This is a genomic window from Streptacidiphilus alkalitolerans (assembly GCF_042511045.1).
Lineage (GTDB): Bacteria > Actinomycetota > Actinomycetes > Streptomycetales > Streptomycetaceae > Streptacidiphilus > Streptacidiphilus alkalitolerans.
Window position 1 is genome coordinate 284,044 of the sequence record NZ_JBHEZX010000002.1, and the last position, 49,160, is coordinate 333,203.

Annotated in this window: 38 protein-coding genes (1 of these 38 running past the window's edge); 25 read left to right on the plus strand and 13 right to left on the minus strand. The window is 71.9% G+C overall.

Annotation, left to right across the window (positions count from 1 at the left end; all coding sequences use genetic code 11):
• The 3 genes in view from ACEZDG_RS05040 to ACEZDG_RS05050 are tightly spaced (at most 45 nt apart) and all read left to right on the plus strand, a layout consistent with a single transcriptional unit that may run on beyond the window.
• A protein-coding gene (locus tag ACEZDG_RS05040) for a sensor histidine kinase (protein WP_380502866.1) crosses the window boundary here: on the plus strand, positions 1-249 show its final stretch. 999 nt of this gene lie to the left of the window's left edge; the window shows 249 of its 1,248 coding nt (coding positions 1,000-1,248); its start codon lies beyond the left edge, outside the window; its stop codon occupies positions 247-249.
• Positions 246-914: a response regulator gene (locus tag ACEZDG_RS05045; RefSeq protein WP_380502869.1), complete on the plus strand. Its 669-nt coding sequence runs from the start codon at positions 246-248 to the stop codon at positions 912-914. The genes ACEZDG_RS05040 and ACEZDG_RS05045 overlap by 4 nt, the downstream gene beginning before the upstream one ends.
• Positions 915-959: 45 nt before the next feature.
• A complete protein-coding gene (locus tag ACEZDG_RS05050; RefSeq protein WP_380502872.1) occupies positions 960-1,580 on the plus strand; it encodes a phosphatase PAP2 family protein in 621 nt (206 codons plus the stop codon).
• A gap of 27 nt (positions 1,581-1,607) precedes the next feature.
• On the opposite strand, the gene ACEZDG_RS05055 is transcribed toward ACEZDG_RS05050, so the two are convergent.
• Complete coding sequence (locus ACEZDG_RS05055; protein WP_380502875.1) at positions 1,608-3,023, minus strand: MFS transporter; 1,416 nt, start codon at positions 3,021-3,023, stop codon at positions 1,608-1,610.
• Between the two features lie 99 nt (positions 3,024-3,122).
• Between ACEZDG_RS05055 and ACEZDG_RS05060 the strand changes: the two genes are divergently transcribed.
• From ACEZDG_RS05060 to ACEZDG_RS05130, 15 genes are all read left to right on the plus strand, one after another.
• Positions 3,123-4,211 carry a DUF5937 family protein gene (locus ACEZDG_RS05060; protein ID WP_380502878.1) on the plus strand — a complete coding sequence of 363 codons (1,089 nt, stop codon included), beginning with the start codon at positions 3,123-3,125 and terminating at the stop codon, positions 4,209-4,211.
• Positions 4,212-4,338: 127 nt separating this feature from the next.
• Positions 4,339-5,934: a hypothetical protein gene (locus ACEZDG_RS05065; RefSeq protein WP_380502881.1), complete on the plus strand. Its 1,596-nt coding sequence runs from the start codon at positions 4,339-4,341 to the stop codon at positions 5,932-5,934.
• A gap of 409 nt (positions 5,935-6,343) precedes the next feature.
• A complete protein-coding gene (locus tag ACEZDG_RS05070) occupies positions 6,344-12,598 on the plus strand; it encodes an RHS repeat-associated core domain-containing protein (RefSeq protein WP_380502884.1) in 6,255 nt (2,084 codons plus the stop codon).
• A 28-nt stretch (positions 12,599-12,626) separates the two neighbouring features.
• The gene (locus tag ACEZDG_RS05075) at positions 12,627-12,836 is read left to right on the plus strand and encodes a hypothetical protein (RefSeq protein ID WP_380502887.1); all 210 of its coding nucleotides are present in this window, start codon (positions 12,627-12,629) and stop codon (positions 12,834-12,836) included.
• A 181-nt stretch (positions 12,837-13,017) separates the two neighbouring features.
• Positions 13,018-14,481, plus strand: a complete 1,464-nt coding sequence (locus ACEZDG_RS05080; RefSeq protein WP_380502889.1) for an MFS transporter — start codon at positions 13,018-13,020, stop codon at positions 14,479-14,481.
• A gap of 372 nt (positions 14,482-14,853) precedes the next feature.
• Positions 14,854-15,909, plus strand: a complete 1,056-nt coding sequence (locus ACEZDG_RS05085; RefSeq protein WP_380502892.1) for a 3-oxoacyl-ACP synthase — start codon at positions 14,854-14,856, stop codon at positions 15,907-15,909.
• Entirely contained in the window at positions 15,909-16,901 is a 993-nt protein-coding gene (locus ACEZDG_RS05090; RefSeq protein ID WP_380502895.1) for a 3-oxoacyl-ACP synthase III family protein, read from the plus strand. The genes ACEZDG_RS05085 and ACEZDG_RS05090 overlap by 1 nt, the downstream gene beginning before the upstream one ends.
• 65 nt (positions 16,902-16,966) lie before the next feature.
• Entirely contained in the window at positions 16,967-17,854 is an 888-nt protein-coding gene (locus ACEZDG_RS05095) for a Phenylacetic acid catabolic protein (RefSeq protein WP_380502898.1), read from the plus strand.
• Entirely contained in the window at positions 17,855-18,916 is a 1,062-nt protein-coding gene (locus tag ACEZDG_RS05100) for a Phenylacetic acid catabolic protein (protein WP_380502901.1), read from the plus strand.
• Positions 18,913-19,404, plus strand: coding sequence for an iron-sulfur cluster assembly protein (locus tag ACEZDG_RS05105; RefSeq protein ID WP_380502904.1), 492 nt, complete (start codon positions 18,913-18,915; stop codon positions 19,402-19,404). Before ACEZDG_RS05100 ends, ACEZDG_RS05105 begins: the two co-directional genes overlap by 4 nt.
• Entirely contained in the window at positions 19,401-20,141 is a 741-nt protein-coding gene (locus ACEZDG_RS05110) for an SDR family NAD(P)-dependent oxidoreductase (RefSeq protein WP_380502907.1), read from the plus strand. The genes ACEZDG_RS05105 and ACEZDG_RS05110 overlap by 4 nt, the downstream gene beginning before the upstream one ends.
• The gene (locus tag ACEZDG_RS05115) at positions 20,138-20,938 is read left to right on the plus strand and encodes an enoyl-CoA hydratase/isomerase family protein (protein WP_380502910.1); all 801 of its coding nucleotides are present in this window, start codon (positions 20,138-20,140) and stop codon (positions 20,936-20,938) included. The genes ACEZDG_RS05110 and ACEZDG_RS05115 overlap by 4 nt, the downstream gene beginning before the upstream one ends.
• A gap of 5 nt (positions 20,939-20,943) precedes the next feature.
• Entirely contained in the window at positions 20,944-22,653 is a 1,710-nt protein-coding gene (locus ACEZDG_RS05120) for an AMP-binding protein (RefSeq protein WP_380502912.1), read from the plus strand.
• Between the two features lie 87 nt (positions 22,654-22,740).
• A complete protein-coding gene (locus ACEZDG_RS05125) occupies positions 22,741-24,078 on the plus strand; it encodes an MFS transporter (protein ID WP_380502915.1) in 1,338 nt (445 codons plus the stop codon).
• A 21-nt stretch (positions 24,079-24,099) separates the two neighbouring features.
• Positions 24,100-25,332, plus strand: a complete 1,233-nt coding sequence (locus ACEZDG_RS05130) for a cytochrome P450 family protein (protein WP_380502918.1) — start codon at positions 24,100-24,102, stop codon at positions 25,330-25,332.
• Positions 25,333-25,475: 143 nt separating this feature from the next.
• Here the strand turns inward: ACEZDG_RS05130 and ACEZDG_RS05135 are convergent, their stop codons facing one another.
• From ACEZDG_RS05135 to ACEZDG_RS05175, 9 genes are all read right to left on the minus strand, one after another.
• Positions 25,476-26,780, minus strand: a complete 1,305-nt coding sequence (locus tag ACEZDG_RS05135; RefSeq protein WP_380502921.1) for a flavin-containing monooxygenase — start codon at positions 26,778-26,780, stop codon at positions 25,476-25,478.
• Between the two features lie 39 nt (positions 26,781-26,819).
• Entirely contained in the window at positions 26,820-27,839 is a 1,020-nt protein-coding gene (locus ACEZDG_RS05140; RefSeq protein WP_380502924.1) for a zinc-binding dehydrogenase, read from the minus strand.
• Positions 27,840-27,886: 47 nt separating this feature from the next.
• Complete coding sequence (locus ACEZDG_RS05145) at positions 27,887-29,380, minus strand: aldehyde dehydrogenase family protein (RefSeq protein ID WP_380502927.1); 1,494 nt, start codon at positions 29,378-29,380, stop codon at positions 27,887-27,889.
• A gap of 56 nt (positions 29,381-29,436) precedes the next feature.
• Positions 29,437-30,978 carry a GMC family oxidoreductase gene (locus tag ACEZDG_RS05150; protein ID WP_380502930.1) on the minus strand — a complete coding sequence of 514 codons (1,542 nt, stop codon included), beginning with the start codon at positions 30,976-30,978 and terminating at the stop codon, positions 29,437-29,439.
• Positions 30,975-32,234 carry a cytochrome P450 gene (locus ACEZDG_RS05155; protein ID WP_380502933.1) on the minus strand — a complete coding sequence of 420 codons (1,260 nt, stop codon included), beginning with the start codon at positions 32,232-32,234 and terminating at the stop codon, positions 30,975-30,977. Before ACEZDG_RS05155 ends, ACEZDG_RS05150 begins: the two co-directional genes overlap by 4 nt.
• 37 nt (positions 32,235-32,271) lie before the next feature.
• Positions 32,272-33,636: an aspartate kinase gene (locus ACEZDG_RS05160; RefSeq protein ID WP_380502936.1), complete on the minus strand. Its 1,365-nt coding sequence runs from the start codon at positions 33,634-33,636 to the stop codon at positions 32,272-32,274.
• Between the two features lie 104 nt (positions 33,637-33,740).
• The gene (locus ACEZDG_RS05165; protein ID WP_380502940.1) at positions 33,741-34,853 is read right to left on the minus strand and encodes a 3-dehydroquinate synthase II family protein; all 1,113 of its coding nucleotides are present in this window, start codon (positions 34,851-34,853) and stop codon (positions 33,741-33,743) included.
• Positions 34,854-34,944: 91 nt separating this feature from the next.
• Positions 34,945-35,778 (minus strand): 2-amino-3,7-dideoxy-D-threo-hept-6-ulosonate synthase, encoded by an 834-nt coding sequence (locus tag ACEZDG_RS05170; protein WP_380502943.1) that lies wholly within the window; start codon positions 35,776-35,778, stop codon positions 34,945-34,947.
• Between the two features lie 111 nt (positions 35,779-35,889).
• Positions 35,890-36,915, minus strand: coding sequence for a ParB/RepB/Spo0J family partition protein (locus ACEZDG_RS05175; protein ID WP_380502945.1), 1,026 nt, complete (start codon positions 36,913-36,915; stop codon positions 35,890-35,892).
• A 615-nt stretch (positions 36,916-37,530) separates the two neighbouring features.
• On the opposite strand from ACEZDG_RS05175, the gene car reads away from it, so the two are divergent.
• Positions 37,531-41,076, plus strand: coding sequence for a carboxylic acid reductase (car, locus tag ACEZDG_RS05180; RefSeq protein WP_380502947.1), 3,546 nt, complete (start codon positions 37,531-37,533; stop codon positions 41,074-41,076).
• Positions 41,077-41,157: 81 nt separating this feature from the next.
• A complete protein-coding gene (locus ACEZDG_RS05185) occupies positions 41,158-41,760 on the plus strand; it encodes a TetR family transcriptional regulator (RefSeq protein WP_380502949.1) in 603 nt (200 codons plus the stop codon).
• Positions 41,761-41,800: 40 nt separating this feature from the next.
• On the opposite strand, the gene ACEZDG_RS05190 is transcribed toward ACEZDG_RS05185, so the two are convergent.
• A complete protein-coding gene (locus tag ACEZDG_RS05190; RefSeq protein ID WP_380502952.1) occupies positions 41,801-42,982 on the minus strand; it encodes an acyl-CoA dehydrogenase family protein in 1,182 nt (393 codons plus the stop codon).
• A gap of 14 nt (positions 42,983-42,996) precedes the next feature.
• Positions 42,997-44,004 (minus strand): ScbA/BarX family gamma-butyrolactone biosynthesis protein, encoded by a 1,008-nt coding sequence (locus ACEZDG_RS05195; protein WP_380502955.1) that lies wholly within the window; start codon positions 44,002-44,004, stop codon positions 42,997-42,999.
• Positions 44,005-44,204: 200 nt separating this feature from the next.
• Between ACEZDG_RS05195 and ACEZDG_RS05200 the strand changes: the two genes are divergently transcribed.
• Together ACEZDG_RS05200 and ACEZDG_RS05205 are read left to right on the plus strand one after the other, a co-directional pair.
• Positions 44,205-44,849, plus strand: coding sequence for a ScbR family autoregulator-binding transcription factor (locus tag ACEZDG_RS05200; RefSeq protein WP_380502958.1), 645 nt, complete (start codon positions 44,205-44,207; stop codon positions 44,847-44,849).
• Positions 44,846-45,538, plus strand: a complete 693-nt coding sequence (locus ACEZDG_RS05205; protein WP_380502961.1) for an alpha/beta fold hydrolase — start codon at positions 44,846-44,848, stop codon at positions 45,536-45,538. Before ACEZDG_RS05200 ends, ACEZDG_RS05205 begins: the two co-directional genes overlap by 4 nt.
• A gap of 42 nt (positions 45,539-45,580) precedes the next feature.
• On the opposite strand, the gene ACEZDG_RS05210 is transcribed toward ACEZDG_RS05205, so the two are convergent.
• Positions 45,581-46,036, minus strand: a complete 456-nt coding sequence (locus ACEZDG_RS05210) for a MoaF-related domain-containing protein (RefSeq protein WP_380502964.1) — start codon at positions 46,034-46,036, stop codon at positions 45,581-45,583.
• Between the two features lie 339 nt (positions 46,037-46,375).
• Here ACEZDG_RS05210 and ACEZDG_RS05215 point away from each other — a divergent pair, with 339 nt between their 5' ends.
• From ACEZDG_RS05215 to ACEZDG_RS05225, 3 genes are all read left to right on the plus strand, one after another.
• Positions 46,376-46,993 (plus strand): aspartate racemase/maleate isomerase family protein, encoded by a 618-nt coding sequence (locus ACEZDG_RS05215; RefSeq protein ID WP_380502967.1) that lies wholly within the window; start codon positions 46,376-46,378, stop codon positions 46,991-46,993.
• Between the two features lie 37 nt (positions 46,994-47,030).
• The gene (locus ACEZDG_RS05220) at positions 47,031-47,792 is read left to right on the plus strand and encodes an SDR family NAD(P)-dependent oxidoreductase (protein WP_380502970.1); all 762 of its coding nucleotides are present in this window, start codon (positions 47,031-47,033) and stop codon (positions 47,790-47,792) included.
• Between the two features lie 62 nt (positions 47,793-47,854).
• Positions 47,855-49,105: an MFS transporter gene (locus tag ACEZDG_RS05225; protein ID WP_380502973.1), complete on the plus strand. Its 1,251-nt coding sequence runs from the start codon at positions 47,855-47,857 to the stop codon at positions 49,103-49,105.
• Positions 49,106-49,160 lie beyond the last annotated feature (55 nt).

Below are 49,160 nucleotides of genomic sequence, written 5' to 3' on the forward strand. Positions count from 1 at the left end.
GTCGAGCGGCACTGGGCGGACACCCTCCGGATGGAGGTCCGCAACACGGTCGCCGACGGGCCCACCGGCCCGGACGGCGCCCGCGGACCTGTGGACGGGAAGCGGCACGGGTCCGGCATCAACGGCATGCGGCGCCGCCTGGACGCCGTCGGCGGCCGACTGGACGTGCGCTGCGCCGAGGGGCCGGACACCGGCCCGGTGTTCACCGCCACCGCGTGGATGCCGCTGCGAGCAGGGGGAACGGTATGACCCAGGAACCGATCCGGGTGCTGCTGGTCGACGACCAGGAGCTGTTCCGCGCGGGCGTCGCGGTGATCGTCGACGCCCAGCCGGAGATGCGGGTGGTCGGGCAGGCCGGGGACGGCCACCAGGCCGTCCGGCTGGTCGACGAACTCGCCCCGGACGTGGTGCTGATGGACGTGCGGATGCCGGAACTGGACGGGGTGGAGGCGACCCGGCAGATCTTCGCGCCGGCCCGGGTCGCCGCGCGGTCGCGCCCGGTCCGGGTGGTGGTGCTGACCACGTTCAACCTCGACGACCGGGCCGCCACCGCGATCCGCTGCGGCGCCAGCGGGTTCCTGCTCAAGGACACCACCCCGGCCATGCTCATCGACGCCGTCCGGACCGTCCACGCCGGCAACGCCGTGCTGGCACCGCAGGACCTGGGGGTGCTGCTGGAGGGACGGTTCCGGCCGCGGACACCGGTGCCGCCCGGCTACGAGGCGCTCACCGACAAGGAACGGGAGATCCTCCGCGCCGTGGCCCGGGGCCTGAGCAACGCCGAGATCGCCCAGCAGGTGTTCGCCGGCGAATCCACGGTGAAGACCCATGTCGGCGGCATCCTGCGCAAGCTCGACCTGCGCGACCGGGTGCAGATCGTGGTCTTCGCCCACGAGCACGGCCTGGTCGGCTGACCCCGCCCCTGAGCCGTCACGATCCAGTGTCTATGGTGTCCCGCGATGAACACCTTCAGCCCTCCGGCACCCCCGAGCTACACCGAGGCCACCCCCAGGGAAAGGACCGCGCGCCTGCTCACCGATACCTGCGCCCCGGCCAACCTCGTGGTCGTGGTGCTCCTGCTCGTCGGATGGCACAGCACCAACGGCTTCGCCGGACTCGGCTGGGGCCTGTTCGCAGCGCTGTTCTGCGGCGTGGTCCCGATGGGCATCGTCCTGTTCGGCGTCAAGCGCGGCGGGCTGACGGACAAACACATCCGGGTGCGCAAGCAGCGGGTCGTGCCGATGACAGCGAGCCTGGCCTCCGTGGTCACCGGCATCGTTCTGCTCCGTGTGCTCCACGCGCCGAAGGACATCGCCGCACTCGTCGTGGCGATGCTCGTCGGCCTCGTGTCCGCCTTGGCCGTGACCGTCTGGTGGCAGATCTCCATCCACAACGCCGTCGGCGGCGGCACCGCCATGATCCTGATCCTGGCCTTCGGTCCGATCGCCGTCCCCGCCCTGCTGATCGCCGCCGCCATCGGCTGGTCCCGCCTGGTCCTCAAGGCCCACACCCTCGCCCAGGTCCTCGCCGGCACCGCCCTCGGAGGCGTCTCCGCCCTCGTCTTCACGCTGACTCGGTAGCACCGACCGACGAACACCTGGAACGGACTACTCCCAGGATCGGGGGTTGGGCCGCAGGCCGTAGAGGGCCTGGATCACGGCCTGGTCGGGGCCCCGGTAGCCGTCCCTGCGCAGGGTGCGGGCGGTCTCGGCGCGTTCGAGGGCCGCGCGGTTCCGCCGCTCGCGTCGGGTGGGGCCGGGGCGGCGCGGATGCCCGGTGTCGGTGGGGGCGTGCAGGACGATCAGGCTCGCGCCGAGGGCGGTCGCCGCGGCGAGCGGGAGCCAGAGCGCAGCCGCCGTCACGCTGAGCGCGGCGGTGATGGTCAGCGGGGCGAGCGCGCGGCCGATGCCGAGCGACAACTGCCAGCGGGCGATGACGCGTCCGCGCAGCTGCGGCGGGGCGGCGTCGATGACCAGCGCGGTGCCGACGCCGGTGTAGAGGATCTCCCCCAGGTTGTAGAGCACGGAGACCAGCGCGATCGCGCTCGCGCCGGTGTTGCCGTGCCCGGTGCCGGCCAGCAGGAATCCGAGGTAGGAGGCCGCCAGCACCCAGCCGGACAGGGCGAAGACATGGCGCCTCGGCCGCCGCGACATCCACAGCACCACGGGGAGCTGGACCAGGATGACCATCACCGTGTTGGCGACGAAGATGCCGGAGGACCACGCGGGCGCCGCGTGCATCCGGGTGACCAGCACCACCGGCAGGGCGACCTCGAGGACGTCGAAGCAGAAGGCGAAGGGCAGGTTCGCCAGGTTCATCAGCGTCAGGCGGCGCAGCACCGGCCGGTCGGCGTCCCGGACGGCGCCCCTGGGCGACTCCGGGCGGCGCGCCGTGGAGGCTCCGGCCAGCCGCACGGTCGAGACCAACGCCGCCGATATCAGGTATCCGGCCGCGGTGCCGACCGCCAACCAGCGCATCCCGACCGCGCCGGAGCCGACCGCGACCGTGGCCAGCAGGGCGCCCGCGCCCAGTCCCGCGTTGCCCAGGGAGCGCAGGGCGGCCAGTACGGCGTCCCGCTCGTAGCCGACCGACAGGTCGGAGACGACCGCGGCCTGGCCGATCGGCCCGGCCTGGTTGCCGATTCCCTGGAGCACGCAGCAGCAGACGAATCCGTCCGGCCCGGGGAGGAGCAGCAGGGCGAGCAGCCCCGACGCGCGCAGGCTCAGTGTGGTGGCCATGAGGACCCGGCGGGCTCCGCGGTCGACCCATCGGCCGGCCAGCGGCACCACCGCGAGGCCCACCAGGAAGCCCACCGAGAGGGCGAGGCCGGCCAGGCCGGCGCTGATGCCGCTGATCGTGACCGCGTACAGGAGCAGGAAGGGTCGCATCAGCCCGCCGCCCAGGGCGGAGACCAGGGCGGCGCCGGCGTAGCGTCCGCCGCCGAGGCCGCGCAGCAGTCGGAGGGCGGTGAGTCTGGTGGGCGGCGGCGAGGCTATGGCGGTACTGACGGTGGTGGGGGGCATGCGGCCACGATCGCCCCGGGACCGCGCCACCCCGGCGCCGATTGACGGTGGTCGTCAATCGACCGGGCCGGAGTGCGGGGCCGGCACCAGAATGGCGGCATGAGCGTCAGCATCGATGTTTCCGGGATGACCGAGGACCGCTACCTGTTCGCGCCGTCGCCACTGGCCGAACTGGGATCCGCCCTGCACCTGCTGGTGGAGCCGGCGCACCACGCCCAGCAGGCCGGCTGGATCACCGCGGCCGGCGCGCAGATCGACCCGGATCTGATGGACCGCATCATCACCGCAGACTACCTGTGGCGGACCTCCCGTTCCGACATGCTGCTGCCCGCCCACCCGAGGCAGACGCTGGTCGAGGAGCTCGACGTGCTCGACGAACTCGACGACGAGACCTGGGTCCGCACCGCGCTGATGACCAGCAGCTGCGGCGTGGTGCCGCTGCGCGACGACCTCGGGTCGCCGATGACCGACGACACCGCCCGCCAGGTGGCCCGCGAACGGGCCGCCGCGCGCGGGGGCAGGCAGCTCGACTTCGTCGACTACCTCCTGACCGATCCGCCGACCGCCCGGAGTTGGCTGCGGCGCCTGCTGGAGGACTGCGCGACGGGCTTCTTCAACGCCGCCTGGCGCAGGGTGGCCGGGCGGCTCGCCGGCGACGCGCGCCACAAGCGCGACCTGCTCGCCAGGCACGGGCTGGAACGCACCCTCGCCGCGGTCTCCCCCGCGGTCACGCTCTCCGCGTCCGGCGGGCACATCGTGGTCGACAAGCTGCAGGACCGCACCGCCAGCGCCCTCGGAACCGGGCTGACGTTCATGCCCAGCGCGTTCTCCCACCCGCACCTGCTCGTCGTCCACGCGCCCGGCCTGCGGCCGGTGATCAGCTACCCGGCGCTGGCCACCCCGAGCGAGCCCTCCGTCTCCGTCGCGGCCGTCCAGGACCGGCTGCACGCCCTCGACCACCCCGTCCGGCTGCGCCTGCTGCGCAGCATCGCCCGCGGGCCGCAGACCACCGCCCAACTCGCCGACGCCTGGCTGCTCACACCGCCCGAAGTGTCCCGCCACCTCGCCGTCCTCAAGAACGCGGGCATCCTCACCTCCAGCCGCCGCGGACGCTACGTCAGCTACGAACTCGACCTGGCCGCGAACGCCCGACTCGGCACCGACCTGATCGAGGCCCTGCTGCGCTGAGCGAGGGGGCCGGTGACCTGCGGCCGGGGGCGGATAGGGGGCGACGTCGGGCGGCGTCTATGATCCGCAGGGCGTACACGTCGTACTCCCTCCGGGTGAACCCCGGTCCACTGGCCCGGAGGCCGCTTTGAAGCTCCGCACGCTCGTCCTCGCCACGGCCACCGCGCTTGCCGCGACCGCGCTGGCGCTGCCCGTCGCCCCGGTGGCTCTGGCCGACTCGTCGGCCCCCGCGACCTCGCCCGTCTCGGTGGCGCGGGTCAAGACCGTCCAGGGCACGGTGCTGAGCGTGACCGCTGTCGGCGCCACCAGCGTCACGGCCACGTACACCCTGCGCGGCACCACCGAGAGCGTCACCGTGCCGCTGACCGAGCAGTCGCCGGGTGCCTGGCTGTCCGGGGTGCTGCAGCTGCCCTACGGGTACGGCGCCTACGTGGAGCACGTGACCGCCCTGGACGGGGACGTCCCGCTGGACACCCCAACCCGGCTGTACCCCTTCCGCGAACTGCCGGTGTTCCAGGACGTGGCCTCCACCTCCTCGGCGTCGTCCCCGCTGACCTACGGCCATGAGACGGTCACCGTCACCGGTCGGCTCACCACCTACGACCCGGCCTCGGGCTACAGCGACGCCCCCTTTGTGACAAGCGTGTTGTTCTCAACGCCGCAGAACCCCACGACCACCGCGGACCAGGACGGGCGGTTCTCGATCACCGCGCCGATACCGTTGGCCGTCTCGCCCAAGACCTACACCTTGTTTGCCGGGGCACCAGAGGCCGACCCCTCGGCGGTGCAGGTCTACACCCAGCGCGAGGACACCCGGATCGTCATGGACCCCGGCCCTGCCTCGGTCGTCGCGGGCAGACCCGCCATCGTGACCGGCACCCTGCAGTACCTGGACGCCACCGACCCCGCCGGACCCACCTGGAAGCCGGTACCGGGCGCCCCGATGCGGACCTCCAGCAGCAACAGCCCGAACCCCTCCACGGTCACCTCCGCCACGGGGGCCTTCGGATTCACCTGGCCGGCCATCAACTCGCTCTGGTGGATCGAAACCGGCAGTACCCTGGACCCCTACCTGCGCAGCTCCGACATCCCCTTCACCTTCGCCTCGATCATCCAGCAGGTGAGTGCCGGCCTGAGCCAGGTGAGCATCGACGCCCACGGGACGCTGCACTTCACCGCGACCGAGGGCAGCACCGACGGCATCCCGACGTCCGGGCACCTGTACCTGGAGTCCTCGGCCGACGGCACCAGCCGCTGGGGCCGGGTGAAGGAACTGCCCCAGTCCGGCTCCCAGACGCTCGCGCTCGCGGGCGCCAATCCGCACGCCTGGTACCGGCTCCACTACGTCCCGGACACCGCGGCCTACCTGGCCGCCACCAGCAGGCCGGTGCACGTCGACCGCGACCGCACCCGGATCACCGGCGGCAAGCCCAACCACACCACCGTCACCAGGAACGTCGTGGTCGCCTTCACCGGCCACGTCCAGTACCAGACCGCCGCCGGCTCCTGGCTGCCCGCCAGGAACACCCACGTCCTGCTGGAGTTCCGCCCCTACCAGGGCCGGACCTGGTCCGTGAAGAAGACCGCCACCACCAGCAGCACTGGTGCCTTCACGCTGACCGCGAAGGACACAGCGGCGGGCACCTGGCAGGTCGTCTGGGACACCCCCAGCTCCGGCTTCCTCGACAGCACCGGCCCCGCCACCTACGTCCACATCAGGTAGCCGGCGTATCCGCGACTGCGTCATGGACCCGTGTGGGCACCGCTGTTGAGCTGGAAGCGGTGCCCACAGGACTGCCACGTCTTGTCCACATAACCGTCGATATTCCATATCGGATTGATCACGGCCGCCCTCCCGGGCAAGGCGATTCTTACCTGACGCTTCATCATTTCCTTTGATCACGGTGCCCTGGAAACGGACATTGCTCCCCCTTTTCATCACGCCGTGTAACCACCTTCTCCGGGCCGCTTCGGCCCGTCCGGGCGTTCCTCAAATCTTCCTCAGGTCTGAGCTGGGCTGATTCTGTCGCAGTGTCATGATCCTCTCGCCGGCCAGTGCCGGCCGCAGAAATCAGTCACACTCGGTGACCAATCGGGGATGAGGCAGAGCTTTCATGTCTTCAGGAAAACTCATGGGGCAGGTGAACACCTCCCGGCGGCGCTGCGCGGCCGCGCTGGTGAGTGCGGCCCTCATATCGACCGCCCTGGCGGTCGTGACGCCGGGCACCGCCTCGGCCGCGCCGCCGGTCCCGGCGGGACCGGGCGCGGCCCAGGCGGGGAACACGGCATCGGCGCTGCTGATGGCACGCCTGCAGAACCGCGCGATCGAGGTCATGGACGCGCGTACTGACGCCTCGCAGACCTTCGCCAACCCCAACGGATCGCTGACGTACACGGCGTTCGCCGAGCCCAAGTGGGTCAAGCGGGCCGGAGCGTGGACGTCGCTGGACGCGACCCTGACCGCGTCGGCGAACGGGACCTTCGGACCTGCGGCCTCCGAGTCCCCGCTGTCGCTGTCCGCCGGCGGCAGCGGCCCGCTGGCCACGATGACGGTCGACGGCAAGCAGGTCTCGCTGACCTGGCCCACCGCGCTTCCCAGGCCGACGGTCTCGGGCGCCGTGCTGACCTATCCGAACGTCCTGGCCTCGGGGGTCGACCTCCAGGTCACCGCGACCGTGTCCGGTGGCGTCGAGGAAACCCTGATCGTCAAGAACAGTGCGGCGGCGGCGGATCCGGCGCTGGCCGACCTGGTGCAGGCGGTGAACACCGGCGCCGGCACCACCGCGGCCACCGACGCGGGCGGCAACCTGACGGTCGCCGACGCGCACGGCAAGGCGCTGCTGACCTCGCCGGCCCCGGTGATGTGGGACTCCTCCACCACCGCTGCCGCCCCCGCCGCCGCCCCCGCGGCGGACATCGTCGGCGGTGCCAACGCGGCGGCCCGGAGCAAGGTCGCGGTCGCGCGGACGGCCGCGGCGGGCAGCCGCTCCACCGCGCACACGCCGGGCAGCCGGGCCCACCAGGCCCGGGTCAAGGCCACGCTGAAGAACCACCAGCTGCACCTCGCCGCGGACCACGCCTTCCTGACCGCGAAGACCACGGTGTACCCGGTCTACGTCGACCCGGCGTACGTGCCGCACCCCGCCTCCGGGGCGACCCTGCACTACGACCAGGTGCAGCAGGCGTACCCGAGCACCTCGAACTACGACGCGGCCCCCGGCACCGGGCTGGCCGTGGGCTACCAGGGCTTCTCCTCCCCGACCGGGATCGAGCGCACCTTCTACTCGATGAGCATCCCGACCGCGATCTACGGGTCCACGATCCTCGGGGCGACCTTCAACACCAAGGTCACCTACGCGGCGGCCTCGGGCTCCAACTCCACCACCGTGAACGCGTTCTCCATGGCCTCGATCACCTCGGCGACCAACTGGAACAACCAGCCGGCCAAGGAGTCCTCCGCCAACCCGAACTACCCGAGCCCCAACGCGTCGGCGACGTTCACCACCACCAGCAGCAGCCCCAACCAGGCGGTGGCGTTCAACGTCACCTCCGGGATGCAGAAGATCGCCGACATCCACAACGCCGGCTGGACCATGGGGCTGTTCAACGCCACCGAGACCAACGACGTGGACCTGGTCCGCTTCTCGGCCAACCCGACGTTCTCCATCACCTACGACCACTCCCCGGCCACCCCGGCCAACGGGACGCTGACCCCCTCGGGCACCGGCTACCCCTGGAACACCACCACCGGTACCCCGACCCTGTCCGCGACCGCCACGGACGCCGACAGCGACACCGTGCAGCTGAACTACCAGATCCTGTCCGGCTCCACGGTCAAGGCCACCGGGACCTCCGCGTTCGTCACCCCCGGCGCGGCGGCCACCTGGAAGCCCACCACCGCGCTGCCCGACGGCGCCTACTCCTGGAGCGTGCGCTCCTACGACGGCCACCAGTACTCCGCCTGGAGCGGGGCGATGAACTTCACCGTCGACACCGCCGCCCCGGCCAACACCACCGTGACGTCCACGGACTTCCCGGGGAACTCGTGGTCCGGCACCCCGGACGCGAGCGGGAACTTCACCGGCAACTTCACCATGACGCCGCCGAGTTCCGACACCAGCCAGGTCGCCTGGCAGCTCGACAACGGGGCGTGGAACTACACCGCGACCACCGGTGCGGCGTTCACCAAGGCGCTGACCTTCACCGCGGGCAAGCACACCCTGATCGCCAAGACCCACGACGCGGCCGGGAACATGGCCACCGGCACCTACTACATCTTCTACGCGGGCTCGGGTGCCGCGCTGACCGCGCCCGGCACCGGTGAGCGCCCCGCGCGCCGGGTCGGGCTGATGGCCCAGGGCCAGGCCTCCTACACCGGAGTGACCTACCAGTACCGCATCGGCGCCACCGACACCTGGCACAACGTGCCCCTCGCCAACGTCACCAAGAACGCGGACGGTTCCACCCCCGCCGCCTGGCCCGTCGCGGCCACCGGCGGTACGCCCGCCGCGCTGACCTGGAACATCTCCGACAGCCTGGCCGACGGCCCGGTCGATGTGCGGGCGCTGTTCACCGACGGCACCACCACGGCCGGCTCCCCGGCCAACACCGTCACCGTGGACCGCAACGCCGGCACCGCGCCCAGCCTCTCCGTGGGCCCGGCCAGCGTCAACTCGCTGACCGGGGACGCCTCGCTGACCGCCACCGACGCCTCCGCCTTCGGCATGTCGGTCACCCGGTCGGTGTCCTCGCGGCGTCCGTCCGGCGGGTCCGCGCAGAGCGGGCAGGCGGCCGTCTTCGGTCCGCAGTGGAGCGCGGGCACCACCGCCGAGGCGACCGGGTCCAACTGGTCCTACCTCAAGCAGACCTCCGCCACCTCGGTCTCCCTGGTGGACACCAACGGCAACCCCACCGGGTTCACCGCCGCGGCCGGCGGCGGCTGGAAGCCCGAACCGGGCGCCGAGGACCTGGCCCTGACCGGCTCACTGACCGGGTCCTTCGCCGTCAAGAACACCGACGGCGTCACCACCACCTTCACCAAGCCCGACAGCAGCCTGGCCACCTGGCAGGTCTCCGCGACCTTCCTGTCCAGTGACAACTCCACCACCACCGTCACCTACCAGACGGTCACCGTGAACGGCGTCACCCTGGCCCGCCCCAAGTACGTGATCGCCCCGACCAGCGCGACGGACGCGGCGACCTGCCAGACCACCACCGCCGCCGGGACCCCCGCGGCCGGCTGCCGGGTGCTGGAGTACCTGTACGCGACGGCCACCACCGGCACGTCCTCGGTCTTCGCGGACTTCGCCGGCCAGGTGAAGGAGGTCAAGCTGTGGTCCACCGCGCCCGGTGACTCCACCGGCACGGTCAAGGTGCTGGCGCACTACAACTACGACGACCAGGGCCGCCTCCGCGAGGTCTACGACCCGAGGATCAGCCCGGCGCTGAAGACCAGCTACAGCTACGACGCGGCAGGCCGCGTCGCCACCCAGGCCGATCCCGGCCAGCTGCCGTGGACCTTCGCCTACGGCAAGGTCGGCACCTCCTCCATCGCCGGCGACGGCATGCTGCTCTCCGCCTCCCGTCCCACCCTGACCCAGGGCAGCAACACCCAGACCGACGGCGGCACCGCGACCACCACCGTGGTCTACAACGTGCCGCTGTCCGGCAGCGGCGCGCCCAACGCCATGGGCGGCGCCGACACCGCCGCCTGGGCCCAGAGCGACGCACCCACCGACGCCACCGCGGTCTTCCCGGCCGACCAGGTGCCCGCCTCCAACGACGGGTCCACCCTCGGCGCCGGCGGCTACAACCGCGCCACCATCACCTACACCGACGCCTCGGGCCGCGAGGTCAACACCGCCACGCCCGGCGGGCACATCACCACCACCCAGTACGACCAGTACGGCAACACCGTCTTCCAACTCGGCGCCTCCAACCGGGAACTGGCCCTGGGGACCGCCGCCTGGCAGACCGCCGAGCAGCAGTCGCTGGACATCGACCAGGACACCACCGTCCAGCGCGCCCAACTCCTGTCCACCACCTCGCTGTACAACACCACCAGCGTGGTCGCCGACACCGGCACCGACAAGAACACCGACCCGGCCGTGGTCGGCCAGCGCCTGGTCCAGCAGTACGAGCCGATCCACCTGGTCACCCTGACCCACGACACCGCCACCTCCGGCGGCACGCTGACCGCGGGCACCCAGGTGCCCTCGCGCCAGCACACCCTGAACACCTACGACCAGGGCCGTCCCAACGACGGAACCGCCACCACCAGCAACCAGATCACCACCGCGCAGACCGGCGCGGTCGTCGCCGGAGCGCCGGACGGCGACACCACCACCAACACCGCCGGCTTCGACTGGGTGAAGGGCCTGGCCACCTCCGGGACGATCGACCCCAGCGGGCTGAAGCTGACCAGCACCACCGGCTACGACGCCCAGGGCCGGGTGGTCTCCACCTCGCTGCCCAAGTCCACCGGCAGTGACGCGGGCACCACGGTCACCAGCTACTGGTCGGCGACCGGCACCGGCGCCTGCCACGGCCGCCCGGAGTGGGCCGACCTGGTCTGCTCCACCGGACCGGCGGCCGCGGTCACCGGCGGCGGCAGCAACCCGGCCCAACTGCCCACCAGGACCACCACCTACGACCGCTACGGCAACGTGGCCACTGTCACCGACACCGCCAACGGCGTCACCCGCACCACCACCAACACCTACGGCGACTCCGGACGCCTGCTGAAGACCTCGGTCACCGGCGGGGTCGGCACCGCCGTCCCTGACACCACCATCGGCTACGACTCCACCACCGGCAAGAAGGCGACGGTCACCGCGAACAGCCTGACCATCACCTACACCTACGACGCCCTGGGCCGGCAGACCCAGTACACCGACGGGGCCGGCGGCGGCGCCAACACCAGCTACGACATCCTCAACCGGCCGGTCACCGTCACCGACGGCGCCCCGTCCACCACCCACTACACCTACAACACGGCGGGCCAGGTCGCCACGCTGACGGACTCGGTCGCCGGGACCACCTCCGCGGACTACGACTCCGACGGCAACATGTACGCCGAACACCTGCCCGGCGGCATCACCCTGACGATCATTCGGGACCAGGTCGGCCAGGCCACCGGACGGATCTACACCCGGGACAGCGACGGCACCGAGGTCACCGCCGACTACGGCAGCTTCAGCGTCGCCGGCCAGGAGGTCGACCACACCGCCGACGCCGGTGTCGGCAGCCACCAGGCCTACGGCTACGACGCCGCGGGCCGACTGGTCCAGGTCGCCGACACCGAGGCCGGCACCACCACCCACCGCGGTTACAGCTTCGACGCCAACACCAACCGCACCGGGCTGACCACCAGCACCGACAACTCCGACGGCTCGGCCGGAACCCCGGCCACCACCGCCTACACCTACGACACGGCGGACCGGCTGCAGACGGTGAACGGCTCCGCCGTCAGCTACGACGCCTTCGGCCGCACCACCAACCAGGCCGACGGCACCCGCATGGGCTACTACACCAACGACACCGGCTACCAGGACACCAACGGCAACAACAGCCAGACCTGGAACCTGGACCCGGCCGGCCGGGTCGGGAACACCCAGACCACGGCCTACGCCAACGGAACCTGGACCCTCACCGACACCACCACCAACCACTACACCAGCGACTCCGACAGCCCCGACTGGGCCGTGGACAGCAACACCGGCGGCATCCACCGGTACGTCCAGGGCATCGACGGCGACCTGGCGGCCGTCACCGCCGCCACCGACAGCACCTCCCTGCAGCTGACCAACCTGCACGGCGACGTCACCGTCCAACTCCCCCTGGACAGCGCCCAGGCGCCCGTCGTCCAGGCCGCCGACGAGTACGGCAACCTCATCAACGCCACCTCGGCCACCACCTACGGCTGGATCGGCGCCAAGCAGCGGGCGAGCGGGACCCCCAGCGGTCTCACCCTGATGGGCGCCCGCCTCTACAACCCCGCCACCGGACGCTTCCTGCAGATCGACCCGGTCCTGGGCGGGAACGAGAACGCCTACACCTACCCGGCCGACCCGGTCATGGGCTACGACCTCACCGGAATGTTCAAGTGGACCTTCGGATGGTTCAGCGGGACGTTGTACCTGAACAAGAAGGAGACCAGTAAGATCGTCCGGGCGGCCGGCGTCATCGCGATCTTCAACTCGGCCGCCACCCTCTTCGCCGTCACCGGCCTCGGCGGTGTCATCCTGAAGTGGATCGCGCTCAACGCGGCCGTGATCGCGTGGAAGGCCAGCGGCGCCAGCTCGCGGCACCACTGCATCAAGCTCAAGTGGCCGATCGGGTACCCCGGGCTCATCCCCGGTGAGTACAGCGGCGGTTACTGCAAGTAGTCCCGCTGTCACGACCTTGGGAGAGACCATGCCCGGCAGTACCGCCTCCCTGCTTTCCCGCTGGACGTCCTGGCGCCGGGTCAACGGCTTCACCGTTGTCCTCGACGCCGTGATCCTGCTGGTCCTCGTCATCGTGCTGGCAGCCACGTCCCATGTCCTGGCCGCCATCGGCTGCGTGCTCGCGGCAGCGAACCTGGCGCTGGACTCCCTCGCCCTGGTCAGGAGCCGCCGCCCCTGACCACGACGAAGTGATCGACGCCCCCATCGGACCCAACGGTCCGGTGGGGGCGTCGTCGTGGGAGGCGCGGATGACCGTCCGGGCCCGCACGATTCGGGATTTACATACCTTTGCGAAGGGATTATTCTTGTCTTCTGGAGTCCGCCCGGGCGCGCCCCCGCCCAGCATCGAAGGAAGAAACATGACCACGTCAGACACCCGATCGCCGCGGTGGGCCGGGTACACCCTCGCCCTGCTGGCGTTCACCCAGTTCATCGTCACGATCGACTACAACATCGTCTATGTGGCGCTGCCCGACATCGGGCGCCAGCTCGGCTTCACCCCGCAGTCGCTGCAGTGGGTCGTCAGCGCCTACGCGGTCGCGCTCGGCGGACTGCTGCTGTTCGGAGGCCGCGCGGTCGACCGGATCGGCCCGCGCCGGATGCTGGTCACCGGCCTGGTGATCTACGCGCTCTCCTCGCTGGCCGGCGGACTCGCGCAGAGCGCCGTGCTGCTGGTGGCCGCTCGCGCGGCCCAGGGCGTGGGCGGTGCGCTGCTGACGCCGGCGACGCTGATGCTCGTCTTCACCACCTTCGCCCCGGGCCCTGAGCGCAACCGGGCCACCTCCGTGTGGGGCGCCATGGGCAGCGCGGGTCTGGCCGCGGGTTCCCTCCTCGGCGGGGTGCTGACCAGCGCCTTCGGCTGGAACTGGGTCTTCTTTGTGAACGTCCCGCTCGCGCTGGCCGTCGCCTTCGCCGCCACCCGGATCCTGCCCGCCGACCGTCCGCTGGGCAACGGCCGGAGCTTTGACGCCCTCGGCGCCGTGGTCGCCACCATCGGTTCGACCCTGCTGGTGTTCGGCCTGGTCAGCGGTCCTGACAAGGGCTGGGGATCGACCCAGGGCGCCGGCGCGATGGCCCTCGGCGTGCTGTTCCTGGCCTTCTTCGTGCTGGTCGAGAAGCGCTCCGCCGACCCGCTGGTACCGCTGCGGCTGTTCGGCCTGCGCGGCCTCATCGTCGCCGTGCTGGCGCTGATCGTCTTCCAGGCCTCCTCGGGCGCCACGTACTACCTGCTCACCACCTACCTGCAGACGGTGCTGGGCTACGGCGCGCTCGCCGCGGGGCTGGCCTTCCTGCCGCCGACCGTGGCCTGCATGGCGGTGGCGATGAAGCTCAACGCCCGGGTGCTGGGCCGGATCGGCGTGCGCACCACGCTCTTCTACGGCTCGCTCGGCACCGCCGTCGGGCTGGGCGCGATCATCGCCGGCATGTCCGTGCACGGCTCCTACTGGGCGCTGCTGCCGGGGGTCGTGATCTGGGGCGCCGGCGGCGGTTTCGCCTTCCCCTCCCTGTATGTCGCCATCGCCTCCTCGGGCGTCGAGCCGGCCCAGCAGGGTGTCGCCTCGGCCCTCGCCTCCACCTGCCGTCAGATCGGCGGCGCCATCGGCCTCGCCGTGCTGGTCGCGGTGGCCAACTCCAGCGCAGGACACAACCCGGACACCGCCGCGCTGCTCAGCGGCCTGAAGACGGCCGGCTGGGTCGCCGCCGCGGCGACGCTCGGCGGCGCCTTCATCGGACTCGGGCTCAAGAAGCAGCCCCTGCCGACGCCCGCAGCCGCCACCGTGCCGGCCGAGGACACCGTCGAGGCCGCCTCCCAGGTGGGCTGACGCCGCGTCACGAAGCCCTGGGGCATCACACAACCGAGCAGCCTGACGGATGATCAGCAGGCGCCGGTGCCAACTGCCGCACGACCCGATGGCTCGGTCGTGCGGCTTTCTCCTTTGCTTCTCCTTGCGGCGCCGACGGCTATGGCCCCAAGGAACATACCTTCGATAAGGTATTTGTTGTCGGCCAGGAATGGCTCCCGCCGTGCAAGTGCGGATGTCCCACACTTGCACGGCCGCTCACAGAACCGCACTCGTCAGAGTTACATACCTCTGCGAAGGTATGTAACTCTGGGCGGGAAGCCACTGGTAACTCAGGGCGCCAGTGACGGAGAACCGCACTCCCCACGAATCCCGAGCTCACGAAGGAACCTGATGAAATTCCGAGATGACCTGCGGATCAAGACCGCGACCTCGTGGTTCCCGCCGGACCACGAGACCGCCGAGGACGCCGTCGCGGCCGGCAAGCTGGACCAGATCGACGCGGACAAGATCGGAGTCACCCGACTGCCGGTCGCCACCCGGCTGTCCGCGCCCGAACTGGCGGTGGAGGCCGCTCACGAGGCGATGGCCAGGGCCGGCTGGAGCCCCGACCGGGTGGGCCTGGTCCTGCACACCTGGATATACCACCAGGGGCACGACATGTGGTCGCCGCCGCACTTCGTGGCGAACGAGATCGGCAGCCCCGAGGCCCTGTCCTACGGCGTCTACCAGGGCTGCAACGGTGCCGCGCTCGCCCTCCAGCTGGCCGCGACGCAGCTGGCGGCCGACCCCGGGCTCGGCGCCGCGCTGATCACCACCGGCGACCGCTTCGAGCCCCCCGGCTTCCGCCGCTGGGCCTGCGACTACGGCCTGGGCTACGGCGACGCGGGCACCGCGGTGCTGCTGCACCACGCCGACGCCGGAGCCGACGCCGAACCCGACGACTACGCGCTGGTGTCCCTGGCCACCGCGACCGCCGCCGAACTCGAACTGATGCTCCGTCACGGCGACGACTTCAGCGCCGCGCCGCTGACCCACAACCCGTACATCGACCTCCGCCGTCCCAAGAAGTCCTACATGGCGGAGTTCGGCAAGGAGCAGTTCAGCGAGATCGCCGGCCGGCTGATCCGCAGGGTGATCGTGGACAGCGTGCACGACGCCGGGCTGGAGCTCGACGACCCCCGGATCAAGTACATCGCGCTGCCGCGGCTCGGAGTGAGCGTGCTGGACGCCATCTACACGCCGATCCTGGACGAGGTGCTGAAGGTCGAGGCACTGCGGTTCGGCGGGGCCACCGGCCACCTGGGCTGCGGGGACTTCCTCGCGAACCTGGCCGACCTGCGCGACCACGCGTCGCTGGACCCGGGCGACTTCGCGCTGGTGATCGGCGGCGGGGCGGCCTGGACCTGGGCCTGCGCCGTCGTGCAGGTGCCGGAAGCGGGTGTCTGATGGCCATGGGACTCCTCGGCCTGGGCGGCCATGTGCCGCCCGTGGTCATCAACAACGCACAGGTCGCCGAGTGGACCGGCGTGGACGAGAACTGGATCGTGGAGCGGACCGGCATCCTGGAACGCAGGTACCGGGAGCCCGGCACCACCACCTCCGACCTCGCCCTGCACGCCGCCCGTGAGGCACTGGCCGCGCGCCCCGGGTCCGAGAACCGGCTCGGGCTGATCATCGTGGCCACCTCGACGCCGGACCAGCCGCAGCCCGCCACCGGGGTGGTCCTGCAGAACAAGCTCGGCCTGTCCGACATCCCGGCGTTCGACGTCAACGCGGTGTGCTCCGGCTTCCTCTACGCCCTCGCGGTCGCCGACTCGATGCTGTCGGCCCGGCTGGCCCGGCAGGGCAGCGACTACGCCCTGGTGGTCGGTACCGACATCTACTCCTCGCTGATGAACCGCACCGACCGACGCACCGTCAGCCTGTTCGGCGACGGGGCCGGGGCGGTGCTGCTCGGCCCGGTGCCCGAGGGCTACGGCGTGCTCGGCTGGCGGCTGGCGGCCCACGGGGAGTACCGCGACCTGGTCGAGGTGCCCGCCGGCGGCACCCGGACCGAGGTGGACGCCCGGGCCCGGGAGGCCGGGGAGCACCTGTTCCGGATGAAGGGCCGCGAGGTGCGCGACTACGCGCTCGGCATCCTGCCCAAGGTGGTCGGCGAGGCGCTGGACCAGTCCGGGATCCGGCTGGAGGACGTGGACCGCTTCATCCTGCACCAGGCCAACACCCGGCTGGTGGAGGCGTGCATCCAGGAGCTCGGCGTCGACCCGGACCGGGTGCCGCTCACCGCACCGCACTTCGGCAACACCGCCGCGGCCTCCATCCCGCTCACCCTGCGCGCCGAGCACGAACGCCGGCCCTTCCGGCGCGGCGAGCGCCTGGTGCTGGCCGGAGTGGGCGGCGGCATGACCGCCGGGGCCGTCGTCGTCCGCTGGTACTGAAGCCGGTCCCGAGCCGGCCGTCCGACCGCTGAACAACCGTGCACGTCCTATGGAGGGAGACAAACATGCCGACAGCACATGCGACCGGGCACCGCAGCTACGAGCTGTGGGATCCGATGCCTGACGAGGTGCGCGAGGGCGCCAGGCGGTTCGCCGGCGTGCAGGCGCTCAACGAGCTGGTGGGCGTGCTGCAGTACGTCGAGTGGCTGGACCGCGCGCCCGGACACACCAGGCGGCAGATGCTCATGGCCAAGATCCAGGACGAGGTCGGCCACGGGCACGCGGTGGCCCGGGTCGCCGAGGACCTGGGTCTGCCGCGCGAACGGATCCTGCTGGACTACCTGGAGGGCCACACCAAACTGCACAACATCTTCCACTTCTCCTTCCAGACCTGGGAGGAGCTCGGCACCGGTCTGCTGCTGACCAACTCGGCCGCGATCTGCCAGTTCCAGTCCCTGGCGAAGGGCGTGTACCTGCCGTACGCCAGGGCGCTGCGCAAGGTCGAACGCGAGGAGTCGTTCCACTACCAGCACGCCCTGGACCTGACCCACGAGGTGATGACCCACGGCAACGCCGAGCAGCGCCGCCGGGTGCAGGACGCGTTCGAGGTGTGGCTGGTCCGCATCCTGGTCTACCTCGGCCCGCCCGACACCGACACCCTGCACACCAACCGGATGTGGCAGGTCGGCCTGAAGCCGGACAGCAACGACGCGGTGCGGCAGACCTGGCTGAACAAGATCATCCCGGTGTTCCGCAAGCTCGGTGTGCACGTGGACCCGGCCCTGGTGCACCAGACGCCCTCGGGCGAGTGGGAGTACGCGATGCCCGACTGGGCCGCGGTGAAGAAGCTGATAGCCAACGGCGGTCCCTCGTCGCAGCGGAGGCTGGACTGGGTGCGCAACTCCCTGGAACGCAACGGGCAGTACCGGCGCGCGATGCAGGGGGTGGCCTGAATGCCGAACAACCCGAACGAGTCCGACATCTACGAGGTGTTCACCCAGAGCGGCTCCAGCACGGCGCTCACCCACGCCGGCTCGCTGGTCTCGCCGCGCCGGGACACCGCCTGGTACCTGGCCAAGGAGACCTACGGGCGCCGCGACGACCTGGTCACGCTCTGGGTGGTCCGCCGTACCGACATGATCGTCTCCACCGCCGAGGACCGGGACCTGCTCGCCGCCAAGACCCGACTGCCGCACCGTCAGCCCGGCTTCCCCACCGCCCGCCGCCGCGACCGCTCCGCCCTGCCCGAGGTCCCCTCCGCACCGGAGCACAGCGACCCGTCCGAGCACCGCGACGACGCCCTCGGCGCCGACCGGCCCGAGCTGCGCGAGCTGTGGCTGGCGCTCGCCGACGACCTGTTCGTGCTGGGCAACCGGCTGGGCGACCGCATCTGCGACTACATCGACCTGGAGGAGGCGCTGGCGATCGGCTCGATCGGGCAGGAGGCGGTGGCGCACGCCGGGACGATCCTGACCCTGTTCGGCTTCGACCAGGCCGCCGTCGACGTCCGGTTCTTCGACCGGGCACAAGCGGAGTGGCAGGTGTCCCGCGCGGTCGAGAAGCTCACCGACTGGCCGTCCACCGTGGCCTGCGGCCTGGTCTTCGCGGCGGCCGTCACCGTGCTCGCCGAGCAGACCCTGGCCCTCGAACCCGACGCGGCGCAGCTGCCCGCGGTCGCCGCCGTCCGCGAGGAGCAGCTGGTCCACCTGGACCACTGGCGGCGCTGGGCCCGGGCGCTGGCCGCCTGGCCCGAGACGAAGGCGGAGTTCGCAGACGCCTTCGCCGAGGTGACCGGGGCGGCCGGCGACCTGTTCGGCGGCGATCCGCAGGGGCTTCTCGCCGCGACCCTGCACCAGCGCCTCGCCGCGCTGGTCAGCGACAGCGGCGGCGCCGGATCGCGGCTGCCGGGCCACCCGCTGTCCCGGACCGCGGGACTGGGCGGGAGCACGCTCGCCCATGCCCTGTCCCAGGGCCGCACGGTCCGCGACACCTATGCCGCGGGGGTGTTCAGTTGAACGCCGACCAACTCGCCGACGTGGTCGCCGGCGTGTCCGACCCGGAGATCGACGTGGGCCTGCGCGACCTCGGGGTGCTGCGTTCGCTGTCGCTGACCGGCGACCGGATCGAGGTCCACCTGGCCCCCACCCGGCTCGGCTGCCCCGCCTTCGGCGAGATCGCCCGGCGGGTGCGGTCCGCGCTCACCGACGCGGCGCCGGGACACGCCGTCGAGATCGTCTGGGACCGCGGCGCCTGGCAGCCGGCGGCGGTCACCCCGGACGGCCGCACCGCCCTGCGGATGGCCGGCTACCGGGTGGCGGGCACCGCTCCCCGGTGCCCCTACTGCGGCGGCGAGGACGTGGTGCGGGCCGGCCGCTTCGGCGGCGCGGTCTGCAAGGTGCCCTACGACTGCCGCGGCTGCGGCTCGCTCTTCGACGTGATCGGCACGGCGGGCTGCTCCGCCGTCCACCCCGCACTCGACTCCGTCCAAGGAGGGTCATCATGAGGCTCAGTGGGAAGACCGCCGTGATCACCGGAGGCTCCCGGGGACTCGGCCGGGCCATCGCGGAACGCTACCTGCTGGAGGGCGCGCGGGTGGTCTGCGCCGCCCGCAACCCCTATGACATCAAGGAGGTCCTGGACCTCGCCCCCGAGCGCAGCGCCTACATCCCGGTCGACGTCACCAGTGACGCGTCGGTCGACGCGCTGATGGCCGAGACCGCCGAACTGTTCGGCGGCGTGGACATCCTGGTGGCCAACGCCGGTGTCAGCCGGGACGGGCGGGTGGACCGGCTGCAGGTCGACGACTGGCAGGACATGGTCGCCACCAACCTGACCGGGGTCTTCCTCTGCACCCGGGCCGCCGTCCCCTACCTGGAGCGCAGCACGGCCGGACGGATCGTCAACGTCTCGTCCAGCATGGCGACCCGCGTTGCCGTCGGGGCCGCCGGGTACTGCGCCACCAAGGCAGCGGTGGAGATGTTCACCAAGGTCAGCGCGATCGAGCTGGGCCCGCGCGGCATCCTGGTCAACTCCCTGGCCCCGGGAATCCTCGACGAGGGGATGGGCCAGCAGGTGACCTCCAACGACCGGATCTGGTCCCGCTACAAGTCCAGGCTCGCCCTCGGCCGGCCCGGCCGGGTCGACGAGGCCGCCGACGCGGCGGTCTTCCTGGCCGGTGCCGAGTCCAGCTATGTCAACGGCCACGTACTGGAAGTCAATGGAGGTCTGCTGTGGTCATGACGAATGCCGCCGCAGTGGGACACGCCCCCGTCTGGCTGGCCATCGACGGAGCAGTGGGCATCCTGCGCCTGGACCGGCCGCCGCTCAATGTGCTCAACCGGGCGACCCAGGCGTCGCTGCGCCAGGCCGCCGAGCAGGCCGCGGCCGACGAACGGGTGCGCGCCGTGGTCGTCCACGGCGGGCCCACGGCCTTCTCGGCGGGGGCGGACATCAAGGAGATGGCCGCGATGACCCACGCCGAGATGGTCGGGCACGCATCCGTGCTCCAGGCCGCCTTCGACGCGGTGGCCGCCATCCCCAAGCCGGTGGTGGCCGCGATCAACGGCCCCGCGCTCGGCGGCGGTTGCGAGTTGGCCCTGACCGCCGACGTGCGCATCTGCGGCACCGAGGCCAGGCTCGGACTGCCCGAGATCCTGCTCGGCGTCATCCCCGGGGCCGGCGGCACCCAGCGGCTGCCCCGGCTGATCGGCCCGTCCAAGGCCAAGGACCTGATCTTCACGGGTCGTCAGGTCGACGCCGACGAGGCGCTGCGGCTGGGCCTGGTGGACCAGGTCACGCCGAGCGACCTGGTCCTCGACACCGCACTGGAGTGGGCGCGGCGCTTCGAGAAGGGCCCCGCGCTGGCCCTGCACGCCGCGAAGACCGCCGTGGACCAGGGCCTGGCGACCGATCTGGCCGCCGGCCTCGCCATCGAACGGACGGTGTTCGCGGGACTGTTCGGCACCCAGGACCGGCTGATCGGCATGCGGCGGTTCGCCGACTCCGGTCCCGGCCACGCCAGCTTCACCGGGAGGTAACCACCATGCGCAGTACAGCGACCGAAGAGTTCCGACGCGCCCGCGACCACCTGCTGGCCTCCTACGGGGACCTGCCGCGGGCCCGGGCCTTCCCCAGGCCCGCGATCGGGGAGACGTTCAGCTGGGTCGAGGACTGGTTCGACGCCGTCGCCGAGGGCAACCACGCCCCCGCACTGCGCGTGGTCGACCTGGACAAGCAGGGCACGGTCCTCGCCGACACCTCGCTGAGCTTCGCCGAGCTGGCCGAGCGCTCCCAGCGGGTGGCCCAGTGGCTGCGCTCGGTCGGCGTGCGGCGCGGGGACCGCATCCTGCTGATGCTCGGCAACCGGGTGGAACTGTGGGAGTCCGTGCTGGCCGCGTTCCGGCTGGGCTGCACGGTGATCCCCACGGCCGTCCAGCTCACCCCCGCCGACCTGACCGACCGGCTGGAACGCGGCGCGGTGCGGCATGTCATCGCCGACGCCGAGCTCACCCCCAAGCTGGAGGAGCTGAGCGGCAGTTGGACCCGCATCGCGATCGGGCACCCGGTTCCGGGCTGGCTGGACTACCAGCAGGCCTACGCCGCCGAGCCGCTCCGGGAGGCCGTGCGGACCGGGCCCGAGGACATGTCGCTGATCTACTTCACCTCCGGCACGACCTCGCTCCCCAAGATGGTCGGGCACACCAGCGTGAGCTACCCGGTCGGCCACCTGTCGACCATGTACTGGCTCGGCCTGCGCCCCGGCGACGTGCACCTCAACATCTCCTCCCCCGGCTGGGGCAAGTGGGCCTGGAGCAACCTGTTCTCGCCCTGGAACGCCGAGGCGACCGTCATGGTCGTCAACCAGCCGAGGTTCACCGCGCGTCCGCTGCTGGAGACGATGTCGCGCTGCGCGGTGACCTCCTTCTGCGCACCGGCCACGGTCTGGCGCAGCCTGCTCCAGGAGGACCTCACCCGGCTGCCGATGTCGCTGCGCGAAGCGGTGGCCGCCGGGGAACCGCTGGACTGGGAGGTGGTGCGCCGGGTCCGCGAGTCCTGGGGCATCACCGTACGGGACGGCTACGGGCAGACCGAGACCACCGCCTCGATCGGGAATCCGCCGGGGATGCCGAACGGCGACGGCACGCTGGGCTGGGCGATGCCGGGCTACGACGTGGCCCTGCTGGACCCGCAGACCGGCGAACCCGTCCTGGGCAGCCCCGCGGAGGGTGAGATCTGCCTGCCGCTGGACGCCCAGCCGCTCGGCCTGATGAGCGGATACCTGGGCGACACCGAGGCCACCGCGCGCTGCATGCGCGACGGCTACTACCGCACCGGCGACTTCGCCACCCGTGACGCCGAGGGCCGCTTCACCTACCTGGGCCGCGGCGACGACGTCTTCAAGGCCTCCGACTACCGGATATCCCCCTTCGAGCTGGAGAGCGTGCTGCTGCAGCACCCGGCCGTCCAGGACGCCGCGGTGGTGCCCTCCCCCGAACCGATGCGGCTGGCCGTGCCCAAGGCGTACGTGGCGCTCGCGGCCGGCTACCTGCCGGAGGCCCGGACCGCGGAGCTCATCCTCGCGCACGCCCGCGAGCACCTCGCGCCCTACAAGCGGATCCGCCGCATCGAGTTCGCCGACCTGCCCAAGACCACCGTCTCCGGCAAGACCCAGCGCGCCGAGCTGCGGAAGCGGGAGCAGCAGCGGAGTTCGCGCTCGGTGCAGGAGTGGTGGGAGGAGGACTTCCAGAAGTAGCGCTTGTCCGGTCGGGCGAGCGGGCCGCGTGCCCGCTCGCCCGACCGGTTCCACCCGGCAACGAACCCCATTCCCCGCGGAGGCGAAATGAGTGCCGTCACCATCAGCACGGGGCAGCGCAGAAGAGCCGTTCTGAGCAGCCTCATCGGAAACAGCATCGAGTTCTACGAGTTCCTCATCTACGGTTCGTTCTCTTCGCTCTACTTCGGCAAGCTGTTCTTCCCCTCGTTCGACCCCACCACCGGCACCCTGCTGTCGCTGTCGACGTTCGCGGTCGCCTTCGTCGGCAGACCGCTCGGCGCCTTCGTCTTCGGGCACTACGGCGACCGGATCGGCCGCAAGGCCACCCTGGTCACCACGCTCACCGTGATGGGCGGCGCGACGGTCCTGATCGGCCTGCTGCCCACCTACGGGACCATCGGCGTGGCCGCCCCGGTCCTGCTGACGGTCCTGCGGTTCATTCAGGGCTGCTCGCTCGGCGGGGAGTCGAGCGGTGGATTCCTGATGGCGCTGGAGAGCGCCCCGCCGAACCGGCGGGGCCTGCTCACCGGCATCGTCGGCACCGGCAACGCCTGGGGGCTGCTGCTGGCCAACGGCGTGCTGCTGCTGGTCACCCAGCTCTCGGAGCGGCAGATCCTGGCCTGGGGATGGCGGCTGCCGTTCCTGTTCAGCGCCGTGCTCGTGGGCGTCGCGCTCCAGGTCCGGCTGCGGCTCGCGGAGACCCCCGAGTTCGCGCGGTCCAAGGCCGAGGGCGCGGTCAGGAGCAGGCCGGCGCTCGACGTGGTGCTGCGGCACGGCCTGGCCACCCTGTGCGCCTCGCTCGCGGCGCTGCCCATGTTCCTGGTGTTCTACCTGGGGTCGGTGTTCTCGCTCAAGTACGGGGCGACCATCAACGTGGGCCGGTCCACCGTCCTGGAACTGCTCGTCGTCTCCTGCGTCTTCCTGATCCTCGCCATGCCGTTCTTCGGCTGGCTGAGCGACCGTTACAACCGCAAGGCGGTCTTCGTCGGCGGCATCGCCGCCATGACCGCGGCCCCGTTCGCCTGGTTCCCGCTGCTCGACACCAGGTCCTTCCCGCTGATGGCGCTCGGATTCCTGCTGCTGTTCACCGGGTTCGCCGCCAACTACGGCGCCCTGGGCACCTTTCTGCCGCAGCTGTTCCCCACCGTCCTGCGCTACTCCGGCATGTCCATCAGCTACAACGTGGGCGGACTGCTCGGCGGCGCGGTCGGACCGATCATCGCCACGTCGCTGCTCAGCAGCTACCACAGCTGGACCCCGATCGCGGTCTACATGGCCGCCGCCGGCGTGATCGGCCTGGTCGCCTCGGTGTTCCTGCGGGAGTACTCCGCGAGGAGGACCGCCGCCGCACAGCACCCGGTCGAGCTGCCGACAGCCGTCGCGTCCCCTGCCGTCTCCGCCTGACTTCCAGTGAGGGAGTGTTCCATGTCGTCCCCGTCCATCACCAGATGTCCCGTTCTCGATCCCTCCGGCCGTGCGGTGCACGCCGAGGCCGCCGCGATGCGCGCCGAGGCGCCTGCGGTGCTGGTGGAACTGCCGGGCCCGGTCCTCGCCTGGGCGGTCACCCGGCACAGCGTCATCCAGGCGCTGACCAACGACCCGCGCGTCTCGCGCGACATCCGCCGGCACTGGGAGGGCCTGGCCGAGATGCCCGAGGGCTGGGCGCTCGCCCCGCTCGCGCTGCAGCAGAGTTTCTTCAACTACTACGGCGACGAGCACCGCAAGTCCCGGCGCCGGGTCGCCCCCACCTTCTCGCCGCGGCAGGTCGAGCGGATGCGTCCGCAGGTCCAGGCCACCGCGGACCGGCTGGTCGAGGCGCTGGCCGCGCTGCCCCCCGGGGCAACCGCCGACATCCGCCACGACCTGGCGCTGCCGCTCACCATCACCGTCATCTGCGACCTGTTCGGCGTCCCCGACCACCTGCGCAGGAAGGTCGGCACCGGGATCGACGCGGTCCTGGACTCCTCGCTCGACCAGGAGCACGCGCTCGCCGCGAACAACGAACTGTACGCCCGGCTGGGCGAGTTGCTGCAGTACAAGCGGGAGAACCCGGCCAGCGACCTGACCAGCGACCTGCTCCTGCCGTCCGAGCCCGGTACCGAGTCGATGTCGGACGACGAGCTGCTCGGCACCCTCTTCCTGATGATCGGCGCCGGCTACGAGACCACCGTCAACCTCATCACCAGCGGCGTCCAGGCCCTGCTCAACCACCCCGAGAACCTCACCCGGATCCAGGAGGGGACCATCGGCTGGCAGGACGTGGTCGAGGAGACGCTGCGCATCGAGGGGCCGGTCATGCACATCCCGCTGCGCTGCGCCCTGGAGGACATCGACCTCGGCGAGGGCGTCGTCATCCGCAAGGGCGACGCGATCACCCTCGGCTTCGCCGCCGCCGGACGCGACCCGGAGGTCCACCCGCAGTGCCCGGAGGGCTTCGACCCCACCCGGGCCAGCAAGGACCACCTCGCGTTCGGCCACGGACCGCACTTCTGCCTGGGCGCGCACCTCGCCCGGCTGGAGGGCGAGATCGCCCTGTCCACGCTGTTCCGCCACCTGCCCGAGCTCGCCCTGGCCCACCCCGGCCAGGAGCCCGCCCGGCTGACCTCCTTCATCATCAACGGCTTCGCCGGCCTGGAGGTCATCCCGCACCCGGTGTGATGCACCGTCATCTCGCCACAAGAGAAAGCGCCCGGGTTATCCCGGGCGCTTTCTTGTGGGCTCGGTTCACACACAGCAGTGCAGGGCACGGGTTCCGAGACCCGTGCCCTGCGGTGGTGCGGAACGACAACGCTGCGCGGCGCCTAGATCCAGAGCTGGCCGAGCGCCGCGGGCGAGCGGTGGCGCAGGGTGTTGTCCAGGTGGATGCCCCGGGCGACCCGCTCGGCCTGGCTGCGGGTGGAGGCGATCAGTAGCGGCATCACCGAGCCGCCCTCGGGCAGCCCCGCGTAGTACAGGCCCGGCAGGGCGCCGGCCCCGGCGCGGTGCACCGGCATGCCGTTGGCGTCGAGTGCCGCCGGCGGCAGGATCTGGTAGTCGGGCACGAAGCCGGTGGCCCAGACGATGGTGGTGATGTGGTGGGCGGCCAGATCCAGGGTGTCCCCGTAGTCCGCGAACCGCGAGGCGTCGAAGGCCGGCACCGGGGTGCGCTCGGGAACGACCAGGCCGTACTGCGCTATCGCCGCGTCGATGGCCTGCAGCAGCTCGCTCTCCGCGCGGGCCGCGCCCTGGGCGACCGCGCGGACGTTGTCCTCCAGCTGCAGGACGGAGCCCTGCGCGCCCCGGACCGTGCCGACGATGGTGACGCCCTGGGCGGCCAGGACGGTCAGGCTGAGGTCCCGACCGCCGGCCTTGCCGCTGAGCACGGACACGCCGGGCAGCACGGGCGAGTCGCCCTTCCCGCCGGACGCGGACTCCAGATTGCCTTCCAGCGGCAGCAGTTGCAGCCAGTCGAGGATCTGGGCGCCGCGGTAGCGGCGGGGCGAGGTCTTGTGCCGGCCGACCGCGAGGAAGACCTCCCGGCCGGCGTCGCGCAGGTCCTCGGCGATCTGCTGGCCGCTGTTCCCCGAGCCCACGACGAGCACCGCGCCCTCCGGCAGCAGGCCGGGGGCGCGGTAGTAGCGGGTGTGCAGCTGGGTGACCGCGGGGTCGATCCGGGCGGTCAGCTCCGGCAGCCGCGGTGAGGAGTAGCCGCCCAGGGCGGCGACGACGTTGCGGGCTTCGACGGTGTCGCCGTTGCCCAGGTGCAGCCGGAACCGCGCCCCCGGGTAGGCCGGGTCCTCGACGGGCGACTCGACCGCCTGGACGGACGTGTGCTCACGCACCTCGACGCCCAGCTCGGCCACATAGCGCCGGAGCCGCCGGGCGACCTCGCCGGCCGGCATGTAGCCCTCGGGGTCGTCCCCGTCGTAGGGCAGGCCGGGGAAGGTGACGGTCCGGTTGGGTGTGTTGACGCGTAGGCTCTCCCATCGTTCCCTGGCCCAGGTCTGGCCGGTCTCCCCGCGTTCGAAGACCACCGCCCGGTAGCCCAGTCGGGTGAGGGAGCCCGCGACCGAGCACCCCTGCTGGCCCCCTCCGACGATGGCGGTCTCGACGAACTCCGTCCCCATGGCAGCACTCCTGGTCCGTATGGATATGTGGATTCTCTGTCAGTCGGTTGGTGCGTCGGCGGCGTCCGCCCAGGGCAGCACCACCGTCTTCCCGGTGGCCCGGTCGGCCTCCATGTGGCGGTGCGCGGCCACGATGTGGTCCAGCGCGAAGACGCGGTCGAGGTTGGGCCGGTAGACGCCCGCCTCGACCTCGTCGATGATCCGCTGCAGCAGGCCCTGGCCCGTGCTGCCCTTGAGGGTGTCGCTGTGGAAGGCGGTGAGCCTGGTCCCGGTCGGGATCATCGCGATGGGTTCGAAGTCGGGGATCAGCCAGCCGCTGAGCGAGCCGGAGACGCACACCGTGCCGCCGCGGCGGACCAGGCGCAGCGAGTCCAGCACGGTGCTGGTGCCCACCAGGTCCAGTACCTGGTCCGGGCCCTCGGGCCAGAACGCCTGCACCGCAGCCGCCAGTGACCCGCCGTCATCGAGCAGGACGTGGTCGACGCCGGCCGCGGCCAGCGCCCCGGCCTTGTCCTTGCTCCGGGTGGTGGCCGCGGTCTCGAGGCCGTGGGCGGCGGCAATCTGGGCCGCCGCCATCCCCACCGAGGAGGTCCCGCCGCGGATCAGCAGCCGTCCCCCGCCGGCCGGGGCGATCCCCAGCGCGTCCAGGGCGCCGCGCGCGGTGAGGTAGGTCTCCGGCAGCGCGGCCAGGACCTCCCACGGCAGGGTGCTGCTGACCGGCATCAGCAGGGCGTTCGGCAGCAGCGCGTACTGCGCGTACCCGCCGTCGAAGGCCCGGCCCATCTCCCCCATCACCGCCGCGACGGTGCTCCCGGCCGGCAGCCGGGGATCGGTGGAGTCGGCCACGGTGCCCACGCACTCGATGCCGAGCACCCGGGGGAAGGCCACGTTCGGGGAGTGCCCCTGACGGGTTCTCAGCTCCGAGCGGTTCAGGCCCGCGCCTTCCACCCGGACCAGGCTCCAGCCGTCGCGGACCTGCGGGACCGGCAGTTCGCGGACCTCCAGGACCTCGGGACCGCCTGCCTTCACGCAGACCGCGGCGCGCATCGTCGTACTCACTTCGGGACCACCTCGCTGTGTGCGGACCGGCCGGGTACGCATGCCGGTCACGCTTCGTCGACGACCTCGAGGGACGGCGCCCAGCGCGGGATCGCCTCGCGGCCGGAGGGCAGCCTCAGGCTACGGCTGGTGCTGTACTCCTGCAGGGTCTCCAGGGCGTGTTCCCGGCCGTAGCCGCTGGCGCCCACACCGCCGAAGGGGGTCCCGGTGAACGCCCGGTTGTAGTGGTTGACGAACACGATGCCGGCCCGCAGTTCCCGGCCGAACCGCAGCGCGCGCTCGGAGTCGCGGGTGAACACCCCGGCGACCAGGCCGAACTCGGTGCCGTTGGCGATGCGCAGCGCGTCGGCCTCGTCCTCGAACGGGATCAGGCACACCACCGGGCCGAAGATCTCCTCCTGGGCGATCCGCATGTCCGGGGTGACCCCGGTGAACAGGGTCGGCGGCACGTAGTAGCCGTCCGCCAGGTCCGGGTCGTCGGGCAGGGCCGCCTGCGCGGCGATCGTGGCGCCCTCGCGGACGCCGATGTCGAGGTAGTCCAGCACCCGCTGCTGCTGCGCCGGGCTGACCAGCGGGCCGACGTGGGTGGCCGCGTCGGAGCCGGCGCCGACCTTGAGCCGGCGGACGGCGGACGCCAGGCGCCGGGCGACCTCGTCGTGCAGGGAGGCGTGGACCAGGACCCGGGAGGAGGCGGTGCAGGCCTCGCCCTGGTTGAAGTAGCCGCCCTCGACCGCCCAGGGCAGCGCCGACTCCAGGTCCGCGTCCTCGAAGATCACCAGGGCGTTCTTGCCGCCGAGCTCGAGCAGCGTCGGCGTCAGGTTCTCGGCGGCGGTCCTGACCACGGCCTGGCCGGTGGTGGGCGCGCCGGTGAAGGAGATCTTGCCGACCAGCTTGTGCGCGGCCAGGCTGGCGCCGACCGGGCCGCCGCCGGGCACGATGTGCACCACGTCGTCCGGCAGCACCGACTGGACCAGCTCGGCGATCCGCAGCACCGACAGCGGCGCCTGCTCCGGCGGCTTCATGACCACGGCGTTGCCCGCCGCCAGGGCCGGGGCGAGCTTGCCCGCGGTGTGCAGCGGGGGCCAGTTGAACGGCACGATCGCGCCGACCACACCGAAGGGCTCACGCACCGTGACATCCAGCATGCTGCCCGCGTCACGGACCTGACCCGGCATCGACTCGCACATGCCGGCGAACATCTCGAAGATGGTGACGCAGCCCTCCAGGTCGAACTGCCGCGCCTGGGTGAACGGCTTGCCGTTGTCGCTGGACTCCAGCGCCGCGATCTCGTCGGCGTGCTCGCGGATCACCTGGGCGACCTTCCAGAGCCACTTGCCGCGCTCGCGCGGAGTGCGGGCCTTCCAGGCGAAGTGGGCCGCGTGGGCGGTGCGCACCGCCTGGTCCACCTGGTCGGCATCCGCGCCTGCGATCACCACCAGGGGCCGGCCGGTGGCCGGGTCGTCGACGGTGAACCGGTCCGCCTCGTTCTCGGAGGACCAGCGGGTGCGCAGGACCTGGACGGTTTCGACGGTCGTGGTCACAAGACTCTCCTGACTCTTCGATGCTGCTTGCTGGTTGCTGGGGTTGGTGCTCGGGCTCAGTCGCGGGTCGCGAGCCGTTCGCGCAGGACCGCGGCGATCCGCTCGGCCACCACGATGGCCGGGACGTTGGTGGCCACCCGGGGCATCGCCGGGAACACCGAGGCGTCCGCGACGGTCAGTCCCTGGACGCCGCGCACGGCGCCGTCGGTGTCGACCACCGCGCCCGGATCCTCGGCCCGGCCCATCCGCATGGTGGAACTGCCGTGGTTGTAGTGGGCCGGCGCCCGGCGGACGGCGTCCGCCAGTTCCGCGTCGCTGATGTCCGGGCCCGGCACCCGCTCGTCGACCAGCAGGTCGGCCAGCGGGCGGGTCCGGGCGATCCGGCGGGCCAGCCGTACGCCGTCGGCGACCCGTTCGGCGTCCTCGGCGGCGGTGTAGAGGCCGAGGTCGATCACCGGCGCGGCTCCCGGGTCGGCCGACGACAGCCGGACGCTGCCCCGCGAGCGGGGCTGGACGCAGGAGACGAAGAAGACCATGTCCCAGCCGGTGGGATGGTGCTCGGCCGGCGGTACGAACTGCTCGGGCAGGCTGCCGGTCGGCACCGCCGCCGACGGCAGGATCTGCACGTCGAAGTCGGGCTCGTTCGGCCCCGTGGCGACGCTGAGGACGCTGCCGAACACCTGCCGGGCCGCGCTCTGCGGCGGCTTGGCCGCATGGACGTTCCAGTAGGCGGGATGGTCGGTGAGGTTGCGCCCCACCCCCGGCAGATGGGACACCGTGCCGATGCCGAGCGCCGCCAGGTCGGCACGGTCGCCGATCCCCGAACGCAGGGCTATCGCGGGCGAGTTGTAGGCCCCGGCGCTGAGCACCACCTGCCGGGCGGTGATCTCCTCGCCGGTGGCCAGCCGCACGCCCCGGGCCCGGGTGCCGGAGAACAGCACCCGGTCCACCAGGGTCTCGCCGCGCACCTCCAGGTTGGGGCGGTGGCGCACCGGGTTGAGGTAGCCGATGGCCGTGCTCAGCCGGATGCCGTCGGCCGCGCTGAGCGGGGTCCGGGAGAATCCGGCCCGGCCGGGCCCGTTGAAGTCGGCCACCCCGGGGTGTCCCAGCCGCGCGCTCGCCTCGCCCGCGGCGAGGGCGTGCGGGCCCAGGTCCTCCGGGGCGGGCAGCGTCATCCGGTAGGGGCCGCCCAGGCCGTGGTACTTCTCCTCGCCGTACGGGTAGTGCTCCATCTCCTGGTAGAGCGGGAGCAGTTGCGGGTAGCCCCAGGCCGGGCCGGCCAGGTCGGCCCAGGCGTCGTGGTCGGCCGGCCGGGCCCGCATGGCGACGCAGACGTTGACCGAGGAGGATCCGCCGATGACCCGGCCTCGCGGGACCGGCACCTCGTTGCCGAAGGCGTCCGGGACCGAGCGGTAGCCCCAGTCGTAGGTGAACGGCGCGTAGGCCGCGTCCTTGATGTCCGGCGGGAGTTCGCCGGTGCTGGCGAAGTCGGGCCCCGCCTCCAGCAGCAGGACCGTGCGCCCGGGGTCCGCGCTCAGCCGGTTGGCCAGGACGCAGCCCGCGGAGCCGCCGCCGATCACGATCACGTCGTAGGTCATGGCGTGTCCCAGAGCAGTCGCAGCTCCTCGAATCCGCGCGCGATGACCAGCCGCTCGCGGGTGCGGGAGTCGGCCGGCCCCAGCCGAAGCCCGGGCAGCCGGTCGAACAGCATGGGGATGGCGACGCGGAGTTGGAGCCGCGCCAGGGAGGCGCCGAGGCAGGCGTGGATGCCCCGGCCAAAGGCCATCTGCTGGCGGCCGGGCCTGCTGCGCAGGGCGAACACGTCCGGGTCCTCGATCACGCACCCGTCCCGGTTGGCGGAGCCCCAGTGGACCATCACCCGGTCCCCGGGCACCAGCTGCCTGCCGCCGAGTTCCGTCTCCTCGGTGACGGTGCGGAACAGGCCCTGGACCGGGGACTCGAACCGCAGGATCTCCTCGACCATCGCCTCGACGGACGCCTCGCCGCTCCGCAGGGCGGCCAGCTGGTCGGGGTGCTCCAGCAGGCTGACCAGGCCGTTGCCGATGGCCCGGGTGACCGTGACATGCCCCGCGATGATCAGGTTCATCACGATGCGCATCAGTTCCACCGTGTCGAGGCGGTGCTCCTCCCCGTACCGGCCCAGGGAGGCGACCAGCGAGCCCTCGTCGGCCCGCTTGGTATTGGTCAGCATCGCCATCACGTAGTGCTGCATGGTGACGACGTCGCGGGCCCACTCCACCCGCTCGTCCTGCGGGCCGGTGCCGACGGACAGCTTGAGCCAGTTGGAGCTCCACTGCCGGAGCCGGGGCACGTCCTCGGCCGGGATGCCGAGGATCTGCGCCATGACCATCAGCGGCAGCGGCCAGGCGTAGCCCTCGATGACGTCGGTCGAGCCGGCCGCCGCGAACCGTGCGATCAGTTCCTCGGCGGTGGACCGGATGAAGGGCTCCAGCTCGGCCACCCGCCGGGGCGTGAAGACCTTGTTGACCGCCACCCGCAGCCGGGTGTGCTCCTCTCCGTCGCTCTCGGTCAGGTTCGGCGTCAGCGACCAGCCCTCGGCCATGACCTGCTTGACGTCGTCGGACTCGGGTCCGGTGGCCACCCGGACGGCGTTCTCGGAGGAGAACGTCCGGGCGTCGTGGACCACGCGCACCACGTCCTCGTGCCGGGTCACCACCCAGAGGTCCAGGTCCTGGTCGTGCAGCACCGGGCACTTGGCCCGCATCTGCGCGTAGCCCGGGTAGGGGTCGGCCAGTTGGCTCTCGGAGGTGGGGTCGAAGGTCGGGGTCGTGGTCGGGTCCGCTATCGGGTCCGTGGTCTGGGTCGCGGTCATCGGGGACGCTCCGGTGTGGTGTCGGAAGGGCCGGGGTTCACTCGGCGGCGGCCAGCGCGGGCACCGCGACGCCCAGTTGCCCGCGCTTGGTGGCCAGCTGCCAGGTGCTGCCGGTGTGGTCCGGGGCCGCCGGGTGGACCAGGGGCGCCTCCGGTTCGGACACAAAGGTGTCGTGGACGATCTGGGTCGCCTCGGCCAGGTCGCTCTGCCCGGTCAGGACGCTGAGCTTGTTGGAGGTGACATGGAGGTCGGTGCGCGCCGCGCCGACCGAGCGGAGGGCCTCGAGCAGGCGCAGCGGTGCGTAGGGCCGCCTGCCGATGCCCAGGCCGACGACCGAGAGCCGGGCCAGGTTCGAGGTCCAGTGCGCCTCGTCCAGGCGGATCCCGCGGTCGGTGTCGGCCAGCAGTTCCCGCATCTCCTGCACGCTCTCCTCGGGGAGGGTGAGCGCGATGTCGCCGGTGTCCTCGGTGCCGAGGTTGCCGTAGCGGCGCAGTTCCACCTCGGTCTCGCGCTCGACCAGTTCGCTGAGCAGGCGCAGCACGTGGTCCGAGGTGATCCGGCGCAGCACGCAGCGCACCAGGCCGGAGCGCCCGGCCACTCCGGCGATCGGGCAGATGTCGCCGGCGGGCGTCCAGGAGTCCTCGGACGAGGGCCCCCGGACGCGCCGGCTGTCGCCCACCCAGGTCTCCGGGCCGACGGCGGTGAGGTTGGAGCGCACCTTGAGGTCGACCCCGTGGGTCCGGGCGTAGTCCACGGAGTCCGAGGCGAGCACCTTGGCCCCGCTGACCGCGAGTTCGGCCATCTCCTCGTAGAGCAGGGCGCTGTGGCGCCGGGCGCCGACCACCTTGCGGGGGTCGGCCGTGTAGACGCCGGCGACGTCGGTGACGATCTCGCAGTGGTCCGCGCCGAGCGCGGCGGCCAGGGCGACGCCGGTGGTGTCGGAGCCGCCGCGGCCCAGGGTGGTGCGGGCCCCGGTGAGGACCGACTCCCCCTGGAAGCCCGCGACGACGGGGACCGTTCCCTTCCTCAGGTCCTCCCGCAGCCTGCGCGGGTCCACCTGCACGATGGTCGCCCGGCCGTGGCGGTGGTCGGTGCGGATACCCGCGTCGGCACCGCTGAACGACCGGCTGGCGACGCCCTGGTGGTTGAGCGCCAGCGCCACCAGCCCGGCGGACGCCGCCTCGCCCGTGCAGAGCACGGCGTCGAGTTCACGCGCGTCGGGGTTGCCGGTGACCGCGGACGCCAGCCGGAGCAGTTCGTCGGTGGCCCCGCCCATGGCGGACACGACCACCACGACCTCGTGTCCGTCCTCGCGCGCGGCCCTGATCTGCCGTGCTGCTTCGATGATCTTCTCCGGTGTGGCGACCGAGGTTCCGCCGTACTTCTGTACAATGAGCGCCATCTCACGCACTCTCTTCCTTCAGAATCCTTGGGACGTGGAGGGCCGTTGGTCGAGCCCAGCGCTGACCGGCCGATCCCCCCGGTCGACCACCTGACCGGTTCGGTCTACTGCTCGTGCAGGAACTCGCGGATCGCGTAGCCGACGTGCCGCTGGTCGGTCATGGTGTGGCCGAGGATGAGGTCGCCGGGGCGCAGCTCGGTGAAGTTGTTCACGCTGCCGCCCGGGCCCAGCGCCCGCACGTGCCAGTCGTCCTGGCCGACCATGTCCACCAGCTGGCCGCTGGCGGTACGGGCCTCGATGCGCAGCATCGGGCGGGACTCCATCTTGATCCGGCCCACCACCACAGTGCGCACGCTGCCGTCCGTGCTGACGGCCAGGATCTCGGAGCCGCAGTGGAGTTCGGACAGGTACTGGGTCCGGTTGCCGGGCGTCAGGGTGTAGGAGGACAGCGCGGCGGCGTTCACCCGGAACGGGCGGGTCGGCATGTAGGGCAGCGGGTGGGTCTCGCTGCTGACGAGCACCAGGCCGGTCGAGTACGAGCCGACCAGGATGCCCTCGTTGGGCCGCAGGTGCGAGCAGGTGTCGACGCAGACCCTGTCCCCGAGGCCCAGGTGGGTGAGCCCGACGATCTCCAGCTCCTCCAGCTCCAGCGAGGCGGCCTGGCCCTGGGTGACCTGCACCAGCTCGGTGGCCTCGCCGACCCGCTTGGGGGTGAGCAGCACCGCGTCCGAGCCGCGCTCCAGCACGCCGATGGTGACGGCCGCGTCCTCGATGCCGTCCACCACGGTGATGATCGAGCCCTTGGCCCGGTCGGCGGCGGCCAGCAGGATCTCCAGCGGGATCTTGCTGGGGTCCTGCCGGAACTCGACCAGGGTCAGCGGCGACTCGTTGGCTATCTTGCAGGCGAGTTCGAGGGTGGGCTCGTCCAGCACCTTGATCATGACGCCGGAGCGCAGGCCGGGGCGGATGCCCTCGAACTTCTCGGCGATGCTGTGCTCGGCGATCAGGATGTCCACCACGTCGACCAGTTGGTCGATCAGGGAGGTGGGCGTCTCACCGGTGATGACGGCGGCCTTCTGCAGGGTCGGGGGGACCTTGCCGGCCAGGTCGGGGTCGTCCAGGACGACGGTCTCGATGCCGATGTGGGTGCTTTCCTCGATGACGGCGGTCGCGAGGTCGGTGGCGAGGCCGCGGAGGTCGATCCATGCAGACTTCATGATCACACCTTTGGTGATGGGTGGTGCCCGGATGGGTTCGGTAGGGCTGCGGGTGACGGATCGTCACCGTGGTGCGGTGAGCGGCTGCCGGTCAGGCGGCCGTCTCGGCGAGGGCCTGGCCCGGAACGGCCAGGGGCTTGGCCGGCCTGAGTCCGGCGTGGACCCGGCGGGCCACCGAGCGGGCGAGTGAGCCCGGGTCCGGCGCCTGGAAGATGTTGCGTCCGACCGCGACGCCGGTCACCCCGGACTCCATCGTGCTGTCGATGAGGTCGAGGAACTTCCCGGTGTCGCCGATCACCCCGCCGCCGGCGGTGACCACCGGGATCGGGCTGGCCTCGACGACCTCACGCATCGTCAGGGGCGAACCGGTGAAGGGGAGTTTGACGATGTCGGCGCCCAGGTCCGCCGCGACGTTGGCCGCGTGCGCCAGCAGCGCGGGGTCGGTCGGATCGGTGATCCGGGGGCCGCGCGGGTAGACCATCGCCAGCAGCGGCAGTCCCCAGCGGGCACATCGGGCGGCGACCGTGCCCAGGTCGGTGAGCTGGGCGGCCTCGGTGCTCGATCCCAGGTTGATGTGCACGCTGACGCCGTCCGCGCCCAGCGCGACGGCCTCCTCCACGGCGCCGACGAGGATCTTCGCGTCCACGTCCGGCGCGTGCTGGGTGCTGCCGTTCAGGTGGACGATCAGCGCCAGCTTCCCGAGCGAGGCGGTGGGCAGGAAGCGGACCCGCCCCTTGTGGACGATGATCCCGTCCACCTCGTTGGCGGCCATCGCCTCGACGAGCCCGGCGAATCCGGCGGCGGAAGCCACCGGGCCGTCGGCCAGAGAATGGTCGAGCGGAACCAGGAACGTCGTCCCTGAAGCCGGATGGATAATGCGCTGGGCCCGGCGGTTCTTTCCGGTCCAGCCATATGCATCGGTCATTTTCTCAACACCCCGTCTCAGACCTGCGTAATGCGGAATATTTCCCGGTGTTTCCCTGTTCTGCGTTTCGTGCTCTGCCTTTACGACCAAACCAAGGAATTCACCGGCCTGTCAAGGCCCGTAATTTCCCCTCCTTTCGGGGTTTACCGCGCATTCCTTACGGGCGGGCGGTGCCGACCGGCGCTGCGACAACCTGGCCTCCAGGTCCTGCCAGGCCAGCACGCTCGACTTCGCCAGTTCGGCCACGAAGTCGATGCAGTGGTCGGGCAGGTCGAGGACCAGGCTGTCCTGCGTCTGCGGGTCCATGGCGGCCACCGCGAGGATGCTGAGCATCAGCCGGCCCGACTGGTTGAACCGCAGCGAGGGGTCCGTGCGGAGCGACCGCAGCAGCGCGTTCGACCTGTCCAGGGCCTTGGGCCCGGACACCGCGGGCCGGGCCCGCGGCACATCCGCACCGCGCACGGGCGCGGCCCGGCGCGGTCCGGGGACCACCGCGCCGGTCTCCTGGCGCAGCCGTTCGCGCACATCCCGGACCGTGCCCGCGGACACTCCGGCGACCGCGCTCACCGCCCGCAGGGACGAGGAGGGCTCCCGTAACAGCACCTCTCTGGCACGCTCGCGTCCGGCGGCGGCACTGACCGGGCGCACCCGGCCGTCCCTGCCGATCCTGGCCGGCCCGCCGGGCCGGCCGGCCGCCTCGCGCAGGGTGGCGACCGTCTTGGGCGACAGGCCGACGGCCGAGGCGATCTTCCGGTTCGACCAGTCCGCCTGCTCGCGCAGGATGCGGCCGGCCGCCGTCTTCCGGTCGGCCAGCGACAACGGCAACCCGTGCCGCACGTTCAGACGCACCGCCAGCACGAAGGCGCTCGCGTCGTCGCCGTCGAAGAGGCGGGCCCGGATCTCCTGTTCGCCCCGGAGCTGGGCCGCGCGGACCCGGTGCACACCGTCGACCACCCGGTTCGTGCCCCGCTGCACCACGATCGGCGGCAACTCGGCCTGCGACTGCGCCAGGACCCGGATGTGCTCGTCGCTCTCCCCTGCGGACCGGGGCGAATGTGATAGTTCGAGTTCCGCTATCGGGATCCACTCGACGTCCGTGCCGGCGTCGGGATCCTGGTACCGCGCTTCGAGGTCCACGCGCTCCGGTGGGAGCACTCGCGCGTCCTGCCAATGGGGCACTGTTTCGCTGTCTGCCACGATCGACCACTCCTCAGCCACACGTGTCGCCGACGGTCAGGGGCGTCGGAGCGCTGACCGCGCCTCCGATCGACCCACCAGAAGAATACCTTTGCCAAGGTATCTTTTTGCAACCCCCGCGCAGGCCCCCTGACCACACCCGTGCAACCGGGGATTTCCCCAGTTGCACGCCGGGAGCGCCGTCGAGCGGCGGCCGGGGGTCGGGCTGCGCCGGGCCAGGCAGATTGCACGGCCGGGCCCAGGGCCGGACGCCGGGCCGAAACCTGGCCGGGGCCGAGGCCGCCCGTGGGGCCGGGCACGGGCCCTCGTACCGGCGCACCCGACCCGCTGGCGCGGCCGACGCGGCCCCCTCGGCGGGCCCGACTCGCCTGGCCAGCCCGGCCGACCCCGCTGGGGGATTTCTTCAACAATTCGCGCACCAATCCGGGTGATCAAATCGCTGCGGATTGGCTCCTATTTATCCGCGCGTTAAGCTGGCCGCGCCCGGGCCGGCAAATCCGGTCCGGGCGCGTGTGCCACATACAGAAGAAGTCGCGGTCACCGAAAGGCGTGGTCATGGTCAGCCGAATGCAGCGCATAGCCAGGATATTCGAGGCCGAGCCGGAGCTCGCCGACCGCATGCCGGTGGCCGGCGTCTTCGAGGAGCCCGCCGCAGGCGCCCCGCGCCTGGCGGAGATCGTCCGGAGGACCCTCGCCGCCTACGCCGACCGGCCCGCCCTCGGCGAGCGCGCCAGGGAGTACGTCCGCACGGACGGACGCGCGGACGGACGCACGAACGGACCCGCCGACGCCCCCGCCGACGGCGACGTCACCGCCCGGCTGCTGCCCCGCTTCGACACCGTCTCGTACGGCGAGCTGTGGTCGCGGCTGAGCGCGGTCGCCGCCGACTGGTATCACCACCCGGAACACCCGCTGCGCGAAGGGGACTTCGTCGCGGTCCTGGGCTTCGCCGGCATCGACTACACCACCGTGGACCTGGCGTGCAGTCAGGTCGGGGCAGTCGCCGTGCCGCTGCACAACAACGCCTCGGTCGACCACATCCGCCACCTGGTGGCCGAGGCCGCCCCGCGGGTCTTCGCCACCAGCACGGACCGGCTGCCGACCGTGCTGGAAGCGCTGGCCGGGCAGACCTCCGTGCGCCGGCTGCTCGTCTTCGACCACCGTGCCGAGCTGGCCGAGCACCGCGACAACCTGACCACCGCGGCCAAACTCCTGGCCGGGGCCGGTTCGCCGATCTCGCTGGAGCTGCTGTCCGACGTCCTCGCCCGCGCGGACTCGCTGCCGCCGGTGCCCGCGCTGCCGCCTCAGGACAGCAGCACCGAAGGCGCGTTGTCCGCGCTGATCTACACCTCCGGCAGCACCGGCACGCCCAAGGGCGTGATGTTCCCCGAGCCGACGGTCTCGCTGATGTGGCGTCCGCCGGCGGGACCCGAGAACCAGTACCCGATGATCACGGCCAACTTCCTTCCGCAGAGCCACCTGGTCGCCAGGAGGCTGGTGATCAAGACGCTGGCCATGGGCGGCACCGCGCACTTCGTGGCGCACAGCGACCTCTCCACCCTGCTGGAGGACCTGGCCCTGATCCGGCCCACCGACATCGCCATGGTGCCGCGGGTCTGCGAGCTGCTCTTCGAGAGCTACCACACCCGGTTGAACCAGCGCGCGGCGCAGGGCGAACTCACCGAAGAGGACCGCGCCGAGGTGATCGCGCAGCTGCGCGACGTGCTCGGCGGCCGTATCGTGCACGCCCCCTGCGGGTCCGCCCCGCTGGCGCCGGAACTGTCCGAGTTCCTGCGCTACGACCTGGACGTGCCGCTGCTGGACAGCTACGGCACCACCGAGACCGGCCTGGTCATGCTGGACCACCGGGTGGTGGCACCCCCGGTGCTGGAGTACAAGCTGGTGGACGTACCCGAGCTCGGCTACTCCACCGCCGACTCCCCCTACCCGCGCGGAGAGCTGCTGGTCAGGACCAAGCTGATCACTCCCGGCTACTACCGGCGCCCCGAGGCCACCGCCGAAGCCTTCGACCGGGACGGCTTCTACCGCACCGGCGACATCATGGCCGAGACCGGGCCCGGCCAGCTGGCCTACGTCGACCGCCGCAAGAACGTACTGAAGCTCTCCCAGGGCGAGTTCGTGGCGCTGGCCAAGCTCGAGGCGGTCTACGTCGCCAGCCCGCTGGTGCGGCAGGTCTACCTGTACGGCAACAGCTCCCGCGCCTATCTGCTCGCCGTGGTGGTGCCGACCCCCGAGGCCATCGCCGGGGCCCGGGACCAGAGGGCACTGAAGGCGGCGGTCGTCCAGTCACTGCAGCAGGTGGCCGCGCAGGCCGGCCTCGCGCCCTACGAGATCCCGCGCGACCTGCTCATCGAGACCGAGCCCTTCAGCCAGGACAACGGCCTGCTCACCGACTCCACCAAGCAGTTGCACCCGCGGCTGAAGGAGCGCTACGAGGGACGGCTCGAACAGCGCTACGCCGACCTCGCCGCGGAGCAGGCCAGGGAGCTGCGCGCGGTGTGGCAGGACGGCGACCGCCCGGTGGCGCAGCGGCTGGCCCGCGCCGCCCAGGCGCTGCTCGGGGTCCGCGACACCGAGCCGGCCCCGGAGCAGCGCTTCACCGAACTGGGCGGGGACTCGCTGTCGGCGCTGTCGTTCTCCCAACTGCTGCGGGAGGTCTTCGGCGTGGAGATCCCGGTCGGCACGCTGCTCGGCCCGGCCAACAGCCTGGGCGAGATCGCCGACCGGATCGAGCAGTTGCGCGGACCCGCCGCGCAGCGGACCGGCTTCGCCGCCGTGCACGGCGAGGGCGCCACCTCGGTGCGCGCCCGGGACCTCACCCTGGACAGGTTCATCGACCGGGAGACGCTCGCCGCGAGCACCGCGCTCCCCCGGCCGGCCGGCGAGCCCCGCACCGTGCTGCTCACCGGAGCCAACGGCTATCTCGGCCGGCTGCTGTGCCTGGAGTGGCTGGAACGCCTGGCCCCGGTGGGCGGCACGCTGATCTGCCTGGTGCGCGGCGCCGACGACACCGCCGCCCGCCACCGCCTGGACCGGGCGCTGGACAGCGGGGACACCGAACTGGCGGGCCGCTTCGCCGAGTTGACGGCGGACGGCACGCTGCAGGTGCTGGCCGGCGACATCGGCGCGGCCAACCTGGGCCTGAGCGAGCCGGACTGGCAGCGGCTGGCCGCCACGGTGGACCTGATCGTGCACCCGGCGGCGCTGGTCAACCACGTCCTGCCCTACCAGCAGCTGTTCGAGCCCAATGTGGCCGGCACCGCCGAGGTGGTCCGCCTGGCCCTGACCACCCGGCTGAAGTCCGTCGCCTACCTCTCCACGGTGGCCCTGGCCGCCCACGGGATGCCCGCGGTGGACGAGGACACCGACATCAGGACGGCCAGCCCGGAGCGGCCGATCGACCAGAGCCACGCGGGCGGCTACGCCACCAGCAAGTGGGCCGGCGAGGTGCTGCTGCGCGAGGCCCACGACCTGTGCGCACTGCCGGTGACCGTGTTCCGGTCCAGCATGATCCTGGCGCACAGCCGCTACACCGGGCAGCTCAACGTTCCTGACACCTTCACCCGGCTGCTGCTGAGCCTGATCAGCACCGGCCTCGCCCCCGGCTCGTTCTACCGCGACGGAGCAGCAGGTGCTCGCCCGCGGGCGCACTACGACGGGCTGCCCGGGGACTTCGTCGCCGCCGCGGTGGCCGCGTTGGGCGCCGGCGCCCCGGGACACCGCACCTTCAACCTGGTTAACCCGCACGACGACGGCATCTCGCTGGACACCGTGGTCGACTGGCTGGCCGACAGCGGCCTCACCGTCCGCCGGATCCAGGACCACGGCGAGTGGCACACGCAGTTCGAGGCCGCACTGCGCGCGCTGCCGGAGCGTCAGCGGCAGCACTCCCTGCTGCCGCTGATCCACGCCTGGCGGGAGCCGGCCACCCCCCGCACCACGTCGGCCGTCCCCGCCCAGCGGTTCCGCGCGGCGGTGCGCGCCGCCGCGATCGGCGCCCACCGGGACATCCCGCAGCTGTCCGAGCCGCTGATCGAGAAGTACGTGGCAGACCTGCGACACCTGGGCCTGGTCAAGTAGGCCCGCCGCCCTGGGCCTACTATGGTGTACGTACCATCAGAACATACCTTTTTGAAGGTATTTTATGGGCGGAGGAAGCACGTGACTCAAGAGCGTGCAGTGCGCACCCGGGAGCAGGTGCTCAACGCGGCGGCCGAGGAGTTCGCCGTGAACGGCTACACGGGCACCACCCTGCTCGACGTGGTCAAACGCACCGGCATGACCAAGGGCGCGCTGTACGGGCACTTCTCCTCCAAGGAGGAGTTGGCCGCGGCGCTGATCGAGGAGGCCGGGGGCGAGCTGGCCAACTACGCGGCGCGGGCCGACGAGCCGCACACGGCGGCGGCCCTGAGCCTGCGTCAGACTGTACTCGGCCTCGCCCGGCACCTGCGCCTGGACACCCGGGCCAGGTCCGCGCTGCGGCTCGCCGTGGAAGCGCCCCACCTGGACCGGCACGAACCCGGGCTGGTGGAGCGGATCTGCCTGCCGCTGACCCGTGCCGTGGCGCAGACGCAGGCCGGCGAGGAGGGCGACGGCCGGCACCACCCGGAGGCCGTGGTCCGGCTGCTGATGGCGGTCTTCTTCGGAGTCCCGCACCCGGTGCCGCGCAATGACGCCGACGCCGCGCGGCAGTTCGACGACCTGTGGGCGACCCTGTCCAGGCCGCCGCAGAACGGTCCTGCCGCCGGCCCCGACGCACCCTGAGGCACCCTGAGGCACAGCGCGGGCTACCGGGGTCGGCCGGCTACGGCCGGTCGGCGCCGTCCTCGCGGTCGCCCCAGGCCGCGTACGCGCAGGCCGCCGCGTCCAGCCGCAGGGCGCCGTGCGCCGCCACGGTGTGCACGTCCCGCCAGGCCCGCTGGACCTCGCTGGTGTCGTCCCTGGCGTGCGCGCCGCCCATCCTGAACAGCCGCTCGACGGCCTCCACCAGCACCTCGGCGGCCACCGCGGCGTCGCGCCGGTTGACCGCCTCCACCCCCGGCGCGGTCGGCTCGGCGTCGGCGCCGACCGCGGCCCGGGCCAGCAACAGGGCCACCGCGTCGATCTCGGCGGCCGAGCGCGCCAGCGCCCGCTGGAGGGTGGTGTCGCCGAGGGCCGCCGGCCGCCCGGCGGACGCGGTCCTGGCCCAGCGGTTCCAGGACCGCAGCGCCAGCCGGGCCGCGCCGAGCGCCGGCGCGCAGAACATCAGGCCCCCCGCCAGCTGCGCGGACGCCTGCCGCGCCGACGAGGCCCCCGGTTCGACCACCGCGCCGAGCACCTCGCCCAGCGCACAGGAGCGCCGGTCGGGGACGAACACCGCGCACACCTCGACCCGGTTGCTGCCGGTGCCGCGCAGACCGGTGCTGCGCCAGGTGTCGTGCACGACCACGTCGGAGCGCGGCAGCGCCAGCACCCGGGCCGGGGCGTCCGGCACCGGGGCCGCGAGCAGCACCCAGTCACAGAAGTCCACGCCGCTGACACAGTCCCACCGGCCGTCCAGCAGCCAACCGCCCGGCACCGGGCGGGCCTCCCCGGAGGGAGGCACCAGGGCCGCGGCGATCAGGGTGTCGGGGCCCCCGCCCCACAACTCCCGCTGCGCCTCCTCGGGCAGCCTGGCGGCGTACCGGCCGTGCGCGGCCCAGAGCATGCCGCACCAGGCCGCCGACGGACACTGCCCGCCGACCAGCGCCGTGGCGGCGACCAGTTCCGCGAAGCCGCCTTCCCGGCCGCCCCACCGGCGGGGCACGAAGTGCCGGGCGAAACCCGCCTCCCGGAGCGCGGCGACGACCTCGGGGGCCAGCCGCCGGTCCCGGTCCGCCGCGACGGCGCCACGTCCGGCGGCACGGGCGGCCTGCAGCACGTCCTCCTCGGCCAGCGGGCCGCCCGATCGCTCCGCAGGGGGAGGGCCGGACCGCTGCCCCTCCTGCAATCCAGCACTGACCGGCATCATTCAGCTCCTACTCAAGCCGGGCGGGACGGTACCGCCGAGAGCCGGCCGGCCGCGCTGCCCGCGAGGGCGACCTCCTCGGGCCAGGCGGACACGTTCCTGGGCTGCCACTCCATCGCGATCTCGGCCACGACCTCCTCCCGCTGAACCGCCGTCACCAGCAGTCGGGTGAGGTCAGAGGCGGTCGCCGGCGGATGCAACTCGGTGCCGAGCCGCACCGGTTCGTCGAGGTTCGCGAAGGCCGGGCAGTCCATCCGGACCGAACGCAGCACCGCTCCCGCGGGGTTGTCACCGCGGCGGTGGACCAGGTGGTGGCCCAGCTGGCGAGCGCCTTCCAGGGTGACCATCAACGGGATGTGGTCCCCGGGGTGGTCGAAGAGCACGGCGTGGTGCGGATCGACCAGCAGCCGCCACTCCCCCGTCTCCGTGCGGCCGAGCACACTGTCCTTGGCCCGCAGCCGGCCGACCTCGGCGGCCGGCAGCCGGGCCGCGGCGCCGCCGCCGATGTGGGCGTCCTCGGCGACGCCCTGCTCCCCGTTCCCCCGCCAGCGCAGCCGCCGGTACAGGCTCTCGTCGACGGCGTACACCCGCAGCCCGGCCCGGGCGCACTCGCGTCCGGCCACCGAGACCACGGCCTCCACCTGGATGCCGAACCGCCGGGGCGGCTTGTTCGCCACCCACGACCAGCGGACGTCCAGGGTGACCTGCGACGGGGCCCCGCCGACCACCAGCGCCTCGTGGCCCACGATCTCGAAGTGGGTGTCGCTGCCGACGAAGCGATACCCCGCCGGGATCCCGTAGAACTCGTGCGCCAGGTAGACCAGCGACTGGCGCACGGTCTCGGTCAGGAGCAGCGGATCGGAGAGGCCCTGGGCGTCGGGGGCGTACAGCGCGTGGTCCCGGGGCCACTGGGCCCCCACCACGAACCGGTCCTGGCCCACCTGCAGGGCGTCGGTGATGAAGACCTCCGCGACGGCGGCCCGATGGACCAGCTGCCGGGAGACGGGCTGAAGAAACTTCAAAGAGGCAGCCACCTCTGCTGTGCCTTGGTGTTCGCCTGCGACCCTGGCCGGAAGTGTACGTAACTGGCCCATGGTCTCTTCCCTCCACTAGAATCGGGAATGCCGTGGCGGTGCGACACGAAAATATACCTTCGCAGAGGTATCTAGCAAGGCTCAGGACACGCACCAGAGACTGCCGAACGCGTACGGAAGAGGGAACCATGAGCAACCGGAACAGCGATCTCCGGACAGCCGCCGCAGCCAAGGCCGCCCCGCGCGAACTCAAGCAGGAACGGGCCGGCCAGACCCGCAGGCAGTTGCTCGACGCCGCCGCCAGGGCCTTCGCCGAGAAGGGGTTCCCCGCCGTCACGCTGCAGGACATCGCGGACCGCGCGGAGGTGACCAAGGGCGCCGTCTACTTCCACTTCATGAACAAGGAAGCGGTGGCCGTCGCCGTCACCGAGGAGTTCTACACCCAACTGCCGGCCATCGCCGACTCCGTCCTGGCCAGGCAGCTGCCGCCGCTCGACGCCGTCGCCGAGTTCCTGCTGCAGACCGCCGCCTTCCTGCGGGACAACCCGGTGGGGCAGGCCGGCGCCCGGCTGCAGATCGAACGCAATCTGGTCGGTGCCGAGCTGCCGACGCCCTTCAGCGGGTTCACCCACTCCATCACCGACCTGCTGACGCAGGCTCAGGAGGACGACAGCTGGAAGTCCAGCGCCAACCCCGCCGTCATCGCCCGGGTCCTCGTCGCCGCGTTCTTCGGCAGCCAGCACATCTCCTGGATCGAGCACAACCGCACCGACCTCACCGACCGGGTCCGGGAGATCCTCGACACCGTGCTCCCCCACGACGCCCAGCGGTGAAGTTCGTTCTGGTGCCGGGTGGTTGGCAGGGCGGATGGGCGTTCGACGCGGTGGCCGCCGAGCTGCGCCGCGAGGGTCACCGCGTCGAGGCGGTGACCCTGGCAGGGCTGGAGGAGGACGGCCCGGCCGATGTCGGGAACCCGCCGAACCTCGACGCCCACATCAACCAGGTCGCCGGGATCGTCGAACGCGGCATCGACCGCGGCGGCGCACCGCTCGCGCTGTGCGGGCACAGCTACGGCGGGATGGTGATCGCCGGTGTCGCGGACCGGCTCGGCGACCGGCTCGACCAGCTCGTCTTCATCGACGCCTACGTCCCGGCCGACGGGGACTCGTGCTGGTCCCTGACCAGTGACAGGTTCCGCGAGTCGTTCATACTCGGCGCCGGCGCGGACGGCCGGTGGGTCGCGGTTCCCAGCGGGCTCGACCCCCGCTCGCGACCGCACCCGCTGCCGAGCTTCGTCCAGTCGATCAGGCTGGGAGGCACCTCCGGCAGCGCGCACGGCCGCACCTTCATCAGCGGGGGCGCCTGGCCCGGCAGCCCGTTCACCGCCCTGGCCGAGCGGCTGCGCCACGACCCGGACTGGCGCTTCCACGACATTCCGGTGGGCCACAACATCGCCCGCCGCGACCCGCGCGGCCTCGCGGCCGTCCTCGACGCGCTTCCCCCGGCCGCTCGGGCGCGGTAGCCAGCCGTACGACATCTTCGACCGGGACGACGCCGACGGTCCTCAGGAGACCTGCGAGAGCTTCGCGTGGTGCAGCCCGCCCACCAGAGTGCCGGTGCTGTCGTCGGAGCTGACGTAGAACTCGACCGTGTGCCGGTCGAAGTCGACGACCTGGCTGACGGTCACCCCGCCGGGCTCGATCCAGGAGATGAAGAACTGCTTCGAACCGGTCCGCACGGCATCGGCGGGGGCGGTGAAGGTTCTGCCCACGTTCGAGCCGACGACGGTGAGGCCGGTCACGGACCTGCCGTCCGCCGAGAAGGTGTTGCGGTAGACCGAGCCGTCGTCCACGGTGAGCAGGTAGGCGTGGCCGGCGAACAGCGGGACGCGGGGGGCGTGGCTCCGGGTGGCGGCACTCGGGCGGACGTCCGCGGCCGAGGCCTGACCGGCGATCAGGGTGCCGGTGCCGGCGAGGGAGAGTGCGGCAGCGGCGGCGAGGGCGGTGAATCGGCGCTTCATGCGCTTCCTTCCAGAGGGACGGGGGGGCGCGGGTCCGCGCACCGGAGTGCTTCCACCCCGGCCCGGCGCCCATGCCGTCCGAAACGTCAGGAAATGCAAACCGCGCGCTATTCCTGTGGTATTTCGTCAAGAGATGTCAAGGTCGGAGAACTGCCGCCGCCGCTGCTCGGGGCCGCTGCTAGCTTGGCCGGCATGGATGTCTTCTCACTGCCGCGGCTCGGGCTCCTGGTCCCGCCGGAAAACCCGATCGCGGAGCCGGAGTTCAACTGTCTCATCGGTTCCGAGATCAATGTCTACACTACCCGTTTCCCGGTCACTCCCGAATTCTCGAGAGAAACCATGGAAATGTACAACGTGGTGCTGCCCGATATTCTCGCCACGTTCGGAGCGCTGCGCCTCGACGCGGCCGTCGTCGCCTGCAACGCCTCGCACTACATCCTCGACCCCGACGGCGACCGTGCCTTTCTCGACCGGCTGTCGGAGCGCTTCGGCTTCCCGGTGCAGTCCTCGACGCAGGCGATCGTCGCCCTCTGCGAGGCGCTGGAGGTGCGGCGGCTGATCCTGGTCTCCCCCTACGCGCCCTGGCTCACCGAGGCGTCCCGCGGCTACTGGGAGAAGGCGGGGCTGACGGTCGACCAGATCGTGCTGGCGCCCGGCACGGTGGACGGGGCCGAGGTGGACGACCTGTTCAACCCCTATCTGGTGACCACGGCCACGCTGCTCGACCGGGTGGGGCAGGTCCGCGTCCCGGAGGACGGGGCGCTGCTGTTCACCGGCACCGGCATGGGCACCCTGCCGGCCATGGCGGAACTGGCCCGCGCCGGCAGCCGGCGGATCCTGCTGACCTCCAACCTCGCCTCGGCCTGGTGGGTCCGGCGCACCGTGAAGTCCGACTCGGCCCCGACCCACCCGCTGGTCCGCCGGGTGCAGCAGCAGGTCGCCGACCTGCGCCGCTGACCCTCCCCCGCCACGTACTGCCAAGGAGAGACGAACCATGTCCGTCCCCAGCGAAGCCCACACCTCCGACTCCCTGGTGGCGGTGGTCAGCGGCGGCTCGTCCGGTATCGGGGCAGCCGCCGCCGCCTCGCTCGCCGCCCGGGGGATCCGGGTCGCCGCCCTGGACCTGAAGCCCGAGGACGCCGCTCCCGGCGTCCTCGGCATCGGCTGCGACGTCGCCGACGACGCCTCGGTGCGTTCCGCCGTGGCCGAGGTGGTCGAACGCTTCGGCCGCATCGACATCCTGGTCAACAACGCCGGTATCGCCGCCCAGGGCACGGTCGCCGACAACGACGACGCCGAGTGGGAGCGGGTGCTGAACGTCAATGTGGTCGGCATGGTCCGGCTGGCCCGGGCCGCGCTGCCCTACCTGCGGAAGTCCCCGGCCGCGGCGATCGTCAACACCACGTCGGTCTTCGCCCGGGCCGGGCTGCCGAAGCGGGTCCTGTACTCGGCCTCCAAGGGGGCCGTCTACGCGCTCACCCTGGCCATGGCGGCCGACCACGTCCAGGAGGGCATCCGGGTCAACGCGGTCGCGCCGGGCGCCGTCGCCACCCCCTGGATCGAGCGGATGCTGGCGCAGGCCCCCGACCCGGAGGCGGCCCGGACCGCGCTGAACGAGCGCCACCCCTCCGGCCGTCTGGCCCGGCCCGAGGAGGTGGGCGAGGCCATCGCCTTCCTCGCCACCTCGGCCTCCTCGGCCAGCACCGGGACCATCCTCGCCGTCGACGGCGGCGTGCACGGTCTGCGCATGCGGTAGCCCTCCGTGCCGCGCGGCCCGACTTGACCCTCACACTAGTGAAAAGGTTTCAGCATTCCCTCATGACCAGTACCGAGCCGACTGTCGGCACCGCACCAGCATCCTCGCCCGAGAACACTACTGACACCCCGTCATCCGCGGCTCCGAAACTGCCGCTGGCGGCGCTGCTCGCCCTGTCCGTCGCCGTCTTCATCACCAGTCTCACCGAGACGCTGCCGGCCGGACTGCTCCCCGCCATGAGTTCCGGTCTGCACACCAGCGAGTCCGTCGCCGGTCAGACCGTGACCGTCTACGCGCTGGGGACGGTGCTCACCACTATTCCGCTGTCCGCGGCCACGGCCGGCTGGCACCGCAAGCGACTGCTGCTGACGGCCATGACCGGCTTCGCCCTCGCCAATACCGTCACCGCGGTCTCCTCCAACTACCCGCTCACCCTGGTCGCCAGGTTCGTCGCCGGGATCGCGGCCGGGCTGGCCTGGGCCCTGCTGGTGGGCTACGCCCGGCGGATGGTCGCCCCCGCGCAGGAGGGCCGTGCCATCGCCATCGCCATGGCCGGCATCCCGGTCGCCCTGGCCCTGGGGGTGCCGGCCGGCACCTTCCTGGGCCAGGAGGTCTCCTGGCGCGCCGCGTTCCTGGCGATGTCCGCCCTCACCGCCGTGCTGCTGGTCTGGATCACCGCGGTGGTGCCGGACTTCCCGGGCCAGCAGGCCGCGGGCCGGATCCCGGTACGGGCCACCCTGCGGGTGCCGGGAGTGCTGCCGGTGCTCACGGTCACCCTGGTCTTCGTGCTGGCCCACACCGTCCTCTACGCCTACATCGCGGCTTATCTGCACCACCTCGGTCTGGGCAGCAGGACCGACGCGGCGCTGCTGGTCTTCGGCGTCGCCTGCCTGGTCAGCATCTGGGTGGTCGGCGCGCTGATCGAGGCCCATCTGCGCGCGCTCACGGTCAGCGGAGCCCTGCTGGTCGGGGTCGCCGTGGCGGTCCTCGGCGCCTTCTCCGGCGTGCACGCCCTGGTCTTCGTGGCCGCCGCGCTCTGGGGGCTGGGCTGGGGCGGTGTGCCCACCCTGCTGCAGACCGCCGCCGGCCGGACCGCGGGCGAGGCGGCCGACGCGGCCCAGGCGATCCTGGTGGTGCTCTGGAACGTCGCCATGGCCGGCGGCGGGGTGATCGGCGGCATCCTGCTGCAGGCCGGCGGGTTCTCCTCGCTGCCCTGGACCGTGCTCGCGCTGATGGTGCCGGTGCTGGCGGTCGTGCTCGCCGCCCGCGCCCACGGCTTTCCGTCCCCCGCCGGTGCGGCGGGCCCGAGCTGACCCCCCGACAGAACACTGAGCGGTGGGGGCCGGGGGTCCCGCCCCCCCGCCCCCC

Excerpts from the sequence above, each read along its gene's own strand:
- ACEZDG_RS05090 (WP_380502895.1), top strand. The coding sequence starts at position 15,909 with ATGGCCATGGGACTCCTCGGCCTGGGCGGCCATGTGCCGCCCGTGGTC.
- ACEZDG_RS05055 (WP_380502875.1), bottom strand. The coding sequence starts at position 3,023 with ATGCCCCCCACCACCGTCAGTACCGCCATAGCCTCGCCGCCGCCCACC.
- ACEZDG_RS05125 (WP_380502915.1), top strand. The coding sequence starts at position 22,741 with ATGAGTGCCGTCACCATCAGCACGGGGCAGCGCAGAAGAGCCGTTCTG.
- ACEZDG_RS05155 (WP_380502933.1), bottom strand. The coding sequence starts at position 32,234 with ATGACCGCGACCCAGACCACGGACCCGATAGCGGACCCGACCACGACC.
- ACEZDG_RS05130 (WP_380502918.1), top strand. The coding sequence starts at position 24,100 with ATGTCGTCCCCGTCCATCACCAGATGTCCCGTTCTCGATCCCTCCGGC.
- ACEZDG_RS05135 (WP_380502921.1), bottom strand. The coding sequence starts at position 26,780 with ATGGGGACGGAGTTCGTCGAGACCGCCATCGTCGGAGGGGGCCAGCAG.
- ACEZDG_RS05220 (WP_380502970.1), top strand. The coding sequence starts at position 47,031 with ATGTCCGTCCCCAGCGAAGCCCACACCTCCGACTCCCTGGTGGCGGTG.
- ACEZDG_RS05115 (WP_380502910.1), top strand. The coding sequence starts at position 20,138 with ATGACGAATGCCGCCGCAGTGGGACACGCCCCCGTCTGGCTGGCCATC.
- ACEZDG_RS05110 (WP_380502907.1), top strand. The coding sequence starts at position 19,401 with ATGAGGCTCAGTGGGAAGACCGCCGTGATCACCGGAGGCTCCCGGGGA.
- ACEZDG_RS05050 (WP_380502872.1), top strand. The coding sequence starts at position 960 with ATGAACACCTTCAGCCCTCCGGCACCCCCGAGCTACACCGAGGCCACC.
- ACEZDG_RS05095 (WP_380502898.1), top strand. The coding sequence starts at position 16,967 with ATGCCGACAGCACATGCGACCGGGCACCGCAGCTACGAGCTGTGGGAT.
- ACEZDG_RS05075 (WP_380502887.1), top strand. The coding sequence starts at position 12,627 with ATGCCCGGCAGTACCGCCTCCCTGCTTTCCCGCTGGACGTCCTGGCGC.
- ACEZDG_RS05190 (WP_380502952.1), bottom strand. The coding sequence starts at position 42,982 with ATGCCGGTCAGTGCTGGATTGCAGGAGGGGCAGCGGTCCGGCCCTCCC.
- ACEZDG_RS05215 (WP_380502967.1), top strand. The coding sequence starts at position 46,376 with ATGGAAATGTACAACGTGGTGCTGCCCGATATTCTCGCCACGTTCGGA.
- ACEZDG_RS05060 (WP_380502878.1), top strand. The coding sequence starts at position 3,123 with ATGAGCGTCAGCATCGATGTTTCCGGGATGACCGAGGACCGCTACCTG.
- ACEZDG_RS05160 (WP_380502936.1), bottom strand. The coding sequence starts at position 33,636 with ATGGCGCTCATTGTACAGAAGTACGGCGGAACCTCGGTCGCCACACCG.
- ACEZDG_RS05045 (WP_380502869.1), top strand. The coding sequence starts at position 246 with ATGACCCAGGAACCGATCCGGGTGCTGCTGGTCGACGACCAGGAGCTG.
- ACEZDG_RS05170 (WP_380502943.1), bottom strand. The coding sequence starts at position 35,778 with ATGACCGATGCATATGGCTGGACCGGAAAGAACCGCCGGGCCCAGCGC.
- ACEZDG_RS05150 (WP_380502930.1), bottom strand. The coding sequence starts at position 30,978 with ATGACCTACGACGTGATCGTGATCGGCGGCGGCTCCGCGGGCTGCGTC.
- ACEZDG_RS05100 (WP_380502901.1), top strand. The coding sequence starts at position 17,855 with ATGCCGAACAACCCGAACGAGTCCGACATCTACGAGGTGTTCACCCAG.
- ACEZDG_RS05165 (WP_380502940.1), bottom strand. The coding sequence starts at position 34,853 with ATGAAGTCTGCATGGATCGACCTCCGCGGCCTCGCCACCGACCTCGCG.
- ACEZDG_RS05120 (WP_380502912.1), top strand. The coding sequence starts at position 20,944 with ATGCGCAGTACAGCGACCGAAGAGTTCCGACGCGCCCGCGACCACCTG.
- ACEZDG_RS05225 (WP_380502973.1), top strand. The coding sequence starts at position 47,855 with ATGACCAGTACCGAGCCGACTGTCGGCACCGCACCAGCATCCTCGCCC.
- ACEZDG_RS05210 (WP_380502964.1), bottom strand. The coding sequence starts at position 46,036 with ATGAAGCGCCGATTCACCGCCCTCGCCGCCGCTGCCGCACTCTCCCTC.
- ACEZDG_RS05070 (WP_380502884.1), top strand. The coding sequence starts at position 6,344 with ATGGGGCAGGTGAACACCTCCCGGCGGCGCTGCGCGGCCGCGCTGGTG.
- car (WP_380502947.1), top strand. The coding sequence starts at position 37,531 with ATGGTCAGCCGAATGCAGCGCATAGCCAGGATATTCGAGGCCGAGCCG.
- ACEZDG_RS05085 (WP_380502892.1), top strand. The coding sequence starts at position 14,854 with ATGAAATTCCGAGATGACCTGCGGATCAAGACCGCGACCTCGTGGTTC.
- ACEZDG_RS05080 (WP_380502889.1), top strand. The coding sequence starts at position 13,018 with ATGACCACGTCAGACACCCGATCGCCGCGGTGGGCCGGGTACACCCTC.
- ACEZDG_RS05200 (WP_380502958.1), top strand. The coding sequence starts at position 44,205 with ATGAGCAACCGGAACAGCGATCTCCGGACAGCCGCCGCAGCCAAGGCC.